The sequence below is a fragment of the Glycocaulis sp. genome (assembly GCF_051859565.1).
In the GTDB taxonomy this organism is placed as follows: domain Bacteria; phylum Pseudomonadota; class Alphaproteobacteria; order Caulobacterales; family Maricaulaceae; genus Glycocaulis.
This window is the reverse complement of the sequence record NZ_JBHYFK010000006.1, coordinates 197,737-255,407: the sequence shown is the minus strand read 5'-3', so window position 1 is coordinate 255,407 and position 57,671 is coordinate 197,737. Positions and strand designations below refer to the sequence as shown.

The 57,671-nt window shown below is 64.3% G+C and carries 46 protein-coding genes (1 of these 46 running past the window's edge); 21 read left to right on the top strand and 25 right to left on the bottom strand.

All coding sequences use genetic code 11. The annotated features are described in order from the left end of the window. Positions 1 to 2,106, bottom strand: the 5' portion of a protein-coding gene (locus ACTIGC_RS10740) for a glycoside hydrolase family 3 N-terminal domain-containing protein (protein ID WP_439634396.1). It extends 267 nt beyond the left edge of the window; the window shows 2,106 of its 2,373 coding nt (coding positions 1-2,106); it begins with the start codon at positions 2,104 to 2,106; the stop codon falls past the left edge of the window. A gap of 198 nt (positions 2,107 to 2,304) precedes the next feature. On the opposite strand from ACTIGC_RS10740, the gene ACTIGC_RS10735 reads away from it, so the two are divergent. Next, positions 2,305 to 3,144, top strand: coding sequence for a FadR/GntR family transcriptional regulator (locus ACTIGC_RS10735; RefSeq protein WP_439634395.1), 840 nt, complete (start codon positions 2,305 to 2,307; stop codon positions 3,142 to 3,144). Positions 3,145 to 3,342: 198 nt separating this feature from the next. Beyond that, the gene (locus ACTIGC_RS10730; RefSeq protein ID WP_439634394.1) at positions 3,343 to 5,127 is read left to right on the top strand and encodes an IlvD/Edd family dehydratase; all 1,785 of its coding nucleotides are present in this window, start codon (positions 3,343 to 3,345) and stop codon (positions 5,125 to 5,127) included. On the opposite strand, the gene ACTIGC_RS10725 is transcribed toward ACTIGC_RS10730, so the two are convergent. The 7 genes from ACTIGC_RS10725 to ACTIGC_RS10695 all read right to left on the bottom strand — a co-directional run bounded on the left by ACTIGC_RS10725 (position 5,121) and on the right by ACTIGC_RS10695 (position 12,924). Next, on the bottom strand, positions 5,121 to 5,996 hold the full coding sequence (locus tag ACTIGC_RS10725; protein WP_439634393.1) for an aldose 1-epimerase: 876 nt from the start codon (positions 5,994 to 5,996) through the stop codon (positions 5,121 to 5,123). The two genes, ACTIGC_RS10730 and ACTIGC_RS10725, sit on opposite strands and share 7 nt — an antisense overlap. Continuing rightward, positions 5,993 to 6,850, bottom strand: coding sequence for an SMP-30/gluconolactonase/LRE family protein (locus tag ACTIGC_RS10720; RefSeq protein ID WP_439634392.1), 858 nt, complete (start codon positions 6,848 to 6,850; stop codon positions 5,993 to 5,995). Before ACTIGC_RS10720 ends, ACTIGC_RS10725 begins: the two co-directional genes overlap by 4 nt. A gap of 6 nt (positions 6,851 to 6,856) precedes the next feature. Next, on the bottom strand, positions 6,857 to 8,299 hold the full coding sequence (locus ACTIGC_RS10715) for an aldehyde dehydrogenase family protein (protein ID WP_439634391.1): 1,443 nt from the start codon (positions 8,297 to 8,299) through the stop codon (positions 6,857 to 6,859). A 20-nt stretch (positions 8,300 to 8,319) separates the two neighbouring features. Then, a complete protein-coding gene (locus ACTIGC_RS10710) occupies positions 8,320 to 9,828 on the bottom strand; it encodes a sugar porter family MFS transporter (RefSeq protein WP_439634390.1) in 1,509 nt (502 codons plus the stop codon). Between the two features lie 55 nt (positions 9,829 to 9,883). After that, on the bottom strand, positions 9,884 to 10,660 hold the full coding sequence (locus ACTIGC_RS10705) for an SDR family NAD(P)-dependent oxidoreductase (protein ID WP_439634389.1): 777 nt from the start codon (positions 10,658 to 10,660) through the stop codon (positions 9,884 to 9,886). After that, on the bottom strand, positions 10,657 to 11,817 hold the full coding sequence (locus ACTIGC_RS10700; RefSeq protein ID WP_439634388.1) for a fumarylacetoacetate hydrolase family protein: 1,161 nt from the start codon (positions 11,815 to 11,817) through the stop codon (positions 10,657 to 10,659). The genes ACTIGC_RS10705 and ACTIGC_RS10700 overlap by 4 nt, the downstream gene beginning before the upstream one ends. Positions 11,818 to 11,922: 105 nt before the next feature. Then, positions 11,923 to 12,924, bottom strand: coding sequence for a LacI family DNA-binding transcriptional regulator (locus tag ACTIGC_RS10695; RefSeq protein WP_439634403.1), 1,002 nt, complete (start codon positions 12,922 to 12,924; stop codon positions 11,923 to 11,925). Positions 12,925 to 13,245: 321 nt separating this feature from the next. Between ACTIGC_RS10695 and zwf the strand changes: the two genes are divergently transcribed. From zwf to ACTIGC_RS10665, 6 genes are all read left to right on the top strand, one after another. Next, positions 13,246 to 14,709 (top strand): glucose-6-phosphate dehydrogenase, encoded by a 1,464-nt coding sequence (gene zwf, locus ACTIGC_RS10690; protein ID WP_439634387.1) that lies wholly within the window; start codon positions 13,246 to 13,248, stop codon positions 14,707 to 14,709. Continuing rightward, the gene (gene pgl, locus ACTIGC_RS10685) at positions 14,693 to 15,412 is read left to right on the top strand and encodes a 6-phosphogluconolactonase (RefSeq protein ID WP_439634386.1); all 720 of its coding nucleotides are present in this window, start codon (positions 14,693 to 14,695) and stop codon (positions 15,410 to 15,412) included. Before zwf ends, pgl begins: the two co-directional genes overlap by 17 nt. A 29-nt stretch (positions 15,413 to 15,441) precedes the next feature. Further along, complete coding sequence (edd, locus tag ACTIGC_RS10680; protein ID WP_439634385.1) at positions 15,442 to 17,301, top strand: phosphogluconate dehydratase; 1,860 nt, start codon at positions 15,442 to 15,444, stop codon at positions 17,299 to 17,301. Then, on the top strand, positions 17,298 to 17,930 hold the full coding sequence (eda, locus tag ACTIGC_RS10675) for a bifunctional 4-hydroxy-2-oxoglutarate aldolase/2-dehydro-3-deoxy-phosphogluconate aldolase (protein ID WP_439634384.1): 633 nt from the start codon (positions 17,298 to 17,300) through the stop codon (positions 17,928 to 17,930). Before edd ends, eda begins: the two co-directional genes overlap by 4 nt. Positions 17,931 to 18,044: 114 nt before the next feature. Beyond that, on the top strand, positions 18,045 to 19,058 hold the full coding sequence (locus ACTIGC_RS10670; protein ID WP_439634383.1) for a sugar kinase: 1,014 nt from the start codon (positions 18,045 to 18,047) through the stop codon (positions 19,056 to 19,058). Between the two features lie 115 nt (positions 19,059 to 19,173). After that, on the top strand, positions 19,174 to 20,766 hold the full coding sequence (locus tag ACTIGC_RS10665) for an ABC-F family ATP-binding cassette domain-containing protein (protein ID WP_439634382.1): 1,593 nt from the start codon (positions 19,174 to 19,176) through the stop codon (positions 20,764 to 20,766). Positions 20,767 to 20,770: 4 nt separating this feature from the next. On the opposite strand, the gene ACTIGC_RS10660 is transcribed toward ACTIGC_RS10665, so the two are convergent. From ACTIGC_RS10660 to ACTIGC_RS10645, 4 genes are all read right to left on the bottom strand, one after another. Continuing rightward, a complete protein-coding gene (locus tag ACTIGC_RS10660; RefSeq protein ID WP_439634381.1) occupies positions 20,771 to 21,973 on the bottom strand; it encodes an NAD(P)/FAD-dependent oxidoreductase in 1,203 nt (400 codons plus the stop codon). Between the two features lie 27 nt (positions 21,974 to 22,000). Continuing rightward, positions 22,001 to 22,633: a maleylacetoacetate isomerase gene (gene maiA, locus ACTIGC_RS10655; protein WP_439634380.1), complete on the bottom strand. Its 633-nt coding sequence runs from the start codon at positions 22,631 to 22,633 to the stop codon at positions 22,001 to 22,003. Between the two features lie 17 nt (positions 22,634 to 22,650). Further along, positions 22,651 to 23,349: a fumarylacetoacetate hydrolase family protein gene (locus tag ACTIGC_RS10650; protein ID WP_439634379.1), complete on the bottom strand. Its 699-nt coding sequence runs from the start codon at positions 23,347 to 23,349 to the stop codon at positions 22,651 to 22,653. Positions 23,350 to 23,454: 105 nt separating this feature from the next. Beyond that, positions 23,455 to 24,405 carry a methyltransferase gene (locus ACTIGC_RS10645; RefSeq protein ID WP_439634378.1) on the bottom strand — a complete coding sequence of 317 codons (951 nt, stop codon included), beginning with the start codon at positions 24,403 to 24,405 and terminating at the stop codon, positions 23,455 to 23,457. Between the two features lie 338 nt (positions 24,406 to 24,743). Here ACTIGC_RS10645 and ACTIGC_RS10640 point away from each other — a divergent pair, with 338 nt between their 5' ends. Beyond that, positions 24,744 to 26,657 carry a hypothetical protein gene (locus ACTIGC_RS10640; protein ID WP_439634377.1) on the top strand — a complete coding sequence of 638 codons (1,914 nt, stop codon included), beginning with the start codon at positions 24,744 to 24,746 and terminating at the stop codon, positions 26,655 to 26,657. Here the strand turns inward: ACTIGC_RS10640 and hutU are convergent. The 4 genes from hutU to hutI are packed head-to-tail and all read right to left on the bottom strand — an operon-like array spanning position 26,654 to position 31,795. After that, positions 26,654 to 28,333, bottom strand: a complete 1,680-nt coding sequence (gene hutU / locus ACTIGC_RS10635) for a urocanate hydratase (RefSeq protein WP_439634376.1) — start codon at positions 28,331 to 28,333, stop codon at positions 26,654 to 26,656. The two genes, ACTIGC_RS10640 and hutU, sit on opposite strands and share 4 nt — an antisense overlap. Continuing rightward, the gene (gene hutG, locus ACTIGC_RS10630; protein ID WP_439634375.1) at positions 28,330 to 29,130 is read right to left on the bottom strand and encodes an N-formylglutamate deformylase; all 801 of its coding nucleotides are present in this window, start codon (positions 29,128 to 29,130) and stop codon (positions 28,330 to 28,332) included. Before hutG ends, hutU begins: the two co-directional genes overlap by 4 nt. Continuing rightward, the gene (gene hutH, locus ACTIGC_RS10625) at positions 29,127 to 30,644 is read right to left on the bottom strand and encodes a histidine ammonia-lyase (RefSeq protein ID WP_439634374.1); all 1,518 of its coding nucleotides are present in this window, start codon (positions 30,642 to 30,644) and stop codon (positions 29,127 to 29,129) included. Before hutH ends, hutG begins: the two co-directional genes overlap by 4 nt. Further along, entirely contained in the window at positions 30,638 to 31,795 is a 1,158-nt protein-coding gene (gene hutI, locus ACTIGC_RS10620; RefSeq protein WP_439634402.1) for an imidazolonepropionase, read from the bottom strand. Before hutI ends, hutH begins: the two co-directional genes overlap by 7 nt. Before the next feature lie 109 nt (positions 31,796 to 31,904). On the opposite strand from hutI, the gene ACTIGC_RS10615 reads away from it, so the two are divergent. Further along, positions 31,905 to 33,272: a formimidoylglutamate deiminase gene (locus tag ACTIGC_RS10615; protein ID WP_439634373.1), complete on the top strand. Its 1,368-nt coding sequence runs from the start codon at positions 31,905 to 31,907 to the stop codon at positions 33,270 to 33,272. Continuing rightward, the gene (locus ACTIGC_RS10610) at positions 33,269 to 33,967 is read left to right on the top strand and encodes a GntR family transcriptional regulator (RefSeq protein WP_439634372.1); all 699 of its coding nucleotides are present in this window, start codon (positions 33,269 to 33,271) and stop codon (positions 33,965 to 33,967) included. Before ACTIGC_RS10615 ends, ACTIGC_RS10610 begins: the two co-directional genes overlap by 4 nt. Here ACTIGC_RS10610 and leuB read toward each other — a convergent pair. Further along, on the bottom strand, positions 33,959 to 35,041 hold the full coding sequence (gene leuB / locus ACTIGC_RS10605) for a 3-isopropylmalate dehydrogenase (RefSeq protein ID WP_439634371.1): 1,083 nt from the start codon (positions 35,039 to 35,041) through the stop codon (positions 33,959 to 33,961). The two genes, ACTIGC_RS10610 and leuB, sit on opposite strands and share 9 nt — an antisense overlap. A gap of 101 nt (positions 35,042 to 35,142) precedes the next feature. Then, on the bottom strand, positions 35,143 to 38,544 hold the full coding sequence (locus ACTIGC_RS10600; protein ID WP_439634370.1) for a YhdP family protein: 3,402 nt from the start codon (positions 38,542 to 38,544) through the stop codon (positions 35,143 to 35,145). 102 nt (positions 38,545 to 38,646) lie between these two features. Between ACTIGC_RS10600 and bcp the strand changes: the two genes are divergently transcribed. The 4 genes from bcp (at position 38,647) to ACTIGC_RS10580 (ending at position 41,860) form a co-directional block, all read left to right on the top strand. Continuing rightward, the gene (bcp, locus tag ACTIGC_RS10595) at positions 38,647 to 39,117 is read left to right on the top strand and encodes a thioredoxin-dependent thiol peroxidase (RefSeq protein ID WP_127567407.1); all 471 of its coding nucleotides are present in this window, start codon (positions 38,647 to 38,649) and stop codon (positions 39,115 to 39,117) included. Next, positions 39,114 to 39,929 (top strand): ferritin-like domain-containing protein, encoded by an 816-nt coding sequence (locus tag ACTIGC_RS10590; RefSeq protein ID WP_439634369.1) that lies wholly within the window; start codon positions 39,114 to 39,116, stop codon positions 39,927 to 39,929. The genes bcp and ACTIGC_RS10590 overlap by 4 nt, the downstream gene beginning before the upstream one ends. A gap of 163 nt (positions 39,930 to 40,092) precedes the next feature. Next, entirely contained in the window at positions 40,093 to 41,325 is a 1,233-nt protein-coding gene (locus tag ACTIGC_RS10585; RefSeq protein WP_439634368.1) for a M23 family metallopeptidase, read from the top strand. A gap of 58 nt (positions 41,326 to 41,383) precedes the next feature. Beyond that, a complete protein-coding gene (locus ACTIGC_RS10580) occupies positions 41,384 to 41,860 on the top strand; it encodes a bactofilin family protein (protein WP_439634367.1) in 477 nt (158 codons plus the stop codon). Between the two features lie 91 nt (positions 41,861 to 41,951). On the opposite strand, the gene prfB is transcribed toward ACTIGC_RS10580, so the two are convergent. The 3 genes from prfB to ACTIGC_RS10565 all read right to left on the bottom strand — a co-directional run bounded on the left by prfB (position 41,952) and on the right by ACTIGC_RS10565 (position 47,057). Then, positions 41,952 to 43,065, bottom strand: a protein-coding gene (gene prfB / locus ACTIGC_RS10575) for a peptide chain release factor 2 (RefSeq protein ID WP_439634366.1) whose coding sequence is annotated in 2 segments (ribosomal slippage) — positions 41,952 to 42,995 and positions 42,997 to 43,065 — 1,113 coding nt in all. Because the reading frame shifts where the segments join, the coding sequence is not laid out codon by codon here. A 125-nt stretch (positions 43,066 to 43,190) separates the two neighbouring features. Beyond that, positions 43,191 to 45,674, bottom strand: a complete 2,484-nt coding sequence (locus tag ACTIGC_RS10570; protein WP_439634365.1) for a penicillin-binding protein 1A — start codon at positions 45,672 to 45,674, stop codon at positions 43,191 to 43,193. Between the two features lie 123 nt (positions 45,675 to 45,797). After that, positions 45,798 to 47,057, bottom strand: coding sequence for an N-acetylmuramoyl-L-alanine amidase (locus ACTIGC_RS10565; RefSeq protein ID WP_439634364.1), 1,260 nt, complete (start codon positions 47,055 to 47,057; stop codon positions 45,798 to 45,800). A gap of 564 nt (positions 47,058 to 47,621) precedes the next feature. Here ACTIGC_RS10565 and ACTIGC_RS10560 point away from each other — a divergent pair. The 3 genes from ACTIGC_RS10560 to ACTIGC_RS10550 all read left to right on the top strand — a co-directional run bounded on the left by ACTIGC_RS10560 (position 47,622) and on the right by ACTIGC_RS10550 (position 52,607). Beyond that, positions 47,622 to 50,282, top strand: a complete 2,661-nt coding sequence (locus ACTIGC_RS10560) for a ribonuclease E/G (protein ID WP_439634363.1) — start codon at positions 47,622 to 47,624, stop codon at positions 50,280 to 50,282. A gap of 116 nt (positions 50,283 to 50,398) precedes the next feature. Then, entirely contained in the window at positions 50,399 to 51,850 is a 1,452-nt protein-coding gene (locus tag ACTIGC_RS10555; RefSeq protein WP_439634362.1) for a M48 family metalloprotease, read from the top strand. Positions 51,851 to 51,878: 28 nt separating this feature from the next. Then, complete coding sequence (locus ACTIGC_RS10550; protein WP_439634361.1) at positions 51,879 to 52,607, top strand: DsbA family protein; 729 nt, start codon at positions 51,879 to 51,881, stop codon at positions 52,605 to 52,607. On the opposite strand, the gene ACTIGC_RS10545 is transcribed toward ACTIGC_RS10550, so the two are convergent. The 4 genes from ACTIGC_RS10545 to thiS all read right to left on the bottom strand — a co-directional run bounded on the left by ACTIGC_RS10545 (position 52,604) and on the right by thiS (position 55,120). Continuing rightward, a complete protein-coding gene (locus ACTIGC_RS10545; protein WP_439634360.1) occupies positions 52,604 to 53,236 on the bottom strand; it encodes a DUF998 domain-containing protein in 633 nt (210 codons plus the stop codon). The genes ACTIGC_RS10550 and ACTIGC_RS10545 overlap by 4 nt on opposite strands. 42 nt (positions 53,237 to 53,278) lie before the next feature. After that, positions 53,279 to 53,698 carry a VOC family protein gene (locus ACTIGC_RS10540; protein WP_439634359.1) on the bottom strand — a complete coding sequence of 140 codons (420 nt, stop codon included), beginning with the start codon at positions 53,696 to 53,698 and terminating at the stop codon, positions 53,279 to 53,281. A 335-nt stretch (positions 53,699 to 54,033) separates the two neighbouring features. Further along, the gene (locus tag ACTIGC_RS10535) at positions 54,034 to 54,846 is read right to left on the bottom strand and encodes a thiazole synthase (RefSeq protein ID WP_439634358.1); all 813 of its coding nucleotides are present in this window, start codon (positions 54,844 to 54,846) and stop codon (positions 54,034 to 54,036) included. Positions 54,847 to 54,883: 37 nt separating this feature from the next. Further along, complete coding sequence (thiS, locus tag ACTIGC_RS10530; RefSeq protein WP_439634357.1) at positions 54,884 to 55,120, bottom strand: sulfur carrier protein ThiS; 237 nt, start codon at positions 55,118 to 55,120, stop codon at positions 54,884 to 54,886. A gap of 138 nt (positions 55,121 to 55,258) precedes the next feature. Between thiS and ACTIGC_RS10525 the strand changes: the two genes are divergently transcribed. Genes ACTIGC_RS10525 through accC form a run of 3 tightly spaced genes read left to right on the top strand, consistent with a single transcriptional unit; the run spans position 55,259 to position 57,586 of the window. Beyond that, positions 55,259 to 55,720 carry a type II 3-dehydroquinate dehydratase gene (locus ACTIGC_RS10525; RefSeq protein ID WP_439634356.1) on the top strand — a complete coding sequence of 154 codons (462 nt, stop codon included), beginning with the start codon at positions 55,259 to 55,261 and terminating at the stop codon, positions 55,718 to 55,720. A gap of 11 nt (positions 55,721 to 55,731) precedes the next feature. Beyond that, complete coding sequence (gene accB / locus ACTIGC_RS10520; RefSeq protein ID WP_439634355.1) at positions 55,732 to 56,223, top strand: acetyl-CoA carboxylase biotin carboxyl carrier protein; 492 nt, start codon at positions 55,732 to 55,734, stop codon at positions 56,221 to 56,223. Between the two features lie 10 nt (positions 56,224 to 56,233). Then, the gene (gene accC, locus ACTIGC_RS10515; protein WP_127567438.1) at positions 56,234 to 57,586 is read left to right on the top strand and encodes an acetyl-CoA carboxylase biotin carboxylase subunit; all 1,353 of its coding nucleotides are present in this window, start codon (positions 56,234 to 56,236) and stop codon (positions 57,584 to 57,586) included. Positions 57,587 to 57,671: the final 85 nt, after the last annotated feature.

Sequence of the window (57,671 nt, the reverse complement as noted above, 5' to 3'; positions counted from 1 at the left end):
GGTATTGCGGACATCCACCTCCACGATGGCGGTCTCGCCCACGCGGATGGTGGAGCGCTGGAAGCGCGGCGTGGACATCTCGAAGCTGGTGTAGGAGAGCCCGAACCCGAAGGGCAGAAGCGGGCTTACATCGTCCAGCAGATAGCCGCGCCGGGCCGTCGGCTTGTGGTTATAGAAGACAGGCAGATGGCCGGCAGAGCGCGCAAATGTCACCGGCAGACGCCCGCCCGGATTGACCGCGCCGAATACGACATCAGCGACCGCATTGCCGGTCTCCTGCCCCAGATACCAGCCCTCGATCACCGCATCGGCCTCTTCCAGAAGCTCCTGGATCGCCAGAGGGCGGCCATTGAGCAGCAGGACGACCGTCGGCTTGCCAAGCGCGAAAATCTCGCGGGCAAGATCCATCTGCTGACCGAACAGCTCCAGCGTCGGGCGATCACCCAGATGATCATACGCCCATGCTTCGCGGCTGAGCTGCTCATTCTCGCCCAGCACCATCAGGATCACATCTGCCCCGCGTGCAGCCTCAACGGCCTCCGCGATCAGGCGCTCATTGACCTCGGCAGGCACGGGGTCTACCTCGTCAGCAGCCCAGTCACGGCTTTCGGTCAGGCGCACGCCTTCCGAATAGATGACGTTGAAGTTTCCGTGCTCCTCAGCGGCGTTCTGGAAGCCTTCCAGCACGCTGACCACATGGCGGGGAACATCACTATAGCCCCCCAGCGGCGTGTCCACCGCATGGGTGCCCAGCACCGCAAGCGTGCCGGTACGGGCCGGGTCCAGCGGCAGGGTGCCGTTGTTCGACAGAAGCACCATCGCCCGCTGGGCCGCCTCACGCGCAAGGGCAATGGCCTCTTCGGTCCCGGTCAGGGCCTCGGCGGCATCCTCGTCGACATAAGGGTCATCAAACAGGCCCGCGAGAAATTTCATGGTGAGAAGGCGGCGCACGGCAGCGTCGATCGCCTCCATGGATACCCTGCCCTCCTGCACCAGCCGGACGAGGTGGGGATAGCCATCCGGATCAGGCAGCTCGATATCGACGGTCGCATCCATCGCGCGCACCACCGCATCATCGATTTCGGCGAGCATCTGGTGGCGCGTGATCATTTCGCGGATTGCGAAATAATCGCTGACGATCACGCCATCAAAGCCCCATTCCTCGCGCAACACATCGTTCAGCAGCCAGCGATTGGCATGGCTCGGCAGGCCGTCAATCTCGTTATAGGAGGCCATCACCGACATGACCGGCAATTGCGTGATCGCACGCTCGAACGCGGGAAAGAAAACCTCACGCAGGGTGCGCTCGGAGATATTGGCCGGCCCGATATTGATGCCGGATTCCGGCTCGCCATGTCCGGTCATGTGCTTGAGCGTGACAAAGACCCGCTCCGGCCCAAGAGGCAGGGTCTCACCCTGAAAGCCGCGAATGGCGGCAAGCCCCATCTCGCCGACGAGATACGGATCCTCGCCATAAGTTTCCTCGATCCGCCCCCAGCGCGGGTCGCGCGCCACATCAACCACCGGTGCAAGCACCAGACGGGCGCCGCGCGCGCGCACCTCTCGGGAGGTAACCGTGAAGACGCGTTCAACGAGATCACGATCCCAGGTGCTGGCCAGCGCAATCGATTGCGGGAAGCTGGTGGCGTAGCGCGCGGTATATCCATGCAGCGCCTCCTCGTGGAACATGATCGGGATGCCAAGGCGCGTCTCCTCGATCGCCCAGCGCTGTGCGGCGTTGATATACTGCGCGGTCTGGCGCTCGTTCCGGTTCACCGCACCTTCCGACACACCGGCTGCGACGTTCTCCGGGTCAGCGCCGCGAAAATCGGAAGGACGTGAAATCTGGCCAATGCCGTGAGGATAGTTCTGCGACGCGCTCTCCGGCGAGAAATCGCCCTCGGGCGTCTCGATATCGCCCTTGGACAGCCAGATGCCGATCATCTGGGCGACCTTCTCCTCAAGCGTCATGCGTGAAAGCAGGTCTTCGACCCGCGCCTCGACCGGCTGCGAAGCGTCTCGATACAGAGGAGCTTCCTCCTGCGCGGCAACACCCCACCCAGCCAGCATCAACAGCGCGGCAGCGCCCGCGCCAGCCACTGACATTACGTGCAAAGGTCTGCGTATTTGTCCTAAGGTCATCTACCGTTCCTCCCCGGCATTCCGGCTCATATCGCGGCCAGACATGTTAGCGTTACCATAGCGTAGTTTGGGCGCGGGCTCCGGGTCAATGAATTTGTCTGACTAGTAGTGACAAGTAGACAGCCCTCCGGCATCGGACTATCACGACATATGAACCGGCAAATGTCTCATCGCCGCCACCCGCGCAAGGCTGGCGACACCAACCCGGAGAAGTCGCAAATGAAGGTCCGGCAACGCACTGACACGGGCAGCCTGGTCCGGCCGGGACAGTCTGCAGCCCGCATTCACGGCACGATCGCTCACGATCTCGGCGTGGCCATCGTGTCAGGCCAATACAAGCCGGGCGAGGTGTTGCCGACTGAGATCGAGTTCAGCGAAAGACTGAAAGTGTCGCGCAGCGCCTATCGCGAAGCGGTGCGCACCCTCGCGGCCAAAGGCATGGTGGAGAGCCGGCCAAAGACCGGCACGCGCGTTACAGAGCAGCCCCGGTGGAACCTGCTTGATCCCGATGTGCTTGCCTGGTTCTTCGAGGCAGAACCCTCGCCAGCGCTGGTCAACGGCTTGTTCGAGTTGCGCCTCATCGTCGAACCAGCCGCCGCCGCCCTGGCGGCAGAGCGGCGCGACACGCAGCAACTCACGCGGATGCGAGAAGCGTTGATGCGGATGGAACGCCACACCGTTACGACAGCAGAGGGCCGCGATGCCGACCGCGAATTCCACGCCATCATCCTTGAAGCAACCCGCAACCCGCCCCTGATCTGCCTTGCCAGCACAATTGGGGCAGGCGTCCATTGGACCACCATCTATAAAGCCCGCAAGGACGAACTCCCCCGCGACCCCATGCCCGAGCACTGGAGAGTGTTCGACGCTATCGCGGCAGGGGGGCCTGATGATGCGCGAGCGGCAATGGAAACCCTTGTACGGGCCGCACTCAAGGACACGTCACGGGCACTCAAGCGACCCGCCCCTGCCGGCCAGAAACGGCGCAGCACCCCTGTTTGACCGGCCACCCACGCCGCTTGCATTCGCCAGCAACGCTGCATCGTGCGTGACAGCGCACACTTGCGAACCAGAAAAATTGGCTATAATTGTCTGACTTATAAAGCGCCCCTCAGGCACGGGCTCGGTGTGCCGGGATTCCGCCTGCGGGAACGCTTCCATCCGGCTTGAACTCAAGCTGTTGAACAAGGCAGATATCTTATGTCCAAGCGGCTGCGATCCCGGGAATGGTTTGACAACCCGGATAACCCGGACATGACTGCGCTCTATCTGGAGCGCTATCTCAATTACGGCCTGACATTGGAAGAGCTGCGTTCGGGCAAGCCGATCATCGGCATCGCCCAGACAGGATCAGATCTGTCTCCGTGCAACCGTCATCACCTGACGCTGGCCCAGCGCGTGCGCGAAGGCATTCGCGAGGCGGGCGGCATCGCGCTGGAATTTCCGGTCCATCCGATCCAGGAGACGGGAAAGCGTCCTACTGCGGGCCTGGATCGCAATCTGGCCTATATGGGCCTTGTCGAACTGCTCCATGGCTACCCGCTTGACGGAGTGGTGCTGACCATTGGCTGTGACAAGACCACACCGGCCTGTCTGATGGCGGCGGCGACCGTGGACATCCCGGCAATCGCGCTTTCCGTCGGGCCCATGCTCAATGGCTGGCATGAGGGCAAGCGCGTCGGCTCCGGCTCGATCATCTGGCAGGCCCGCCAGATGATGGCGGCAGGCGAACTGGACTATGAAGGCTTTATCGAGCTTGTCGCCACCAGTGCGCCTTCTGTCGGTTATTGCAACACGATGGGTACGGCCACCACGATGAATTCGCTCGCTGAAGCGCTGGGCATGAGCCTGCCCGGAAGCGCCGCCATACCGGCACCCTATCGTGAGCGGCCGCAAATGGCTTACGTGACAGGCAAGCGCATCGTCGAGATGGTCCATGAGGACCTCAAGCCCTCCGCCATCCTGACGCGCGATGCGTTCCTCAATGCGATTGCTGTCAACTCGGCCATTGGCGGGTCCACCAACGCGGTGGTCCATCTGATGGCGCTGGCGCGCCATTCAGGCGTCGAGCTGGAGCTTTCCGATTTCCAGACGCATGGCCACGGCATTCCGCTACTGGTCAATCTTCAGCCTGCCGGAACCTATCTGGGAGAAGACTTCCATCAGGCAGGCGGCGTTCCTGCCGTCATCGCCCAGCTGATGGGTCAGGGGCTGATCCGCGAAGACGCGCTGACCGTGAACGGGAAGAGCCTCGGCGAAAACTGCAAGGATGCGCGCATCATCCTGCCGGACGTGATCTGCACTTTTGACGCGCCCCTGATGGAGAAAGCCGGCTTCCTGGTGCTAACCGGCAACCTGTTTGACAGCGCGATCATGAAGACCAGCGTGATCTCCACCGAGTTCCGCCAGCGTTATCTGTCCAGTGCCCAGTCACCCAACGCCTTTGAAGGCGTGGTTACCGTCTTCGACGGGCCGGAAGACTATCACCACCGGATCGACGATCCGGCCGAGAACATCACGGAAAACACCATTCTCGTCATGCGCGGATCGGGGCCGATCGGTCATCCCGGAGCGGCAGAGGTCGTGAATATGCGGCCGCCTGCCTATCTCATAAAGCAGGGGATCACGGCCCTGCCCTGCCTCGGTGACGGGCGCCAGTCGGGCACGTCCGGCTCGGCATCCATCCTGCATGCAAGCCCGGAAGCGGCCGCCATGGGCAATATTGCACTGCTGGAGAACGGCGACAGGCTGCGGGTTGATCTCAACACCGCCCGTGTGGACTGGCTGGTTTCCGATGATGAGATAGCCAAACGCCGCGCGGTGCTGGAAGAGGCTGGCGGATATGCCTATCCGGCTTCACAAACACCGTGGCAAGAGATCCAGCGCTCCATGACGGGCCAGCTGGAGACCGGCGCCACGCTGGAGCCAGCGGTGAAATACCACCGCATCATCGATACGCTAGGCAATCCCAGAGACAATCACTGACCTGACTTGGCAGCGGTTGTGCTGACCACCGAGATTTCCATCCGCAGCGAGGCCTGGCCGCCTGCGCCGATGACGGGCATGCCCGGCTCCCCCGGCCCGGCATTCGCGGCGTCCGGGTGGTGCGTAACCGGCTCCACGCAGCAGAACCCGCCTGCCGCCGGAGCGTAGATGTGGACCCGTCCAGTGTCGGCCCTGACCCTCACGGTGCGTTCCGCCGTCTTCAGCTCTGCCACCCCGTCCCAGCCCTCATAGCAATGATCGATGAGTGTGCGGGCGGGCAGGCGTTCACCATGCGCAAAATCGCAAATGGCGGACGCATCGGCGAGCGTCGAGGGGATGAGCGTCTCGTCGCTCAGCCACACTTTTTTCGCTGTCAGGCTCAGCCGCCCGCCCGCACCCAGCAGGAAATACGGGTGCAGGCCTAGCCCTGCGGGCATGGGATTGTGATCACAGTTCGTCAGGCGAAGATCGATACGCAGCCCGCTTTGCGTCAATGTGATGAACTGTTCAGCCATGAACCGCCAGGGCCAGCCGCCATCACCGCCCGCCTCCAGGCTGAGCACCGCAGCGCTAATGTCCGCCTCATCAACCTGCCAGGGACACTGCCAGCCAAGCCCGTGTATGGCGTGCGGCGCAAAGCCCGGCAGGATAGGCAAGTGCACGGCGTCTCCCGCCCAGATGAAGCGCCCATTGGCCACGCGGTTGGCATAAGGAACAAGCGGGAAGCAGGATGTCGCCAGAACATCCGTCGTCCCGGCTGGTGTGGGCCGCAACACCTCGCGCCCTCTATGGCTGAGCGAGCCGATGGCACCGCCAAGACCAGGCAGGAGCGTGGCACGCCAGTCCCCGGCGGCAAGGTTGAGCGTCACAACCGGATCAGGGCCTGTGGCAGGCCGGGCGTGTCGACCCTCACGCTGAACAGTCCGCCTGCGAGCGGCTGCGCAGCGCGGGCCTCCGCGCTCTGGTGCAGCCAGGCGCTGGTGCAGTAGAGCGTTTTCAGGTCATCGCCGCCAAAGGCGGCCTTGGTGACGGCGGAGACCGGGAAGGCGATTTTGCCGAGATAGCGCCCGTCGGGAGCAAATTTCGCCACGCCCCACCCGCCGAACAGGCCGACATGGAGCGTGCCCGCACTGTCCACGCTCGGCCCGTCGCAATAGCCCTCCCCGGTGCGCGCGAACACGCGCTTTCCCGAGATGCGGCCATCGGCATGGTCGAAGGCGTAGATGGTCTTCTCCAGCGTATCGTGATGGTAGAGCGTACGCTTATCCGGGCTCATGGCAGGCCCGTTGGTGACGCCGTAGCCGTCATCCATCAGCGTCAGCACGCCGTCCGCCCAGCGATAGAGCGCGCCGGATTTCTCCGCCTCGCTATCGTCCATCGTGCCGAACCAGAGTGAGCCGTCAGAGGCGACAAACCCGTCATTGATACGGTTCTGCGGGCGGTCCCGCTCTACCTCGATCAGGGGAGAGAAATCGCCCGTTTCGGGATCAAACCGGTGAAGCCCGCCGCGCACCCCGCACACCAGAGACCCGTCATCGGCGGGCAGGGCAAAGCCGGTCTGATCCGGCGTTGCCCAGCTATCCTTGCTGCCATCATCGACGCCATAGCGGTGCAGGTGGCGGCCCTTGATATCGACAAACCAGACGCAGCGCCGCGCGGCATCCCAGACCGGGCCTTCACCCAGCTCGCATTTCGCGTCCCACAGGAGCTCCGGCGCGCTCATGATAGCTTAAGACCAGCTATAGGCGGTCTTCACCTGGGTGAAGAACTCGGCCGCCGCAAAGCCTTGCTCACGCGGGCCGTAGGAGGAAGATTTGATGCCGCCAAAGGGCACATGATAGTCCACGCCCGCCGTCGGCAGATTGACCATAACCATGCCTGCACGCGCCCGGCGCTGGAAGTCGCGCGCATATTTCAGCGATGAGGTGGCAATGCCTGCCGACAGGCCGAACTCCACGCCATTGGCGATGTGAAGCGCTTCCTCGTAATCCTTGGCGCGGATGACAGAGGCGACGGGGCCGAAAACCTCCTCATTATTGATCCGCATGGCGGCCTCAGTATCCGTGATGAGGGTCGGCTGCACATACCAGCCGGGCTTTTCCAGCTGCGGGCGGTCGCCGCCAGCCACAATCTTGCCGCCCTCCTTCGAAGCGATCTCGATATAGCGATAGCTCGTCTCGCGCTGGTCCTCGCTCACCGCCGGACCAACCTGCGTGTCCTTGTCCAGCGCATCGCCGAGGCGCAGTGCCTTCACACGTTCCGCAAGGGCGGCAACGAACTTGTCATGGATACCGTCTTCCACGATCAGGCGGGAAGAGGCCGTGCAGCGCTGGCCAGTAGAGAAGAACGCACCATCGAGCGCAATCGTCACCGCCCGTTCGATATCCGCATCATTGAGCACAATGAGCGGGTTCTTGCCGCCCATTTCCAGCTGCACGCGCGCCTGACGGGCAACAGCTCCGGCGGCCACACCAGCGCCGACTTTCTGCGAGCCGGTAAACGAAATGGCGTTGACGTCCGGGTGGTCAACGATGGCCTGGCCCACACCGCCCCGGCCGATCACCATGTTCAGCACGCCCTCTGGCAAACCTGCCTCGTGCAGGATCGCCACCAGCGCCTCCGCCGTAGCCGGCGTGTGCCCAGCGGGTTTGAGCACGACCGTATTGCCGAAGGCGAGCGCAGGCGCAGCCTTCCAGGCGGGAATGGCAATCGGGAAGTTCCACGGCGTGATGAGGCCATAGACCCCCACCGCCTGACGGTAGGTCTGCACCTCCACGCCCGGACGGGTCGAGGCGAGATTCTGCCCGTGCAGGCGCAATGCCTCCCCGGCGAAATACTTCAGGATGCGCGCTGCCCGCATGGTCTCGCCAATGCCCTCCGGCAGGGTCTTGCCTTCCTCGCGGGAAAGCAGCGTGCCAACCTCCTGCGCGCGCTGCATCAGCAGGCTGCCCGCCTTGTCGAGCACGTCCGAGCGCACTTCCGGCGAAGCCTCAGACCAGGCGGGAAAGGCCGCCCGGGCTGCCGCCACCGCAGCGTTGACGTCGTCAGCCGTACCATCGGGCACTCTGGCCACCACATCGCGCGTATCTGACGGATTTAGGCTTTCGGCCGGACGGTCTCCCCCCTGCTTTTTGCCCCCGATCCAGTGCGAGAGTTCGAGTGTGGTGGCCATGAGATGCAGTCCCTTTCTGGCTAGCCGGTCATCTGTTCGAGCTCCTTGCCGCGTGTCTCACGCACGATCACCCACACGAAGAAGAAGGAGATCAGGGCACAGACGGCATAGAAGCTGTAGGTAGTCATGAGGCCGAGCCCGGCCGCCATGATCGGGAAGCTCATCGTGATCCCGAAATTGGCGATCCACTGGGCGAAGCCGGAAACGGCCAGCCCCGAGCCACGGATCTGGTTGGGGAACATCTCACCGAGCATCACCCACATCACGGGCCCCCAGGAGAAGTTGAAGAACATCACGTAGATATTGGCTGAAACGAGCGCGAGCAGGCCCATTTCAGGGCGCAGGTCCAGCACGCTATTGGTCAGAACGGCCCCTTCCGGATAGGCCGTACCGCTGGCCAGCACCGTACCGGCTTCCAGCACTGTACCTGCGGCGAGGAAAGTGCCGGTGGAGAAGGCATAGGCCACAAGGCCGAGCGTCACCGCCATGCCCAGTGATCCGAAGAGCAGCATGGGTTTGCGGCCGATCCGGTCGATGACCAGAAGACCCGCGATCACCGCTGCGATCGACAGGGCGCCGGAGACCACATTGATCATCAGCGCGTCGCCTTCGCTAAGGCCGACCGACTGCCACAGAACCGCACCGTAATAGAAGACGACATTGATGCCGACGAGCTGTTGAAACACAGCGAGGCCTATACCGGCCCAGACGATGAGACGCACCCCGCCCTTCTCGCGGTCGAACAGGTCGGCGAGTTTCGGCTTGTGATCAGAGGCGAGAGAGGACCTGATCTCTTCCACCTTCATCTTCGCTGCCTCGGCCCCGAACAGGCGGGTGAGCACCACATTGGCCTGATCGGTCTTACCCTTGATCACCAGAAAGCGCGGGCTTTCGGGGATGCGAAACAGGGCGATGAAGAAGATGATGGCCGGGATCAGCTCCACCCAGAACATCCAGCGCCAGGTAGCAAAGCCCAGCCAGAACTCCGCCGTGGAACCGCCCGCCGCATTGGCAAGCAGATAGTTGGCAAGGAAGGAGAAGAAGAGGCCGGAAATGATCGCGATCTGCTGGATGGTGGTCAACCGTCCGCGCATCCGTGCCGGTGCGATCTCGGAAATGTAGGCTGGCGCCATGACGCTGGCCGCACCCACGGCGAGACCACCGAGAATGCGGAAGAAGACGAACTCGCCCGAACTATTGGCGACACCAGATCCCCAGGCGCTGATCACGAAGAACACCGCCGCCACGATCATCATGGTGCGCCGGCCGAAAATGTCTGCCGCCCGCCCTGCAAAGGCCGCACCGATGGCGCAGCCGAGCAGCATGGAGGCGACGTTGAACCCGGTGCCGATATCTTCCGAGCCGAAGGCTGAACGCAGCCCGTCCACCGTGCCGTTGATCACCCCGCTATCATAGCCGAACAGGAAGCCGCCTATCGTGGCAACCAGCGCGGTGGTGATGATGAAGCCCATATTGGTCTGTTCAGCCTCTGCTGAACCGACCGCTCCCGTAGCCGAGAGATTGGCCATATCTATTCCTCCCCATGGGCCTCTTTGGCGGGCCCGTTGTTCAAGGCTGGGCGAGCTATCGCCAGCCGGCGTCGACTATGTATTCATGACCTGTGCAGGCACGTGCATCGTCTGAGGCAAGAAACATTGCGACCGCTGCTATGTCGCTGGGTTCAATCCTGAATTTCACGGCCTGTTGGGCAACGATCTCCGCTTCCTGCTCCGGCGTATACCATTTGGCCTGCCGCGGCGTTTTCACATTGCCGGGCACGATGCAGACCACGCGGATACCGTCCGCGCCGAGCTCACGCGCCATGGCCCGCGTCATGCCTTCAACGCCTGCCTTGGCGGTTTCGTAAACCGACAGATCTGACAGGCCCAGATGCCATGAGAGCGAACCCAGATTGACAATCACGCCGCTGCCTCGCGCCCGCATGGCCCCGATCACGGCCTGGCTGGCGAAGAACTGGTGGCGCAGATTGACCGCGATGCGGTTGTCCCAGTAGTCGGGCGTGACTTCCTCGATGCGGTGGCGGTCATCATTGGCGGCATTGTTGACCAGCACGTCCACCGGACCGATCTCCGATGCGATACGCGCCAGCACGGCCTTCAGAGCTTCGATGTCGGTGAGGTCGCAATGATAATAGGCCGGAGCCGGATCAAGCCGTGACAGAGACTGATCGAGCGCACGCGAGGCGTCCTCGGCCATGTCGATAAAGGCCACGCGCGCGCCCTGACGGGCAAAGCCTTCAGTCAGCGCTGCCCCGATGCCCGAACCCCCGCCTGTTACCACGACAACGCGGCCCTTAAGGGACGGATATACCGCCGCGTTGCCGTTCACCTTCGCAATCATGCTTCCTCCAGAAGTCCGCGGGCGGCGAGATTGCGCATCAGCGCCGAAACCCCGAACGTCCAGGGCGGCGCTTTCTCACAACTCGTTACCTTGTTTTCCAGAACACCGAGGCGTTCCGAGGCCAGGCGCACGATGTCGCCGGTCTTGTGTGTGAAGCCCCGGCCGGGCGCGTCGCGATCCTCGATCGGCGCAAACATCGTGCCCAGCATCAGGGCCATCCCGTCAGGGTATTGATGGTGCTGACCGAACGCCTGGCCGATCAGGTCCAGCGGGTCGCGGCTGATCAGGCTCATCGAGCTTTCGCCGGTGAGGACAAAGCCGTCCTCGCCTTCCACTCGCAGCGACACGGTCGCCGAGCGCACATCCTCCAGCGTGAACCCGGCGTCGAAAATACGGATGAACGGCCCCAGTGCGCAGGAGGCGTTGTTATCCTTCGCCTTGCCAAGCAGCAGCGCGGAGCGGCCTTCAAAGTCGCGCAGGTTCACATCATTGCCCAGCGTCGCCCCGACCGCCTTGCCCGCAGGGTCACAGACCATCACGACTTCCGGCTCCGGATTGTTCCAGCGCGAATCGGAACGCACGCCGACATGGGCGCCATAGCCAACAGCGGCCAGCACCGGGCATTTGGTGAAAACTTCCGCGTCTGGCCCGATGGCCACTTCCAGATATTGCGACCAGAGCCGATCCTTGATCAGCGCTGCTTTCAACCGTGCCGCGCTTTCAGAACCGGGCTTGACCGAGGCAAGGTCACCACCGATCCGCTCTTGCAGCGTCTCGCGGATGTCAGTGGCGCGGCCGAGATCACCCCCTGCCCGCTCCTCGATCACACGCTCGATGGTGGATGTAGCAAAAGTGACGCCCGCTGCCTTGACCGCCTGCAGGTCAACAGGCGCCAGTATCTCGATCGCGCCGGGCTTTTCGCGTTCCCAGACCGTTTTGATGGTGAAGGTATCGACGGCCCCGACATCGCGTCTGCTGGGGCTGTCCAGCCCGCGAAGACCGGCGAGAAGGTCGGCCGAGGTCGGTGCCACGCCGGACATATCGTAGAGATGCCCGTCACGGATCATCACCGGCGTCGGCCCGTCATGCAGGGCAATGCGGCCGACCAGCGTTGCAAAACGCCAGTCTGCCGGCAGGCAATCAATGAGACGGGTCATTTCTCCCCCCGGCTCTTGTCGGACCTATCCGCAAGAGCACTGTTTTGTTAGCGCTACCATCGCCGCTCACAGGCATGAGTGTCAAGCCGACGATGAACGAGGCGGCTACACTCTTCCCGCAGGCCCCGTCGAAGCCCGTATCACAAGCTTGTAGGGTAACAGACGATCAACGGGTTTGGCCGTCACCCCGGGCGTCTTGCCACGTCCGCCATCGGCAATGATGCGCACAGCCGCTTCGGTCATTTCAGCCACAGGCTGACGGATTGTTGTCAGCTCGGGCCAGACGGCGGTGGTGATCGGCGTATCGTCGAAGCCCGCCACGGAGAGCTGCTCTGGCACCACGAAGCCACGATGGTGCGCTGCCGCCAACACGCCTGCAGCCATGTCGTCATTGCTGGCGAAAATGGCGGTCGGAGGCTCCTTGCTGGAGAGCAGGCGCTTGGCCGCTTCCAGTCCTGAGCGATAAGTGAAGTCGCCTTCCTCCACCAATGATGTGGCCTTGGGCCGCGCACGGCTGATTTCTGCCTCAAACCCGCTCAGGCGCTCCGCACTGGCGGTCTGGTTAGCCGCGCCCTTGATGAAACCGATCCGGGTATGCCCCAATGAAAGGAGGTGACGCGTCATCTCCGCGGCAGCGGCAAAATCATCAATGCGGACCGAATTGGCTTCCTGGCGCAGCAGGCCGGTCCCGACCGCTACGGCAGCGACACCATGCAGTTTCAACTCGGCATGCGCGTCGGCGGATTCTGCGTGAGGCGAAGGAAGAACGACGCCGGCCACGCCGCCGGCCACAAGGCGCGCGATGGCGGCCTTCTCGCTGGCGGCCGTTGTGCCGCACTTCTCGATCATCAGCAGCGATCCGCTGAGCTGCGCACCATCGAGCGCCCCCACGAGGAACTCGCTGAGATATCCTGCGCTGGGGTTGGAATAGAGCAGGCCGACGCGTCGTCCGCCATGGCGGGCAAGGCTTCTCGCCGCCGGATTGGGCGAATAGCCAAGCTCTTCCACCGCCTGGCGTACCGCATCGCGTGTGGACTGCTTCACCCCGGCAAAATTATTGATAACGCGCGATACAGTCATAGGCGAAACGCCGACACGGCGCGCCACGTCCTCAATCGTCACCGCCCCGCGCCTATCTTTTGTTCTGGCCAATACTTCCCGTCCTGCGCTGGCAGTTTTTGCATGTAATGCCTTTACGGCACCTCTTTCTGCGATAGCGGATAATCAAATTGCGGTCCAGCTACCGCCCTTGCCCCATCCCTTCTGCGCGGCCGGAACCTGTACCCGGCATATGCCGGGAAAGGAGGACATGACAGCGGTTGCACCCGGCAGGGAAGCGAGGCAGTCTTTAACTTGTCAGACATGAAATCTCCTCCAGGCTTGCCGGACATCGCTCGTATTGCCGCAAATAGGGACCGCCGAAGGCACATGGCAGAACTCGTTCCGGTTGAAGCCTTTGACATGGTCATTTTCGGCGCGACCGGTGATCTGGCGCGGCGCAAGATCCTGCCTGCACTGTTCCATCGCTGGTGTGACGGACAGATACCGGAAAATTCCCGCATTATCGCGGCGGCCCGCGAGGATATGAGCACGGGCGAGTATCTGGAGCGCGCCAGCGAATTCGTGAACGGCGACAAGAAGGCGAAGGCCTGGGCCGCGTTCTCAGATCGCGTCACGTATACCGCCATCGATGCCCACGGCGACGGACCCGGCTGGCAGACAGTAAAAGACGCACTGGACAATGATCCGGCGAAGGTGCGGCTGTTCTACCTTGCCCTGCCGCCCTCGGTTTACGGGCCGGTATGCGCCGCGATAGGCCGGCACGGCCTGAACACCAAAGCCAGCCGCATCGTACTGGAAAAACCGATTGGCCACGACTTTCATTCAGCCCGCCATATCAACGAGGCGGTGGGCGCGGTGTTTGACGAGGCATCAATTTTCCGCATCGACCACTACCTCGGCAAGGAGACGGTCCAGAATCTTCTGGTGCTGCGCTTTGCCAACATGCTGCTGGAGCCGGTCTGGAACGCGAACGGCATTGACCACGTCCAGATAACGGTGGCCGAGACGCTAGGTGCCGGTGAGCGCGCCGATTATTACGATCACGCTGGCGCCCTGCGCGACATGGTGCAAAACCATCTGCTCCAGCTCTTGTGCCTTGTGGCCATGGAGCCGCCGGTGAGTCTGGGCGGCGACGCGGTGCGCACTGAAAAGCTGAAAGTGTTGCACGCGCTGCGGCTCATCCGCGCCGAAGATGCCGTTAAATGCCTGGTCCGCGGGCAGTATGGCGCAGGCTTGATCGATGGCTCCAAGGTGCCCGGCTATGCCGAAGAGGTGAACCGTGCGTCCAGGACAGAAACGTTCACCGCCATCCGCGCCAGCATAGACAACTGGCGATGGGCGGGGGTGCCCTTCTATCTGCGCACCGGCAAGCGCATGGCAACGCGCCGCTCCGAGATCATTGTCCAGTTCAAGCCCGTGCCGCACGACATCATCCGAGCCGATGCCGGTGTTCTGCAGCCCAACCGGCTCGTCATCCGCCTGCAGCCCGATGAAGGCGTTAAACTGATGATGATGACGAAGGACCCCGGTCCCGGCGGCATGCGTCTGCGCTATGTGCCGCTGAATCTGAGCTATGCGGACGCATTCGAGGCTGACTACCCGGACGCCTATGAACGCCTGCTGATGGCGGTGGTGCGCGGCAATCTCGCCCTGTTCATGCGCCGCGACGAGGTTGAGGTGGCGTGGCGATGGACCGATGCGGTGATCCGCGCCTGGCAGGATGGCGCATGCCCCTTGCACGCCTACGCTGCCGGGACTGACGGCCCGTCGCAAGGATCGCTTCTGCTCAGCCGGGAAGGACGCGAATGGTTCGATGGCGACCATGCCTGAAACCTTCATCCCGTTCGAGAATAGCGATGCGGCCTCCGCGGCGCTGGCAGATGCGCTAGCCCACACCCTGCAGGACGCGCTGGCCGCCCGCGCACGCGCCAGCCTGATCGTGTCGGGCGGCTCTACACCCGAACCCGTTTATCGCCGCCTTTCGGTCACGGACCTGAACTGGGCACGCATTGATGTGGTGCTCGCCGACGAACGCTGGGTGGAGCCAGGCGAAGAAGGATCAAACGCAGATTTCATCCGCCGTACGCTGCTGACGGGCAAGGCTGCGCAGGCCCCCTTTACCGGATTGAAAAGTCGCGGCGCGCGCCCGTCTGACGGATTGCAGACTACCGAGGCCCGGCTGGCCGCACTAAACTGGCCTGCCGACTGCGCCGTTCTCGGTATGGGCGATGACGGCCACACCCTGTCATGGTTTCCCCATGCGGACGGGCTGGACGCCGCACTATCTGCCGATGGCGCACGCGTGGCAGCCATCACGGCCCGGCCGAGCGCGGTGACCGGCCCGTGGACCGGCCGGATCACACTCACTTTGCGCGCGCTGGAGGGGGTAAAACTCTGCGCCCTTCTCATCCGGGGCGATGCCAAGCGCGCTGCACTGGAAAAAGCGCTGCTGCCCGGTCCGGTTGAAGACATGCCGGTGCGCGCGCTGCTGAACCACGCCTCGCTTGATCTGAAGATATTCTGGTCGCCCTGACGCGACGCAAACTCCGAAAGCCAAAGCCGATGTCCGCCCCGCTCAATCCCGTTCTTGAAGAGGTGACCGCCCGCATCGCCGCGCGCAGCGGAGAGACCCGCGCCGCCTATCTGGACCTCATCGCCCGCGCCAAAGCCGATGGCGTGCAGCGCAAAATCCTCTCCTGTGGCAATCTCGCTCACGGCTTTGCGGCGTCGGGCGAGGACAAGAACGCCCTGAAAGACCTTGTCTGGCCGAATGTGGGCCTCGTCACCGCGTTCAATGACATGCTGTCGGCCCACCAGCCGCTGGAGAGCTATCCGGCCCTCATCAAGCAGGCCTTGCGGGGAATGGGCGCAACCGCGCAGGTCGCGGGCGGCGTGCCGGCCATGTGCGACGGTGTCACGCAGGGCCAGCCCGGCATGGAGCTATCGCTCTTCTCGCGCGATGTGATCGCGATGGCGACCGCCGTGTCGCTCTCCCACAACATGTTCGATGCCGCGATCTGTCTTGCCGTGTGTGACAAGATCGTGCCGGGCCTGCTGATCGGCGCGCTGCGCTTTGGCCATCTGCCGGTGCTGTTCCTGCCCGCAGGGCCGATGCCGTCAGGGCTTTCCAATGACAGGAAGGCTGAGGTCCGCCAGCTCTTCGCAGAAGGCAAGGTGGGGCGCGACCAGCTGCTGGACGCGGAAAGCGCAAGCTATCACAGCCCCGGCACCTGCACTTTTTATGGCACGGCCAATTCCAACCAGATGATGATGGAGATCATGGGCTTGCATGTGCCGGGCTCCGCCTTCATCAATCCCGGCACGCCCCTTCGCGAGGCCATGATCAAGGCGACGGCAAAACGCGCCGCGAAGATCACCGCGTTGGGCAGCGACTACCGCCCGCTGGGCGAGGCGATAGACGCCCGCGCCATCGTGAACGCCATTGTCGGCCTGCACGCGACCGGCGGATCAACGAACCACACCCTCCACCTCGTCGCGATTGCGCGCGCCGCCGGGCTCATCATCAACTGGGATGATTTTGACGATCTCTCGCGCGTCACCCCGCTGCTGACGCGCATCTATCCCAATGGCAGGGCGGACGTGAACCATTTCCACGCGGCAGGCGGCATGGCCTTCCTCGTGCGCGAACTGCTGGAAGCCGGTCTTTTGCACGGCGATGTGCTGACCCTGGGCGCAGACAGCCTTGCCGATTTTGCCACCGAACCCTTCCTCGAAGGCGACACACTCGCCTTCCGCACGGCAGCATCAGAGAGCCTGGACCTTGACGTGCTACGCCCCGCTTCCGATCCGGTGGCCAAGGATGGCGGTTTGCGCGTACTGGACGGCCCGCTCGGACGGGCGGTGATCAAGGTGTCCGCCGTAAAGCCCGAACACCGCGTCATTGAAGCCCCTGCCCTCGTCTTTGACAGTCAGGACGCCATGCTGGCCGCGTTCAGGGAAGGCAGGCTGGAGCGCGACTGCGTGGTGGTGGTGCGCTTTCAGGGCCCGATGGCCAATGGCATGCCGGAGCTGCACAAGCTGACTCCGGCGCTCGGCGTGTTGCAGGACAGGGGCTTCAAGGTCGCGCTTGTCACCGATGGACGCATGTCCGGCGCGAGCGGCAAGGTGCCCGCCGCCATCCATTTGAGCCCCGAGGCACTGGCAGGCGGCATGATCTCCAAACTGCGCGATGGCGATGTGATCTGTGTCGATGCCGACAATTGCCGCCTCGACGTGCGGGTGGACCCTGCTGAGCTTGCTGCGCGCGAAGCCGCGACGTGTGACCTCACCGCCAGCCATTCCGGCCTTGGCCGCGAACTCTTCGCCGGTATGCGCTCACAGGTCTCCACCGCAGAGGAAGGCGCCATGGCCCTGCCCGGCCTTGCAGAACCCGCCAGAAGAGTTGAGAAGGTGCGCGCATGACCCGGCCCAGCCTGACATCCATCATCGACGCGGCGAGCGTCATTCCGGTGCTGACCGTCGAAGACATGGGCACTGCTGCCCCACTCGCGAAAGCGCTCGCCGCAGGCGGGCTGAAGGTGATCGAACTGACCTTGCGCACCGCAATCGCCCTTGATGCGATGAAGGCCATGCAGGATGCGGCGCCAGACCTGATCGTCGGCATGGGCACGGTACGCACGCCCGAGGATGCGGCGAAATCCGCGCGCGAGGGCGCAGCCTTCCTCGTCAGCCCCGGCCTGACGCCGGCGCTGGGAGACGCGATGTTGGCGACCGGACTTGCCTGCCTGCCGGGCGTTGCCACCGCTGGCGAAGCGATGGCCGCGCGTGAACAGGGCTTTGAAGTGCTGAAATTCTTCCCCGCAGAGCCTGCAGGTGGGATCGCCTATCTCAAAGCCCTCGCCGGGCCGTTGCCGGACGTCTGCTTCTGCCCCACCGGCTCGATCAGCCGCGAGCGCGCGCCAGACTATCTCGCCCTGAAGAATGTCGTATGCGTCGGCGGGTCATGGATCGCGGAAGCAAAGGACATTGCCAGCGGCAACTGGGCGGCCATCACCGCCAATGCCCGCGCCGCGCAAGCGATGAAGCGCTAGGTGTTCCCTTATGCAAATCCCGCTCTTTCGCGGCGCAGTTTCCTGCGGCTAATGTGAAACAATCGCGGCGGAAGGCGAAACGCGGCCCCGCCCCCTTCCAATGGAGCGCCCGACATGACGACCCATCTCAACGCCGCCGTGTTCGGCGAGGTCATGCTGCGCCTGAGTGCGCCGGGACGTGAACCGCTCCTGCGTTCAGCGAGGCTCGACACCTGTTTCGGTGGCGCAGAAGCGAATGTGGCAGCGGGCCTGGCCGCACTCGGCCATAACGCGCGGGTCATTACCGCCCTGCCTGACAACGCGATTGGCGATGCCTGCCTTGGCGAACTGCGCCGGTCCGGCCTCGACACCGCGCATGTCGTCCGCAGCAAAGGACGTATGGGGCTTTACTTCCACGCCAGCGGAGCGATGCAACGCCCGGCCGAAATTGTTTATGACCGCGCTCATTCGGCGTTCAGCCTGATGCCTGCCGAAGGCTGGAACTGGGACGCGGCACTGGAAGGGGTGGACTGGTTGCATCTCTCAGGCATCACCCCTGCCCTTGGCGCGGCCCCGGCACAAGCCGCCCTTGATGCCGCGCAGCGTGCCCGCAGGCAGGGCGCAAAGGTATCCTTCGATTTCAATTTCCGGCCCATGCTCTGGCAGGGGCGCGAGGCCGAGGCCGGTGACATACTCGGCAAGCTGGTGGCGCAAACGACCGTGCTCTTTTCCAGCGCCGGCGATCTGGCCCGCATCATGCCCCTTGAACTGACCGGAAGACGCGAGGCCGATTTCGACAGCGCGGCAAAGGCCGCTTTCGCCCGCTTCGCCGGCCTTGAATATATTGTCACGACCTTCCGCCAGTCGCGCGGCACACTTGAACAGACGCTGGAAGCCCGGCTTGCCAGCCGGGACGGTGTGATCGCTGCAGGTCCGGAGACATTGGCGGGAATCGTCGAACGCATTGGCGGGGGCGATGCATTTGCAGCCGGCCTGATAGACGCTCTGGCAAGCGGTACAGACCATCGGACAGCACTCACCGATGCGCTGACGATAATGGCGGTCAAACACTCCATTCCCGGCGATCAGTGTACAGTGCGGCACAGTGACATTGGCGCATGGCGTGAGGGTAGCGACCTGAAACGCTAGTGCGGCCCCTACTCTGGCTATCAGGCGTAACACGCGGGGAACACCAGGCATCCCCGCTGCGCCGGCACGCAGCCAAACCCATTGCGCCCGGCGCTGGCATCGTTAAACCGCCCCCATGCTTACGATCTCAAACCTTGATTACCGTATCGGCGCGCGCTCCCTGTTCGAGAATGCGTCCGCGCAGATTTCCGGCGGCTGGAAAGTCGGCCTGGTCGGCCGCAATGGCACCGGCAAATCCACGCTTCTCAAACTGATCCGCGAAGAGATCGTTCAGCCTTCACCGGACACCTCCATCCGCCTGAACAAAGGCGCGCGGCTGGGCTGGGTGGCCCAGGAGGTGGAACCCTCCGGCGAGACAATCCTTGAGGTGGTGCTGGCCACCGACACAGAGCGCCACGCCCTGATGCAGGAGGCGGAAACCGCGCAGGACCCGGACCGCATTTCCGAGATTCACATGCGTCTGGCCGATATTGACGCGTGGTCGGCAGAGTCCCGCGCCGCCGAGGTGCTGATGGGGCTGGGCTTCACCGATGCCGATCTCTACCGGGCAACGCGTGAATTTTCCGGCGGCTGGCGCATGCGCGCTGCCATTGCCGGCGTCCTGTTCTCCGAGCCGGATCTTCTGCTGCTGGACGAGCCGACCAACTATCTGGACCTCGAGGGCGCGGCGTGGCTGGAGACCTATCTGAAGAAATATCCCCACACCGTGCTGCTCGTCTCGCACGACCGGGAAATGCTCAATCGCTGCGTCACCCACACCATGGCGCTGGAGCACAAGCAGCTTTCCATCTCGCCCGGCGGGTATGATGCCTGGCTGAAACTGCGCGCCGCCAGAACCGCCCTGCTGGAAAGCCAGCGCGCCAAGCAGGAGGCCGACCGCGCCCATCTGCAATCCTTCATCGATCGCTTTGGTGCCAAGGCATCCAAGGCCAGTCAGGCGCAGTCGCGCGTGAAAATGCTGCAGAGAATGCAGGAGATCACGGTGCCGCTTGAAGAGCGCACCGTCCCCTTCTCCTTTCCCACCTCCACCGACAAGCTTGCCGCGCCCCTGCTGCAGCTGCGCGGGGCATCGGTCGGTTATGGCGAGGATGCGGTGATCCTGCGGAACGTTGATCTGCGCCTCGACCCCGATGACCGCATCGCCATCGTGGGTGCCAACGGTCAGGGCAAGACGACGCTGGTCAAATCCATCGCCCAGCGCCTGCCGCTGATCGCGGGCGAGCGGACCGCGCCGCGCGCCTTGCGCATCGGCTATTTCTCGCAAGACCAGATGGACGAGCTGCGCCCCGGCGAAACGGTTCTGGACCATGTGCGCGATGCGCTGCCCGAAGGCACGCCGCCGGCCAGACAGCGCGCCGTCGCCGCCGCCATGGGCTTTGCCCACGAGAAGGTCGGCACCAATATCGAGAAGCTCTCAGGCGGCGAGAAGGTGCGCCTTCTGCTCGGCCTCATGGCGATGGAAAAGCCGCACATCCTGATCCTGGACGAGCCGACCTCCCACCTTGATATCGACAGCCGCGAGGCGCTGATCTACGCCCTGAACGACTATAATGGCGCGGTCATCCTCATCACCCACGATGTCTATCTGGCCGAAGGCACCGCCGATCAGCTCTGGCTGGTCAAGAATGGCCGGGCGACGCGCTATGACGGCGATCTGAACGATTATCGAAAGCTGGTCCTGCAGGCGGACCGCGCCAACGCGGCGTAACGGCTCAGCCTTGCGCGGCGGCATGGGCGCTCGCCCACGCCCACTGGAAGTTATAGCCGCCGAGCCAGCCGGTGACATCGACGCACTCGCCGATGAAATAGAGGCCCGGCACGATCCGGCTCTCCATCGTCTTTGAGGACAGCTCATCGGTGTTGATGCCGCCAGCGGTCACTTCTGCCGTGCGCCAGCCTTCAGTACCTGCGGGCCGCACCGTCCAGCGCGACAGGCTGTCCACCAGCGCCTCTATCGCCGCGTGGGACATGTCGGCCATGCGCGGCATGTCCGGGATATCGCCCCGCTCCACCAGAAGCGCCACCAGCCGGTTGGGCAGCAGGGTTTCCATCGCGCTGGCGAGTGATCTCTTGGGATGCTCCGCCTTGAAGACGGTCAGAGCAGAAACGGCGTTCAACCCTGCCAGCAGGTCAATCACCACCGGCTCGCCTGGCTGCCAGTAGGAGGAAATCTGCAATATGGCCGGACCGGAGAGGCCTCGGTGCGTGAACAGCATGGCTTCGTCAAACGCGGCCCGGTCATTGGATGCGCGTACCGGGCAGGCCACACCGGAAATGGAGGCAAAATCCTCCTTGTCGCGCCCCTCCAGCACGAAGGGCACCAGCGCGGCGCGCGGCTCGATCACGCTATGGCCGAACTGGCGCGCAATATCATAGGCAAAGCCGGTCGCGCCCATTTTGGGGATGGAAAGCCCGCCACTGGCGATGACCAGCCGCGTAGCCTCAAAGACGCCCGCCGATGTGCTGACCCGGAAGCCGGTATCGGTGCGGGTAACGCTGTTGATCGATGTACCAAGACGGAGTTCTCCGCCCGTCTCGCGCAGCTCCTCCAGCAGCATGTCGATTATCGCGCCTGAGCGGCCATCGCAGAAAAGCTGGCCCAGCGTCTTCTCGTGCCAGCCAATGTCATGGCGGGCCAGCCGGTCCAGAAAATCCTGCGGCGTGAAGCGCGCCAGCGCCGATTTGGCAAAATGCGGATTGGCGCTGATGAAGTTCTCAGGGCGGGTATGGATATTGGTGAAATTGCAGCGCCCGCCGCCGGAGATGCGCACCTTCTCGGCGGGCTTGGCGGCATGATCGATCACCAGCACGCGTAAACCGGCCTCACCGGCGCGCGCGCCATAGAACAGCCCCGCCGCCCCGGCCCCGATGACCAGCGCGTCATAGTGTGTGTCTGCGGGTGCGGTGAGTGTCATGGGTGTGCTGCCAGGCATGGCACACGCCTACTCGGCGTCGGGCTGCTTGTCCGGGGCGGCGTTGGCAAAGGCATCGAGCGCCAGACAGGCCGCTTCGGCGGCCAGAAGGCGCGGATAGGCATCAACGTCCACGCCAAAGCGGCGCGCATTACCCAGCTGCGGCACCAGGCAGACATCGGCCAGCGTCGGCGCATCGCCAAAGCAGAACGGGCCGGGCTCGCGTGCGGCCATGACCTCCAGCGCCGCCAGCCCGCCGGCGATCACCTCGCCCGCCCATTTCGGACCGGCATTGTCATCCCCGGCCAGCGCCGAGACCTTTTTCAGGATGCGCAAATTCTGAAGCGGGTGAATCTCGCACGCTATCGCCAGTGCAAAGGCGCGCACCTGCGCCGCCCTCACCGGATCGGCCGGCACCATGAGCGGCTGCGGCTTTACCGCATCCAGATATTCGATGATGGCCAACGACTGGGTCAGAACTGTTCCGTCATCGGTCTCCAGCGCAGGTACCAGCCCTTGCGGGTTGAGCTTCAGATAGCTTTCAGAGCGCTGCTCGCCCTTGCGCAGATGGTGGGAGACCTGCCTTGCCTCGAGGCCTTTCAAGGCCAGCACGATACGAATGCGCCAGGCGGCGGAGGAGCGAAAATATCCGTGCAAGATCATGGTATTTTCCAGTGTTCCTAGTGGCCGGAAGGCGCGCCGACCGTCACGCTCAGCGGCGCAAGCCCGTCAATCGCTACCTCTATCACATCACCCGGCACCACTGCGCCAACGCCCGCAGGCGTGCCGGTATAGATGAGGTCGCCCGGCTCCACCCGGTACAGGCCGGAGAGATAGGCGATCACATCGGCCACCGGCCAGATCATGTCTGACAGGTCCGCGTCCTGACGCACCGCGCCGTTCACCGAGAGGCTGATACGGCCCCTTGCAGGGTCAAAGCCGTCACTGGCTGGCCTGATCAGGCCCAGTGGCTTGGACTGCTCCACGTTCTTGGCGACATCCCACGGGCGGCCATGGGCCTTGGCATCGGCCTGCAGATCGCGCCGGGTCATGTCCAGCCCGGCGGCATAGCCATAGACGTGCTCCATCGCGCTGTCGGCGGGGATGTTGCGCCCGCCCTTGCCGATGGCGACGACCAGCTCGGCCTCGTAGTGGTAATTGCTGGTCTTTTGCGGATAGGCGATTGTGCCGCCGCCGGTCACGGCCGTTTCGGCCCAGGCGGTGAAGAAGAAGGGTGGCTCGCGATCGGGATCAGCGCCCATCTCGCGCGCATGGTCGGCATAGTTGCGCCCGACACAGAACAGGCGCCGCACCGGGAACTGCTTGCCATCGCCCGCAAGCGCAAGCACGGGCGGCAGGGGTTCGAATACAAGGGTCACGCTGATACTCCCGGAAGGGCATGCGCGGGTTCGCGCGAAAGGGTTGCGGCAACGAACAGCAGCCCACCCGAAAGCGCAAGGGGTTAGCGGCAGGCAGTTCAGGCCCTAAACCGCCTCGCGCGCTTCCCCGTCATCTTCCCGGTCATGGCGCAGCGGCGCCAGACTGGCGACAACACAGTATGAGAGAATGTCCTCGCCGCGGTCCTGCCGGACCACGCAAGGGTGAATGGCGATCCCGGAAAAACCCGCCTGCGCCAGCAGCGCGGCGATATAGTCCTGCCCGTGCGCAAAACGTCGGCTATCACGCAGCACGGTATCGCCCTCGCCCGCCTCGACGGTGAAGGCCAGCATGCCATCCGGCGCAAGGGCATTGCGGCACCACGCGATGACGTTCTCCAGAGCACCGATATAGGCAAACACATCCGCCGCCACGATCAGATCATATAGCTCGCCACTGGCCTCCTGCCGGGCAATGTCCCGCTTGTGCAGGGCGTCATAGATGCCCTTGGCCTTTGCCCTGGCCAGCATGCGCGCTGAAAGGTCCACGCCCTCCAGACGGCCGCAATGCGGGCGCAGCACCTCGCCCATCAGGCCAGTGCCGCAACCCAAATCAAGCGCGTTGCGGGCGTGGCGGAAACCAGCCGCCTGCAGCCGCTGCATCAGGATTTCAGGGCCACGATACTGGAGACGCTCGACGAGGGCGCTATCGAAATCCGGGGCATACTGGTCGAACAGCAATTCCACAAAGGCGGGCGGCATCGACTCCGCCAGCGGCACGGCGCGCGCCAGATCCAGCTTCAGGCTGGCGCCAAACGGATCGGATGGATCAATCTCCAGCACGCGCGCCCAGGCTTCGCCAGCCGCTTCGTGTTGTCCGGCATCCTGGTGATACTGGCCAAGCTGGAACCAGCCAGCCGTCCAGTGCGGCGCCAGCTCCAGCGCGCTCTTGAGCACGTCGATGGCGGCCTGCGTCTCACCGCGCGCCGCGAACTGCCCCGCATATTCGGCGCGCCGGTCCGCGACCGGGTCACCAGAGGAAAACCGCGTCGCGGTCATGATTACAGCTTTCGAGACGGTCCGCTCATTTACCCGCATAGGGTCACGCGGCGGACGGGGCGCTGCATGCAGCCCGCAAGGGCTGCTGCATCGCTATCGCCATTACGAGGGCGCCGTGGCCCTGTCAATCAGCCAAGCCGCGCTTCAGGGATGGACGCAGCGGTGCACTTGGGGATAGCGTTCCCGCGCACACGGGCTGGGGCCTGCCAGACTATCCCTCCGCCCTGCTCGTCCAGCCTTCCCGGCGCTGGACACACGCACGAACGTAATATCACGCCCGGACCTGTCCGGGCGGGACCCGTTCGCGGTTGTGAATCTGGATGAAAGCCGGGGGCATCATGGACGACAAGACTGAAGGACACCGGCCGGGAGCAACCGCCCCGGACCATGACGACATACCCCCTACTCCTGACCCGCTGACGATGGCCGTTCGCGCTGACGTGCTGGGGGAGAATCCCGGCTCCATGGCCCGGGCGGTGCTGGAGCGTCAGGCCCAGCTGATCCAGTCCGACGTTACTCATCGCAACTGGCAGATCGCGCGCGAAGCCGCAGGCGCTGCCCTGATGATCCTGGCGGCGGTTTCGGCCTTCACCGCTGTGGTCATCATCGCTGGTGTGTTGTGGAGCGCCACCCAGTATCGGGGCCTGACCATACAACCCTTCTCCGTACCGCCCGCCCTTGAGGAGCGTGGCCTGACAGGCGCGGCGGTTGCTTCGCGCGTCCTGGACCGTCTTGCCGAAATGCAGAGCACGACCCAGTCCATGCGGGCGGCCAACACCTATGCCGACAGCTGGGGCGACGAAGTGGCTGTCGAGATACCCCAGACCGGCGTTTCAGCCGGCGAGCTATGGCGCTTCCTTCGCTCATGGCTGGGCGAGGAAATCCGCATTACCGGCGAGCTTGTGCAGGAGGGCGATGGCTACCGCGTCACCGCCCGCGCAGGCGGCCAGCCAGCGCGTGTCATCATGGCCGAAGCTGGCGGCATATACGCAGCTCTGGACGATGCGGCGGACGCCATTTTCGCCCAGACCCAGCCCTATCGCTATGCCGTGTACCTGCTCGATTCTGATCGTTCGGAGGACGCGCGCGAAGCCTTTGAAAACCTGCTGGCGACTGGATCGCCCACTGATCGGCGCTGGGCGGCGGCAGGCCTTGCCGGCGTGCTGATGGAAAGCGGCGAGGTGGAACGCGCTGCGGCCATCGCGGAAAATGCGCTGGAGCTGTATGGCGATTTTGGGCTGCTGCACGCCAATCTCGCACAGATCCACGACCAGCTGGGCGAGCCGGGCCCTGCCCTGCGTCACATGCGTCTGGCCGCACAGCATTTGCGCAGCGGCGACGAGTATAATGCCAGCGAGCGCGACGCGATGATTACCGGCATGCAGGCCGATCTGCTGGTGCGCTCCCACCAGTATCAGGAAGCAGCGGGCTTTATCTCAGATGCCATCCGCCGCCGCCCCGATGCGGCAGACCAGCTTCGCTGGCAACTCGCTTACACGCATGTGTGGATGTACGACACCAGCACCGGCACCGAGGTCTTTGCCCGGCTACCTGAATACGAGATGCTGCCCGGCTGGCCCGCAGCTGAGGATTTTGCCTTCGACGCGAACCTCCAGCTTGAAGATACGCCCGCATGGCAGGCGCAATGGCCTGTCCTGCAAGCCGCCATTGAGGACGTGCCGGAAGAATTTCGCTCCGGCATAATGCTCCATCGCTTCCCGGTGGCAGCCATCGCCTTCGCCCGTGCAGGCCAGCTGGAAGAGGCCCGGGCGCTGATGGCAGCCCTGCCGGACGGCAATTACTTTGTCGAGCTGGCGCGCGCCTATATTGATGGGCTGGCCGGTGATGTTCCGGTGGGCCACCGCTTCGAGCAACTCATCGAACGGGCGCCGGAACTTGCCTATGGCGAGCTCTTCCTCGCCGATCTCCGGCGCAGGCAGGGCGATGTGAATGACGCGATGAACCTGCTCGCCACGGCTCACCGCAAAGCGCCCCAATGGGCAGACCCGCTAAAGCAAATGGGCGATGTGCTCGCCGGTGAAGGCCAATACCGCGCCGCTGTCCAGCGCTATCGTGACGCCGCCAGACGCGCCCCGCGCTGGGGCGCGCTGCATCTGGCCTGGGGCGAGGCAGAAGAAGCGCGCGGACGCACCCGTCAGGCGCTGGAGCTGTATCAACAGGCTGCACTTATGGACTTGAGCGGAGCAGACCGGCAGACGGTTGAAGCGCGCCTCGCCGCCCTCTCACACTAGAGAATGCCCGGCAGGTTGAGCCCGTGCTCGCGCGCGCATTCGGTGGCGATGTCATAGCCCGCATCGGCGTGGCGCATGACGCCGGTCGCGGGATCGTTCCACAGCACGCGCTCCAGCCGCCGGTCCGCGTCCGCGCTGCCATCACAGCAGATGACCATGCCCGAATGCTGGGAGAAGCCCATGCCGACCCCGCCGCCATGATGGAGGCTGACCCATGTGGCCCCGGACGCGGTGTTCAGAAGCGCATTGAGGAGCGGCCAGTCGGACACGGCATCAGACCCGTCCTTCATCGCTTCGGTCTCGCGATTGGGCGAAGCGACAGAGCCGCTATCAAGATGGTCGCGCCCGATCACGACAGGCGCTTTCAGCTCGCCATTGCGCACCATCTCGTTGAAGGCAAGGCCCGCCTTGTGACGCTCGCCGAGGCCAATCCAGCAGATGCGCGCGGGCAGGCCCTGAAACGCGATGCGTTCGGCGGCCATGTCCAGCCAGCGGTGAAGATGCGTGTTCTCCGGGAACAGCTCCTTCATCTTCGCATCGGTCTTGCGGATGTCTTCAGGATCACCGGAGAGCGCGCACCAGCGGAACGGGCCGATACCCCGGCAGAAGAGCGGGCGGATATAGGCGGGTACGAAACCGGGGAAGGCGAAGGCGTTCTCCAGTCCCTCCTCCAGCGCGACCTGGCGGATATTATTGCCGTAATCGAGCGTCGGCACGCCCGCCTCGTGGAAAGCCACCATGGCGGCGACATGGGTTTTCATGCTGGCGCGGGCGGCGCGCTCAACCGCCCTTGGATCGCTTTCCTGCTTTGACCGCCAGTCGGCCACGCTCCAGCCCTGCGGCAGATAGCCGTGCAGCGGATCATGGGCGCTGGTCTGGTCGGTGACGATATCGGGCCGGATTTCACCGGCCTCCATGCGGCGGACCAGTTCAGGGAAGATGTCAGCCGCATTGCCGAGCAGACCGACCGATTTGGCCTCTCCGGCTGCCGTCCAGCGGGCGATCTTTTCCAGCGCCTCATCCAGTGTGTGTGCTTTTTCGTCCAGATACCTGGTACGTATGCGAAAATCGATACGCGTCTCGTCGCATTCAACGGCGAGACAGGATGCTCCGGCGAAGACGGCGGCAAGCGGCTGCGCCCCGCCCATACCGCCAAGACCGGCCGTGAGTATCCATTTGCCGGTAAGATCACCGCCAAAGTGCTGGCGTCCGGCCTCCGCGAAGGTCTCATACGTGCCCTGCACGATGCCTTGCGTGCCGATATAGATCCACGAGCCAGCCGTCATCTGGCCGTACATCATCAGGCCCTGCTTATCGAGCGCGTTGAAATGTTCCCAAGTGGCCCAGTGCGGCACCAGGTTGGAATTGGCGATCAGGACGCGCGGCGCATCGGCATGGGTGCGGAACACGCCCACAGGCTTGCCCGACTGGACCAGCAGGGTCTCGTCCTCATTGAGCTCTTTGAGCGCCGCGACGATGCCGTCAAACGCCTCCCAGTTGCGCGCCGCCCGGCCAATCCCGCCATAGACCACCAGCTCGTGCGGGTTCTCCGCCACGTCGGGGTGAAGATTATTCATCAGCATGCGCAGCGGCGCTTCGGTCATCCAGCTTTTCGCGTTCAGCGTGGTGCCGGTGGGCGGATAGATATCGCGCGCATTGCGCCGTGTGCCGGTCATGGTGTCACCTTCAGATCGGGCGCCAGCTCTTCCAGCCGGTGCAGGATTTCGGAGAGAATGGCGCGCAGGCTCGTGGCCTTCGCGTCGTCATAGGCAAAGGGCTCGGCCTCGCTTTGCAGATAAGCCGACTGGGCCAGCTCCATCTGGATCGCGTGGACGCCGCTCGCTGGCTTGCCGTAATGGCGCGTCGTCCAGCCGCCTTTGAAGCGTCCGTTGAGGACATGGCTGTAGTGCTCTGATTTTCCAGCAATTTTGATCGCTTCTTCAGATAGAGCTTCAGCACAGCTCGTCCCGTCTGCCGTGCCGATGCAGAGGTCAGGCAGCGTGCCGTCAAACAGGAACGGAATAAGCGAGCGGATGGAGTGCGCGTCATAGAGAATGGCGACGCCATGGCGCGCTTTCGCGGCGTCCAGCGCCGCAGCGACCGCCGCATGGTAGGGCGCATGATACGCCGCCACGCGCGCTTCTATCTCGTCCGTTGTGGGCGGCTCGGTCCATATCGGCTTGCCGTCAAAATCGGTATTGGCGACCAATCCGGTCGTGTTCTGGCCGGGATAGAGGCTCGCCCCGTCGGGCGGCCGGTTCGGATCGACCACATAGCGGTGGAAGTTCGCCACCACCATCGCCGCGCCGGGGAGCAGCCCGTCATAGAGCCGGTCCACATGCCAGTCCGTATCGGCGAGCGCCGCTCCCCTCGCATTCAGCCGCGCACGCACCTTTTCGGGTAGCCAGGTGCCGGCATGCGGCACGGCGATGACGACCGGGCTGGTGCCTTGTCTGACGCTAACCGGGTTCACGGCGCGATCTCCAGACCCGCTGCGCGAATCAGCGCGCCGGAGCGGACCAGCTCAGCGGCACGCTCGATATCGCCCGCCATATAGCGGTCGGCTTCCAGCACCGGCACAGCCACGCGGAGCGCCTCAATCGCCGCGAGGAGCGCAGGCGAGGTCTGCAGAGGCGCACGGAAGGCGATGCCTTGCGCCGCGCTCATCGCCTCGACGGCCAGGATGCGGGCAAGGTTGGCATTCATCCGCATCAGGCGCACGGCGGCGTGAGCCGCCATGGACACATGGTCTTCCTGATTGGCGGAGGTGGGCGTGGAATCGGTCGAGCACGGATTGGCCAGATGCTTGTTCTCGCTCATCAGCGCGGCCGTAGTGACCTCGGCGATCATGTAGCCGGAATTCAGGCCCGGCGCAGGCGTTAGGAAGGGCGGCAGATCGTGATTGAGGTTCGGGTCAACCAGAAGCGCGATGCGCCGCTGGGCAATGGCGCCGACTTCGGCAATCGCCAGCGCGATCATGTCCGCGGCGAAGGCCACCGGCTCTGCGTGGAAATTGCCACCCGAAACGATGGCATCATCCAGCACCAGCGGATTGTCGGTGACGGCGTTGGCTTCGATCTGAAGCGTCGCGCCCGCCTGGCGGAGCAGGTCCAGCGCCGCGCCCGCCACCTGCGGCTGGCAGCGTATGCAGTACGGGTCCTGCACGCGCACATCATCCTCGCGATGGCTGTCGCGTATCTGCGAGCCATCCATCAACGCGCGCATGCGCTCCGCCACCTCGATCTGCCCGCGATGGCCGCGCAGCGCGTGTATCTGCGGGTGCAAGGGCGCGGTGGAGCCCATCGCCGCATCGGTGGAGAGGCAGGAAGTGAGCACGGCATTGGCCGTCATACGCAGCGCATCAAACAGCCCTGCCAGCGCCATGGCAGTGGAGAATTGCGTGCCGTTAATAAGAGCCAGCCCCTCCTTGGCTTCGAGCACGATGGGTTTGAGGCCCGCCGCGCTGAGCGCCTGCGCGCCGGGCAGGCGTTTGCCCGCATGGACGGCCTCGCCCTCCCCGATCATGACCGCAGCCATGTGGGCCAGCGGGGCGAGATCACCTGATGCGCCGACCGAGCCCTGCAGGGGGATGATCGGCGTGACGCCGCGCTCCAGCATGGCTTCGATGAGGGCGATCAGCTCCCAGCGCACACCGGACGCGCCGCGCCCGAGGCTAAGGAGTTTCAGCGCCATCATCAGGCGGACTGTGGCGGCATCGGTCTCCTCGCCCACGCCGCAGCAATGGGAGAGGATGAGATTACGCTGCAGCGTGCGTGTATCGCCCGCCGCGATCTTCACATGGGCGAGCTTTCCAAAGCCGGTATTGACGCCATAAACCGCGTCCGCGCCTTGCGCGGCTTGCGCCACGCGGGCGGCCGAGGCTTCCACGCCCTCGCGCGCGGACGGATCAAGGCGGGCGGGCAGCCCCTCGCGCCAGATACGTTCGAGATCAGCGAGGCGGACCGAACCGGCAGTGAGGGTCAGCATGGGCGGCCTCCGAACATGCGTTGGTGAAGCGGGTTGAATCCTATGCGCCCGGCGAGTTCGGCAGGCGCCTCGGCGTCCCAGATGGCAAGGTCGGCGCGCTTGCCCGGCGCGATCACGCCCCGGTCATCAAGCCCCAGCGCCTTGGCGGCGTTCAGCGTCACACCCCGTAGCGCCTCATCAGGCGTAAGGCGGAAGAGCGTACAGCCCATATTCATCGTCAGGAGCAGCGAGGTGAGCGGCGAGGAACCCGGATTGCAGTCCGTCGCGAGCGCCATAGGCACGCCGTGCTCACGGAAAGCCGCGATGGGCGGCAGCTTCGTCTCGCGCAGGAAGTAGAAGGCACCCGGCAGCAGCACGGCGACCATGCCGGCCTTGGCCATCGCCTTTGCATCGCCCTCATCGGCGTATTCGAGGTGGTCTGCTGACAGCGCGCCATAGCGCGCGGCGAGCTGTGTGCCGCCCTGCTGGGACAGCTGTTCGGCATGCAGTTTCACCGGCAGGCCGAGCGCCCTGCTTTCAGCGAATACACGCTCGATCTGGTCCGCGCTGAAGGCGATGTTCTCGCAGAACCCGTCCGCCGCATCGGCAAGGCCCTCGGCGTATGCGGCGCGCAAGGCGGGCAGGCATACCTCATCGATATAGGCATCCGCCCGGCCCTTGTATTCCGCAGGGATGGCATGCGCGCCAAGGAAGCTGGTGCGGATGGTGACAGGGCGTTCAGCCTCCAGCGCGTGGGCTACGCGCAGCATGGCTAGCTCGGTCTCGATATCGAGACCATAGCCGGACTTTATCTCGACCGTCGCCACGCCCTCGGCCAGCAGCGCATCAAGGCGCGGCAGGGCTTCGGCGAGAAGTTGCGCTTCGCTCGCCGCGCGCGTCGCCGTGACGGTGGAGACGATGCCGCCCCCTGCCCGCGCGATCTCCTCATAGCTCGCACCCTCAAGACGCAGCTCGAACTCGCGCGTACGGTTGCCGCCATGAACGAGATGGGTGTGGCAGTCGATGAGCGCCGGCGTCACCAGACGCCCCTCCAGATCACGCGAAGGCGCCCTGGAATACGTGCCCGGCAGATCGCTCTGAAGCCCTGCCCACGCAATGCGTTCGCCCTCGATGACGATAGCGCCGGGGCCGGTCACCTTCTCTGCCGTCATGGCGAGCCTTGCGCCGGTCAGCACATGGGTGCGGGCGTGTTCCACCTTGATTCCTCCTGCGAGCCGGCCCATTAAGTATAGACTTATTATGCGAGTCAACGGAGCGGGCATGAGCGTCATTCACGCGGGCGAAGCACTTCTGGAAACCGGCTGGGCGCGCGATGTCCGCGTGGTACTGGAAGGCGGCCGCCTTACCTCAATAGAGGCGGGCGCTACCCCTCAGAGCGGCGATTACCGCACCGGAATCCTGCTGCCCGCACCCGCAAACCTGCACTCCCACGCCTTCCAGCGCGCCATGGCGGGCCTGACCGAGCGGCGCGGCGCCGATCCGTCGGACAATTTCTGGACCTGGCGCAAGGCGATGTACGCCTTCCTGGATGCCCTCACGCCTGACGACGTGGAGGCCATTGCTGCCTTCGTGCAGATGGAAATGCTCGAAGCCGGCTACGCCACCAATGTGGAATTTCACTATCTCCATCACGGCCCGGATGGCTCCGCCTATGACAATCTGGGCGAGATGAGCCACCGCATCGCCGCAGCCGCCAGCCAGACCGGTATCGGCCTCACCCTGCTGCCTGTGCTCTACCAGCAGGGCGGGTGCGATGGCCGCCCACTGGCCGCAGGCCAGATCCGTTTCGGCAATGATGTCAGCCGGTTTGAGCGCCTTGTTGAATCAGCCAGCGAAGCTCTGAAGCCCCTGCCCGCCGACACCAGACTCGGCATTTCCGCGCATTCGCTGCGCGCAGTCAGCCGCGAGGGGCTGGCCGCCTGTATCGCGCTTGCGCCCGGTGCGCCCCTGCACATGCATCTGGCCGAGCAGACCGGCGAGGTGGATGAAGTGCTGGCAGCCTACGGCGCACGGCCCACCGAGTGGCTGCTGGCCAATGCCGAGGTCGATGCGCGCTGGTGCCTCATCCACTGCACGCAGATGACGGACGCAGAAACGCGTGCCCTCGCCCGTACTGGCGCGGTGGCGGGACTGTGCCCGATCACCGAAGGCAATCTGGGCGACGGCATTTTCAACGGCACGACATGGCTGGAAGCCGGTGGCCGGTTCGGCGTCGGTTCCGACAGCAATGTGCGCATCTCCCTGTCAGAGGAATTGCGCCAGCTTGAATACTCCCAGCGCCTGCGCGACCGCAGCCGGGCGGCACTTGCCACGCGCGAAAAATCCGCCGGGCGGGTGCTGCTGGAAGGCGTGGCGAAAGGCGGCGCGCAGGCCGCGGGCCGCGAGGCGGGCGTGATTGCTGCGGGCAAGCTGGCGGACCTGATTGCGCTCGATACCGGCCATATCACGCTGGAAGGGCGCAGCGGCGATCTCACCCTCGATAGCTGGGTGTTTGCAGGCGATGACAGCATGGTCAGCGATGTCTGGGCCGCAGGCCGCCATCAGGTTCAGGGCGGCCGCCATATCGACCACGACGCGATTACCGCGCGCTACCGCGCCACGATCCGGCGTCTGGGAACGCGCCTGTGACCGCCAGCGCCTATGCGTGGCAAAGCGTGCGGGCAGAGGCCCTGCGCCGCATCCGCACACGCGAATGGCCACCGGGCGCGATGATCCCCAAAGAGGCCGAAATAGCGCAGGAGCTGGGCTGCGCGCGCGCCACGGTGAACCGGGCGCTGCGTGATCTGGCAGAAGCCGGCTATCTCGACCGGCGGCGCAAGGGCGGCACGCGGGTCACCGAAACGCCGGTGCGCCGCGCCGTGTTCGAGATTGCCATTATCCGCCATGAGGTGGAGCAGTCGGGCGCGAGCTATGGCTACACGCTGCTGGAAGACCGCACAGAGCGCCTGCCCGATGAGCTCGCCGCCACGCTGGACCAGCCGCGCGGCACGCGCTGGCGGCGCGTTATTGCCCTGCACAGCGCGGGCAAGCGGCCCTTCTGCCTGGAGGACCGCTGGCTGAACCCCGGTCTGGTGCCAAGGGAACGCGCAGACTTCGCCGCCTCCAGCGCCAATGAATGGCTGGTGCGCAATGTGCCGTTCACCGGCGGCGAGCTCAGCTTTCAGGCCCGCAAGGCCGATACCGCCCTCGCCTCCCGGCTGGGCTGCGCGCGGGGCAGCGCCGTCTTTGGCGTGGAGCGCATCACGCGTACCGATGATGCCGCCGTCACGGCCGTTACGCTGACCTATGCGCCGGGCTATCGCCTCACCACGTCGCTAGGCTGAAAGCCGCTCGGTAATCGCGCGGCCCATGCCTTCAGTGCCAACAAGACGGGTATCCTCGCCGCCCAGCAGATCGCCTGTGCGGTAACCGGCGTCGAGCACATCGCTCACCGCCTTTTCGGTCAGGTCTGCCAGGTCCGGGCGGCCCAGCTGGTAGCGCAGTGCCATGGCAAGGCTGAGGATGGCTGCGCACGGATTGGCGATGCCCTTGCCCGCAATGTCCGGCGCGGAGCCGTGGATCGGCTCGTAGAGGCCCGGCATGCCCGGCTCTCCCAGAGCAGCAGAGGGCAGCATGCCCAGTGACCCGGTCAGCATGGCCGCCGCATCGGAAAGAATGTCGCCAAACAGATTATCGGTCAGGATCACGTCAAACTGGCGCGGATCACGCACCAGCTGCATCGCGCAGTTATCGGCATACATGTGGGACAGCGCCACGTCGCCATAATCGCGCGCATGCAGGGCGGTGACGGTCTCGCGCCAGAGCAGGCCGGATTCCATCACATTGGCCTTTTCCACCGAGCAGACCCGCCCTTCGCGCTGGCGGGCCAGATCAAAGGCCATGCGCGCCACACGCTCGATCTCAGGCGTGGTATAGCTTTGCGTGTTGAAGCCGCGCTTTGTGCCGTCGGGCAGGGTTTCGATGCCGCGCGGCTCTCCGAAATAGACCCCGCCGATCAGCTCACGCACGAAGAGAATGTCGAGGCCGTCGATTACTTCGCGTTTAAGCGTGGAGGCATCCGCCAGCGCCGGGAAGCACAATGCCGGGCGCAGATTGGCGTAGAGGCCCAGACCTTTGCGCAGATTGAGAAGCCCCTGTTCGGGACGCAATTCGTAAGACACACCCTGCCATTTCGGCCCGCCGACAGCGCCCATCAGCACCGCGTCGCTGGCTTTGGCCATTTCAAGGACGTGCGGTGCCAGCGGCGTGCCGTGGCGGTCCAGCGACGCCCCGCCTATGTCACCGTTCTCCACGTTCAGGCCAAGACCGTGATGGGCGTTGAGCCCGTCAATAACGCGCCGGACTTCCGCCAGCACTTCAGGGCCAATGCCATCTCCGGGAAGCAGAAGCAGTTTCATCCGTATTACCCGCCAACCTCAATACCATGCGAAACTGCGCGACACGGGAGAATTACGCAAGTGCAGCAAAGCGGCGCTGGCAGTGCAGGCGGGGCTGTGCCTTAGTCTTCGGCGCTGTCATCCGCGTCTTCGCTGCTATCGCGGGGCGCATCGGCTGTTGCTTGTGCCGCTTCCTCTCGGCGGCGCGCTTCCAGCGCGTCCAGCTCCCGCAGGGCTGACGTGCCTTCAAACATTCGCCGGAACACGCCGGGAGCCAGCGCCGACAGGGGGTTGGCGGAAACACGCGTGGCGTCAAACGGGCCCTCGGCGGCAAAGGTCACGCCCACAATGCCCTCACCCCGGCGCGAGGTCAGCAATTCCCCGACAACCGGCAGATTGCCCAGCACGGAATTCAGCCCGTAGGACGGCAGGATCGTGCCAGAGAGGTTCATCCGCTCGCCGGCCGTATCAACCACGCCCGTCCAGGTCAGCCCGAGAGATGGTCCCGCCACACGGCCTTCACGCATTTCCAGCAACCCGTCGGCAAAGGCGTAGTCGACCTCCAGCCGTTCAAAATCGATGCCTTGGCCCGAGAAGAGGCTGCCGAGCCCTTCCAGCGATCCGGCTGCAAGAATACGCGCCAGAAGCGGCATCTGCTCCAGGCGGAATCCGTTTGCCAGCAGACGCCCCTGGACACCGCCCGGCGTGCCGGCAGGCGGCAGCAGCCCCTCAAGCTCCATCGTGCCGCCGGTAATCGTGCCAAACCCGCCAAGCGTCGTGAGCACCGCACCTGCATCGGCGCTTCGAGCCGACAATAGCCGCATCCCGTCGGGCTGGGGCGCGACCGCAAGTGAGATTTCGCCGCGTGGCAGTGCCGCCTGCAGATTAAGCCGCTGCAGGCCTTGCGCATCTGACTCCAGCGCCAGCCCGACAGCGCCATAGCGCACCCGGCCTGCCTGAACCGTTTCCACGTCGGCGATCAACGATACCGCGCCAGCGCCCTCTCCGCTGAACAGCCGGCCCGATACGAGATTTGAGATCAGGTCGCTCGCATCGAGAAAGCGCCCGGAGATGCGGATATCCAGTGGACCCTCGCTGCCATCCGGCCTGCTGGCGCTGATGGCCAGATCGGACCGGCCTCCGACAACCACACGCTCAAAGCCGGCACTGAGCAAAAGCCCGTCTGCTGCCAGACGTGCCTGGCCGCGTATGTCCACTTCGTCGCCCAGCACGGCCAGCCGGCTGATATCAAGCCCGCCTTCGGCTGAGCGTTCCGCCACCATTTCCAGCGCGGCGGGCAGGCCGCGCGGCTTTGTCCACAGATTCTCCGGCAGCACCACAGCCGCGCCGGTCAGGTCGCCCATCACGACATAACGCGAGAAATCCAGGCCATTGCCGACGAAGGTGGCATCGAGACCGATCTGGCCATCAATAATACCGCGCGCCGGTATGCCGGCCAGATCGAGGTCACGCGCATCCGCGTTGGAAACGATCCGTACCCGCGTGCCCAGCTCACCCTCCGGCGTCTGGAACCGTTCACGCCACTCCAGGCGCGCCTGTGACCGCCCGATACGTACATCTCCGCTGGCCTCCAGACCCGCACTGTCAGCCTGGAAGCTGATATCGCCTTCGCTAAAGCGCACTTCGCCAAGGCCGCTGGGACCGGCAGCGCCCGAGAAACGCCCTGAAACATCAAAGCCGATATCCTCGTAGGGCACATCACGCAGCATGGGGCGGGTGATCTCGAAACGGACCGCGCCCTCCCCCTCAAGCGCCTGCGGATCAAACCCGTAATCGCTCGCCAGATTGAGGGGCGGCTGGTCGAGCAAAGCCACCAGCCCGGATAGTGAACCACGCCCCTCTCCGCCAAAGCGGGCCGGCGCGCCGCGCGGATTGAAGCGCGGTATCTCGACAAAAAGCGCATCAATCTCGAGCGCATCGATGCGCCCCGAATGTCCCGTCAGCCCCAGCGAATTACCGCGCAGCACAGCCGACCCTGAAAGCCCGGTCAGCGGAGTCATGGTGGAGATATAGCGTGCGGTGGCATTGCTGAAATCAAAGCTTACCGTCAGGTCTTCATCATCCAGCATCCCGGCATTGAACGCCTCGGCGGGAATGTTGATGTCCGCGCGCAGATTGCGCGCCTCGCCCGCGAGCACATTGGCCTCGACCCAGTCGCGCCCGCCCAGCGCAAACTCCACCGGCCACAGCGCCAGCACTGCGTCCTTGCGTATAACGCCCTCAACATCACCCTCGATGCGGATGGCGGGCCTGCGCCCGTCCTCCGTCTCGTCGAGCCCCAGCCGCCCGGACAGGCTGGCGGTGACATCGAGAAATTCGGCTTCCCCGCTATCAATGAAGAGCTCCAGCGACTGGGTATCGAGCCGACCCGAAAACGCACCACGCGACCAGGCAAACGGTCCTTGCAGGGTATCGGGCAGGATCAGCTCTCCTTCGCCCAGAACCAGCTCGTACCGGGCCCGCGAAGGCACCAGATTGTCGTAACCGGCAAAGCCATGCAGGCGGCCCGACACGTCCAGCCGCAAAAGTTCGCTGTCCAGCTGCAGGGCGCGCAGCTCCAGCTCCCCCCCAACGGCGTCCAGCGATGCGCTGACATGCGCAGACTCTATTCCCATCACGCCATCTGCACCGCGGAACACGCCCGCCCCGGCGTCCAGGGTCAGCTCCACGGCGCGCAGCCCGGCTGAGCGGCTGGCATCGAGAACCAGATCGACATCGAGCGGGACATCAAAGGCGCCGAGCCGCCCCCACACGCCTTGCAGATTGCCGAGCGTGGACGGAACCAGGCCCTGTGCCGAGAAGGCCAGAAACATGGTGTCAAAATTGGCGCCGGTCTCAAGCTCGACCGCAACCGGCACCGCGCCTGCAGGGGCGAGAAACCCGGCATTGGCAGATACCTGCACGGCGCGCCCGTCACGCTCCAGTGCCAGCTCTGCATCGGCAAACCGGGCCGAAAGCCCGCTTATGGCGTCTTCCACGCGCAGCTCCGCGCCGCTGATGCGCGCGCGCTGCAGGCGCGCAAGCACCGTTCCCGCCGCATCATCGCCGCTTGTGCCCCCGGCCTGCGCGGTCCGGCCGCCCAGCGAGGCGCTCACCACGCCGGAAACGTCGCGGCGAACGGTAAAGACACCGCCTACCGCATTGATCTCCACCGGACGGATACGTCCGATGACAAGCTGGTCCAGCGCCAGCGCCAGCTCCACCTGCTCGGCTGTGGCCAGTACCGCGCCGCCGGGCCCGTCAACCTCCAGCGCCCTCATGTCCACGACCAGGGCACGGCTGCCGGGCGCATAGCGGATACTGGCACTGCCATAGCGGGCCTCTTCGCCGCCAAGCGCGGTGGCAATGGCGGGACGCAAACCGGCCACCACCGCATCGACATCGACGGGACCACTGGCCAGCCGCCACAGCAGCAGCGCCGCCGCAAAGATGGCGAGCGCCATCAGGACGGCAATCGCCTCCAGCGTGTAGACCAGGAAAAGGCGGGCGCTTCGGACTAGCACGGCTACCTGTATGTCAGCGGAATACTGGACGGACGCATCCGGGCACCCACATCTTGCCCGGAACCAATCGGCACGCTTGTCAGCAAACTACGGAGCAAACCCTTGAGCACACTTAAACCCGGCGACGCAGCCCCCGGCTTCTCGATGCCCACCGACAGTGCAGGCACGGTTTCGCTGTCTGACTTCAAGGGCAAGAGCGTGGTTCTCTATTTCTACCCGAAAGATGACACTCCGGGCTGCACGAAGGAAGCTATCGGGTTTAGCGGCAAAATTGACGAGTTCGAGGCGGCAGGTGCAGTTGTGATCGGCGTATCCAAGGATACAGTCGCCAAACATGGCAAGTTCCGCGCCAAGCATGAACTTGCCGTGATACTGGCCTCCGATGCCGAAGGCGATGTAACCGAGCGCTACGGCGTCTGGCAGGAAAAGCAGATGTACGGCAAGACGTACTGGGGCATTGAGCGCTCCACCTTCCTGATCGGCCCGGACGGCAAGCTGAAAGCGGTCTGGCGCAAGGTAAAGGTGCCCGGCCACGTCGAAGAGGTGCTCGAAACGGTGAAGTCCGGCTCGTGAGCGTTTCTGCCCAGGACGCCATTATCGCCGTATTGCAAAGCGCAGAGCCGCAGGCAAAGGCGCAACGCGCCCGGGAAACCGCATCCCTGTGGCACGGCGGCGCGCTGGCCAGTGACCCGGACTGGCACGGCCGTGTGCCAGTCCGCCCGGCCCGGCCGGAGCGCCCCCATCTCGTTCCCCCTGCGCGTGTACCGCGCCGCCGCCTGACCAGCGAGGCGGGACGCGCGGCCCTGCTGCACGCCGTGGCCCATATCGAGTTCAATGCCATCGATCTGGCGTTTGACATGGCCCTCCGGTTTGGCAGCGCAGCCGAACTGGACGGCGATGCGCGTCATGCCTTCCTCACCGACTGGATCCGCATTGGCGACGACGAGGCACGCCACTTCCAGATGGTCAGCGTCCGCCTGTCAGAGCTGGGAACGGCCTATGGCGATCTGGACGCCCATGACGGGCTGTGGGCTGCGGCGATGGCGACGTCGGACGATATCGCCGCGCGCCTTGCCATTGCCCCCCTGGTGCTGGAGGCGCGCGGGCTGGACGTGACGCCGGGCATGATCGAGCGTCTTCAGTCCGCAGGTGATGATGACAGCGCGAACATCCTCAGGACGATTTACACTGAGGAGATCGGCCATGTCGCTGCCGGACGGCGCTGGCTGGACCATGTCTGCGAGCGGCGGGGCGAGGACTCCCGCGAGACCTTTCATCGTCTCGTCCGGGAACGATTCCCCGGCGGCTTGAAGCTGCCTGTCAACGCGCTGGCACGCGCCGAAGCGGGACTCGAGCCGGACTTCTACGAAACACTGCTTCCGTAATGACCGCTTAACACTCTGAATTAAAAAAGATTTAATTCCGCCTAACGCGGATACGGCCCGAAGGTTGCATCCGATTGCATGGAACTGGTTGAAAACCGTCACAATCCTGTGCGAGTGTTTCGCCTTCGAGGCGGGATTTCAACGAAAAACCGGGCGGGAGCGCATGGTGAAACGTCTTCTCGCCGGCCCATGGGAGCTGATAAAGCAACGCTTCCCGGACCGGCAGATATACCATCGCAGTGATGGCCACGTGCGATACTTCGCCGTGACCACAGAGATGCAGGTGGGAGCGTTGGCGGTCGCGTGCGGCCTTGCCATCTGGCTCACTATCTCCACTGTCAACATGATCCTTGAGAGCCGGACGGAGATGATCCGCTCCGCCCGGTTCAACGAAACCATAACGGCATATCAGGCGCAGCTCGAAGAAGCGCGCGCGGCAGAGGCGGCGGCCATCGCCTTCCTGGAGTCCCGCAGCGACGCCTTCGACCGTACCGCCGGTGAGTTCCAGGTGCGCCATGACACGGTCCGCCGCCTGCTTGATTTCGCCGAAGACCTGCAGATTGGCGAAAGCCAGCTGAGCCCCAGCCTCGATAATGGCCGTATTCTGATGGCCGCCAGCACCGCTGATGCGGCGCCGCGCGAATCCCTGATCCGCACCGCCGCCCATTCAGGCGATGGCAGTCCCGCAGAAGAACGCGTGGCGGGCCTGATGACCGATCAGGAAGATGCGCTGGCCAGGGCAGAGGAATCTGCTGAAGCCCGGCTGGAGAATTTGCGCGCGGTCCTGCGCCTCACGGGTTTGCGCCTTGAAGAAGTCGTACGTGAAGGCCGGTCCGGCGATGGCGGCACAGGCGGTCCGTTCGTAGCGCTGGACAGCTCCGCTCTCATGGGCGAAGGGCTGGACTTGTCCGATCCGTTCAACGCGCGCGTAGCGCGCATCGCGTCCCGGCTTGTCGAGCTGGAAGAGCTGGAACGCGCACTGTCCGCCACGCCGCTGAACCTTCCGGTTTCCGGCCCGTACCGGGAAACCAGCCCTTACGGCTCACGCATTGACCCGTTCACCCGGCGTCCTGCCTTTCACACGGGGCGCGATTTTGCAGGTGCACGCGGCACGCCGATTACTGCTGGCGCAGCGGGCAGTGTCGTTTACGCAGGCTGGCGCTCGGGCTATGGTAGAACCGTGGAGATCGACCATGGCTACGGGTTCAGGACGCGCTATGCGCACCTGCACACGATCGACGTTCGCCGCGGTGATGTGGTGGAAGCAGGCCAGCGCCTTGGGGGAATGGGCACGACCGGGCGTTCGACAGCAACGCATCTTCACTACGAAGTCTGGTTCAGGGGTAACCACCTGGACCCTGAGCGTTTCTTGAGAGCAGGACATTATGTTCAATAAAAAGGACTCCCCCGCCCCGGAAACGGGAAGCCCGCCGCCCCCAGCAAAAAGGTCCGCCATGAAATCGAAAGCTCCCTCCATTCTCAGCGCTGATCTGACGATCACGGGCTCCATCTCCTCCGAAGGCGAGGTTCAGCTCGATGGCGTCGTCGAGGGCGATGTTCGCGCCGGATCGCTCAGCATCGGAGAGGAAGCCACGGTAAAGGGCGAAGTGGTGGCCGAAAGCGTCGTTGTCCGCGGCCGCGTTGAGGGTTCGGTGCGCGCCCGTCAGGTGCAGCTCGCCGCAACTGCCCGCATCGAAGGCGACATTGTTCACGCCACGCTCGCCGTTGAAAGCGGTGCGTATTTTGACGGCCATTGCCGCCGTTCGTCCGATCCGCTCGCTGACAAGAAATCAGCCAGCGCGGACTCCATCACGCAGGACAAGCCCAAAGTCGCCGCCTCCTCCATGCCACCCGCCCCGCCAAGCTCGGCAGCGGCAGCGCCGCGCCCGGTCGCAGCGGCGAATAACGACCCGTTCGCCTCCAAGGCATAAGGCCTTACGCCACAAGCCAATACGATAAAGGGCGGCTCGGATTGAGCCGCCCTTTTTGTTTTATTGCCACTCACACCGCGTTGATTGCGCGTCAGGCGTCCGCCTCGCCGCCGACCCGCGCGGCCAGTGCCGCCGCCATGAAGGCATCCAGATCCCCGTCCAGCACGCCTTGCGTGTCGGAGGTTTCGACGTTGGTCCGCAAATCCTTGACCATCTGGTAGGGCTGCAGCACGTAGGAGCGTATCTGGTGGCCCCAGCCGATATCGGTCTTGGCGTCGGCCTCCGCCTGCGCGGCCGCTTCGCGCTTTTGCAGCTCCAGCTCGTACAGGCGCGCGCGCAGCATGTTCCACGCCGTGTCGCGGTTCTTGTGCTGGGAGCGATCAGCCTGACACTGCACCACGATGCCCGTGGGTTCGTGGGTCAGGCGGATGGCGCTATCGGTCTTGTTGACGTGCTGGCCGCCTGCGCCAGAGGCGCGGAAGGTGTCAGTGCGCACATCCTTGTCGAGTATCTCGATCTCGATCGTGTCATCGATCAGCGGATAGGCCCAGACGCTGGCAAAGCTGGTATGGCGGCGCCCGGAGCTGTCATAGGGCGATATGCGCACCAGGCGGTGCACACCGGCCTCCGTTTTCAGCCAGCCATAGGCGTTCTCGCCCTTGATCAGCAGCGTGGCAGACTTCAGCCCGGCTTCCTCGCCCGCCTGCTCCTCGATCACCTCCACCTTGTAGCCGGAGCTCTGCGCCCAGCGCGAATACATCCGCGTCAGCATCGCAGCCCAGTCCTGGGCCTCGGTACCGCCCGCGCCCGGATGGATCTCGATATAGCAATCATTGCCGTCCGCTTCGCCGGACAGCAGCGCTTCCAGCTCTGCGCGCCCTGCCCGCTCACTCACGGCCTTGAGCGCCGTCACGGCCTCCTGATAGAGGTCCTCATCGCCTTCCATGTCGGCGAGCTCTGCCAGCTCCACCGTCTCGGACAGCTCTGCCTCGATCTCGCGGACCGTGGTCATCTGGCGGTCGAGCTGGTTGCGCTCGCGCATCAGGCTTTGTGCCCGCGCAGCATCATTCCAGAAGTCAGGCGCTTCCGCGCGCGCGTTCAGTTCATCAAGGCGTGCTTCAGCCTGATCCCAGTCAAAGACGCCTCCTCAGCAGTTCCAGTGACTGCTCGATGGAGGATTTGAAGGACGCGATGTCAGCGCGCATGAGAAACCCGTTTCGCTGCGGAAAGTGAATTTGCCCCGGAACATGGGGACACAAGGCGCATAGCCAACACGGCCGGACCACACAAGGCCCGCGCTGTATCGGCAGTCATTGCCTCGGCGCGTTGATCAGTAAATTCCGTCCAGACTTTCCTGCGCATCTTGCGTTTCGCTGTCCTCGCGCTCGCCCTCACGCAGGCGGCCCGAGCCAAAGCTCAGCGTCTCTTCCTCGCGGCTGGCCCCGCGCACCGGCTCGGTACCAGGACGGAACGCTTCAAGGATCACGCCTGCCCGGCCGAGCACGGACGGTTCGCCCGAGCGCGCATCAATCGGCACCAGGCGCACCCCTTCAGGCACACGGAACGGCGCAACAGGATAGTCCTCAAGGATCGGCGCGAAGGTATCGCGCGCAATCGGCGCAGCGGCCCGGCCGCCCGCCTCGCCGGAACCCAGCGGCGCCGGCGTGTCAAAGCCGACATACACACCGACCACCAGGTCGGGCGTAAAGCCGACAAACCAGGCGTCGCGGAATTCATTGGTCGTGCCGGTCTTGCCGGCAACCGGACGGCCAAGCGCGTTCAGGGCGCTGCCTGTGCCGCGGCGCACCGCGCCTTCCAGCATGGAGACAACCTGATAGGCCGTCACAGGATCGACGACCTCTTCACCCAGCTCGGCAAGCTCCGGCTCGGCCAGCCCGTCGCGCCATTCCTCCACATCGCACGCCACGCATTCGCGCTGGTCGTGCACATAGATTGTCTGGCCGGTACGGTCCTGCACCCGGTCGATCAGGGTTGGCGTCACACGCCGCCCGCCATTGACCAGCGCGCCATAGGCACTCATCAGGCGCCACAGCGTCGTCTCGCCTGCGCCGAGGGACATGGAGAGCACCGGGTCCATCCGGTCGTAGATGCCAAAGCGCTGCGCGTATTCGGCGATGGGCTCCATGCCCGTATCCTGCGCCAGACGCACGGTCATGACGTTACGCGACAGCTCCAGTCCGAGCCGCATGGTCGACGGGCCATAGAACTGGTCGGAATAGTTGGACGGGCGATAGAAGCGGGCGTCCCCGCCCCCTGTCGCCGCAAACGGCGCGTCCAGAATGATGCTGGCGGGCGTGAAACCATTGTCCAGCGCGGCGGCATACACAAACGGCTTGAACGAGGAGCCGGGCTGGCGGCGCGCCTGCGTGGCACGGTTGAACTGGCTCTGCTGGAAGGAGTAGCCGCCAATCATCGCCAGCACCCGGCCCGTATAGGGATCGAGCGCCATCACCGCGCCATTGACCTCGGGTACCTGACGCAGGGCGTACGCCTCGCCGTCTTCGGACAGGCGCTGTACGAGCACCACATCGCCCAGCTCCAGCACGTCGGATGCACGCTGGATGGCCGGGCCAAGCACCGGGAAATTGGTCGTGGAGGAGCGCGACGGACGGCGCGCCCATCTCAGCTCGGACAGCGGTATCGTGCCTCTGGCGCGGTCAGCCATCCCGATGGACACATCGCCATCGCGCACTTCCAGCACCACGGCGTGGGTCCAGCCTTCATCGAGATCGCGCGGTACCTCGATTTCGGCCAGCTGTTCCGGCCAGGCATCAAAATCCTCTAGCGTGGCCAGAGGCCCGCGATAGCCGTAGCGGCGGTCATATTCCAGCAGGCCTGCGCGCAGCGCCGAGCGGGCTGCCAGCTGGGCCCGCGTATTGAGCGAGGTTCGCACCGACAGGCCGCCGGAATAAAGCTGCTCCTCGCCATACATATTGAAGAGCTCGCGGCGCACTTCCTCGACGAAATATTCCGCAGCCAGATAGGTCTCGCCCTGCAGCCGGCGTACGGTTTCCAGCGGCTGCGCCTGCGCTTCGCGCATCTCCGCTTCCGTGATGAAGCCATTGACGTGCATGCGCGCCAGCACGTAGTTGCGCCGGGCGATGGCCGCTTCGGTACGCCGCTCCGGGTGGTAGTTGTTCGGCGCCTTGGGCAGGGCTGCGAGATAGGCAATCTCGTGCAGCTCCAGCTCGTCCAGCGAGCTGTCAAAATAGTTCAGCGCAGCAGCCGCCACCCCATAGGCCCGATTGCCGAGGAAAATCTCGTTGAGATAAAGCTCCAGAATGCGGTCCTTGGTGAAGGCGCGCTCCATGCGAATTGCCAGCACCATTTCCTGCACCTTGCGTGCAACGCGCTGTTCGGAGGTGAGCAGGAAATTCTTGGCAACCTGCTGCGTGATGGTCGACCCGCCCTCAAGGCGCCTGCCATTGAGGATATTGCCGATATTGGCAATCGCGGCGCGGACCATACCCGTCAGATCGATACCGCCATGATTGTAGAAATTGGCATCCTCGGCAGCGAGGAAGGCTTCAACCACGTGCGGCGGAATGGCCTCAATCGGCACAAAGACCCGCCGCTCGAAGGCATATTCCGCGATCAGCAGGCCGTCACCGGCATGCATCCGGCTCATGATGGGCGGTTCGTACTCGGCCAGCTGCTCGTAGTCTGGCAGGTCCTCGGTGACCTGAACGACATAGATCGACACCGCCACAAGAGCGACAATGCCCACGATGGCGATGGTTGATCCTGCCCATAGGGCCAGCTTGCCGAAATTTTTCACACTGAAAACTGCCATGTATATCGCCCGTCCAGCCCATGCCGCCTGCCTGATGGCCGCGGCAGCAGACCATGCCCCTCACTGCGGCGGCATTATGACGTGATGAGCCTGATCCGTCCAAGCCGGTTTCAGGCAAGTGTACTAGCGCAGCGCCGGACCACCGGCATTGCTGCCCGCAGCGGCTGTGCGGACGGCCCCGGAATTGTTGCAGACGGCAAAATAGCTATCGATGGAATCGGCCACAGCTGTCATCAGGCGCTGGCGGTAGGCCGGGGTGTTGAGATTGCGCGAGTCGTCCGGGTTGGTCATGAAGCCCATCTCGAACAGAACGGCCGGTATCTGGGAATCCAGCAGGACCCAGAATCCCCGCTCTAGTGGTTCGTGCCGGAAGAGCGGCGTGATCGAGGAGGATGCCTCCAGAATCGAAGCCGCGAAGATCAGCGACTGATTGCGCTTTTCCTGCAGTGACATTTCCAGCAGCAGATTGTTCACCTGCTCGGTGCGCGATGCGCTGGTCTGCAGCCACTCACCGTCCTGACGCGCGCGGTTGCGCGCCCGGTTGGTGCCCGAATCCGAAAGCGTGTAGACAGCCGCGCCGCGCGGCCCGGTAGCACCGTTCGGTGCGGCATCGGCGTGCAGGGAAATGAAGATGTCGGCCTGTGCCCGGCGCGCCACCTGGATGCGCTCATCCAGTTCCAGGAAAATGTCCCGGTCACGCGTCATGATGACTTCATAGCGGCCGCGCGCATTCAAAATGTCTCGCAGCGCCAGTCCGGCAGCCAGCGCGAGCTGTGATTCCGATACGCCGCCAAACCGGCCAGGCGCACCCGGATCGCGCCCGCCATGGCCGGGATCGATGACGATGCGCGGGCGCTCGCAGCGCGGCGGCACGTACGACACCTGCACACGCTCGGCCAGATATTGCGTCAGCGTATGGCCCGCGACATCGAAACCCGTACTTGCCGTAACGACGGCGGCAGGCGCCGGTTCGATGTCAATGACGATGCGGTGGCCGCCCTCGCCCGGAGGCAGGCTGAAGCTCTCGCGCACCCGCGCGCTCTCGTTGAGGTCAAAGATCAGGCGGGGTGTCTGCGCGGCCGGTTCAAAGCGGAAGCGTCCGGCAAGGCCGTGTCCCTGCCCCTGCCCGCCATCCAGACCGCTTACGGCCCAGCCTGCGCCGGGTATGTCGACAACAAGCCGCGGCGACACTTCGCCGGAGGCAAAGGCGCGAAACTCCATCTCGGAGCGGGTCTCGATGACGATGCGGGTATGGGTGTCGTGCACGCCAAAGCGCACGGCAATTATCTCGTCTGCATGGGCGAATCCGGCGGCCAGCATGGCCAGCAGCGCCGCCGCGCATGCCGTGAGGCTTGATAGTCCCTTGCTGGTCGTCACCGCCATCACCCTCTGTAACTACACCCTCATCCGGCCTGCTTGCACGCAGGTCTCATACAGAGAATAGCCCGCCCCGGTTTCGATTCGGTTACCAGAGCGTAACGATATTCGCTGGCTAGCACGGATAAGCTTGCTTTTCATCCCGGAGCGAATGGTGCATGGTGTGCTTCGGTGTTGATAACGCTGTCAGCCAGTCCGGCATTTGCTGGCGCCTGACACGCTTCACTACCTCGCCCCGCGCGAAACGATGTCTGGCCAACGCCACTGACTTCTGAAGCGGACCAACGGGGCAGCAAAGATTTACCGGGCAGACGCCGCGGGCCGCTTATCCGGTTCTGCGCGCACGCGCCCAGACCAGTCAAAGCGGCCTGTTCCGCGCTTTGCCCCTGCAAGCCGGGGGCTGCCGGGCAGGCCGACAAGGAACCTTGAACATGCGCCAGGCGCGTGCTTTCCCTTCACTCCCTTCTGAAGCGACGCCGCCCTTGCGCTCCCAACTCAGCGCCCAGCCTGTCACCCTGGCCTTCAATGGCCGGGCGATTCGTGCTGGCGCGCGCACCGGAGCACGCCTTTATGTCCCGCAAAATGCTGATCGATGCCTCCCACCCGGAAGAAACCCGGGTGGTCATTGTGGATTCCAACCGCGTTGAGGATTTCGACTTTGAGTCGGCCTCCCGCAGCCCTATCCGTGGAAACATCTATCTCGCCCAGGTCACCCGCGTAGAACCCTCGCTTCAGGCCGCTTTCGTTGAATATGGCGGTAACAAGCACGGCTTCCTGGCCTTCAACGAGATTCATCCCGACTACTATCAGATCCCGTTTGAGGACCGTCAGGCCCTGCGCGAGGCAGAAGCCGAGCTGACCGCCGACACCGATGGCGACAACGGCGACGATGCCGATGATGACGAGGACCTGATGGAGGAGATTGCCCGCAAGCGGCGCAATCTGCTTCGCAAATACAAGATCCAGGAAGTCATCAAGCGCCGCCAGGTCATGCTGGTGCAGGTCTCCAAGGAGGAGCGCGGCAATAAAGGCGCGGCGCTGACCACCTATCTGTCGCTGGCCGGACGCTATTGCGTGCTGATGCCCAACACGGACCGCGGGGGCGGCATCTCGCGCAAGATCACCAGCGCGACGGACCGCAAACGCCTGAAAAGCGCCGTTCAGGGCCTCGATCTGCCGCGCGGCATGGGGCTCATCATCCGCACCGCAGGCGCGGCCCGCACCAAGCTCGAGATCAAGCGCGATTACGACTATCTGATCCGGCTGTGGGAGACGATCCGCGAGACCACGCTGAAATCCGTCGCTCCGTCGCTGATTTACGAGGAAGGAAACCTCGTCAAGCGGGCGATCCGCGACCTCTATGACAAGGACATCGAGCACGTTCTGGTCGAGGGCGAGGAAGCCTACAAGGAAGCCAAGGGCTTCATGCGCATGCTGATGCCCAGCCACGCCACGAAGGTGCAGCCCTATACTGACGACATGCCGCTTTTCCTGCGCCACGGCACGGAAAGCCAGCTTGAGGCGATCTACTCGCCGGTCGCGCAGCTCAAATCCGGTGGCTATCTGGTCATCAACCCGACCGAGGCGCTTGTCGCCATCGACGTGAACTCGGGCAAGTCGACCAAAGAGCGCAATATCGAACAGACGGCGCTGCGCACCAATCTGGAGGCGGCTGAGGAAGCTGCCCGTCAGATGCGCCTGCGCGATCTGGCCGGCCTCATCATCATCGACTTCATCGACATGGAGGACTCCAAGAACGTCCGCGCCGTCGAAAAGAAGATGAAAGAGGCGCTCTCCAAAGACCGGGCGCGCATCCAGACCTCGAAAATTTCCCAGTTCGGCCTGATGGAAATTTCCCGTCAGCGCCGCCGCACCAGCCTTGTGGAAGGCTCCACAGAACCCTGCCCGCACTGCAACGGGATCGGCTATCTGCGCAGTGTGGAATCCAGCGCGCTGGCGGCTGTTCGCAGCGTCGAGGAAGAGGGGCTCAAAGGGCGCGCATCGAAAATCGCGCTGCACCTGCCCAACGAGGTGGCCCTCTACCTGCTGAACGAGAAGCGCGAATACCTGCGCGCCGTCGAGCAGCGCTTCGACATGCGCGTCATCATCGCGACAGATATCGATCTGAAACGCGACGGATCACGCATCGAGCGGCTGGAAGCGCGCAAAGATGGTGATCGTGGGCCCTATATCCCCAAGCCGCTGACCGTTGAATCCGCCGTACTGACCCCCGAGGACGAGGCCGATCTGCGCGCCGCGAGGGAAGAAGCCTCACTCGAAGACGAGGACGATGACGGCGCTGCAGAGGGCACCCAGCCAGCTGCTCGCGCAGAGGGTCAGGGCGAAGAACGCCGTGGCCGCAAGCGCCGTCGCCGGGGCGGACGCAATCGGGGTGATGGCGACAACCGCGCTGATGCAGCCGGACAGGAGGGCGGCGAAGCAGACGCCGCCGAAGGCGAAAGCACCGAGGCGCAAAATGATGGCGGCCAGCCGGCACCAGCACGCGCCGAAGCCGGCGATGATGAAGCTGGCCGCAAGCGCCGCCGCCGCGGCCGCCGGGGTGGCCGTGGCCGCCGCCGGCGCGGTGATGGTGAAGCATCCGGCGATCAGGCCGCAGCCTCCACACAGGATTCAGGCAACAATGCCGGCGGCGACGCAGACATTCCGGGCCTGTCTGTAATCGAGCCGGGTGAAAGTGAGGCCATTGGTTCGGGCGAGACGCCGCCTTCGCGCACCCGCCCCTCTCGCCGCCGAAAGCAGGCTGTGGCGGAGACCGCACCGGCGACTGAAAGCGCTGTTGAGGCGACTGACGCGCCTGCCGCGTCCGGCGAGCCCGCCCCTAGCGAAGAGACGCCCAAGCCCAAGCGCACACGGCGCAAGAAGGCCGATCCTGCCCCTTCAGACGAGTCTGCAGCCCAAGCACCGGAGGCCAGCGAGGCGGCGGAGAAGCCCAAGCGCACCCGCAAGGCACCTGCGCGAAAGGCGGCCAAGGCTGAAGAGAGTGCCGTAGAGGACACGGCCGAGCCGGCAGCGAAGACACCGGAAGACAAACCGGCCAGACCGGCCCGCAAACCGCGCGCCAAGAAGGCTGAATCCGCGCCGGAGGCACCGGCCGCCGACGCCGCCGGGGACGTGGCGCCTGCCGAAGAGGCACAGACCAGCGACAGCACCGGGCCAAAGCGGTCTGGCTGGTGGCAGCGCTCCGGCAAGCTGTTCGGACTGGGTTCCTGACACGGGAAATATGCAGCCCGCCGGTGCCATGCACTGACGGGCTGCAGATCTGCCATGAAAAGGCTATCGTTCAGGGCGAAGCAGGGGGTGGAAACAGGATCGGAGGTTATCTCTCCATGACGATTATTGCCCGCCTGAAGAAATGCTGCACCACGGCCACCGCCTTCGCTGCCAGCGCAGCCATGGTCGTGTTGCCGTCCACGCCTGCCCATGCCCAGAGCATAAGCCTGATCCGCGATACCGAGATCGAGGCGGTCATGCGCGGCTACACCGATCCGCTGCTGGACGCAGCAGGCCTCGACCGCAATTCGGTCGGCTTCTACCTGGTCGGCAATAACGAGTTCAACGCCTTCGTTACGCGCGGGCAGAACATCTTCATGCATACCGGCACGATCGTCATTGCCGAAACCCCCGGCGAAATCAAAGCTGTTATCGCCCACGAAATCGGCCATATCGAAGGCGCACACCTTGTGCGCTTTGGCGACGGGTCGCGCGGTGCCATGGCGACGATGATTGCGACGCTGGGGCTGGGTATCGTCGCGGCCATGGCGGGTGCAGGCGCCGGCGGCGCGGCCATCATGGCCTCCGCGCCCCAGTTCGCCACGCTAGACATGCTGCGCTACACCCGCACGCAGGAAGCAGCTGCCGACCAGGCCGCCATCACCTTTCTGGACCGTACGGGCCAGTCCTCACGCGGGCTGGTAAGCACTTTCGAGCGCTTCCGCTACCAGGAAGTGATGAGCGAAGCCCGGCGGTATGAGTATTTCCGCTCGCATCCCCTGTCCTCGCAGCGTATCGACGCCATGCGGCGCCGGGTCGAGGCATCGCCCTATGCCGATGTCGAGGACAGCCCGGAGGAGATCGCCGAGCTGCGCCGCATCCAGGCCAAGATCATCGGCTTTACCGTCGCCCCGGCCCAGGTTTTCCATCGCTACCCGGAGAGCAATACCAGCCTTGAGGCGGTATACGCCCGCGCGGTGGCCTATTTCCGGCAGGGGCGCCTGGAACTGGCGCGCGAGCGGCTGGCACAGCTGATCGAGATGGAGCCGGAAAACCCTTTCTTTCACGAGCTGGAAGGCCAGATGCTGTATGAAAGCGGACGCATAGCCGACTCCGTTGCGCCGCATCGCCGGTCGGTGGAACTTATGCCCGACGCCCCGCTATTGCGGGTAAACCTTGCCGCCTCCCTGATAGGCACCAATGAAGCGGATGCTCTTGATGAGGCCGTTTCGCACTTGCGTTTCGCACTGGCGCGCGAGCAGGAAAACGGCTGGGCATGGTTCCAGCTGGCGCTGGCACACGAAGCGCGCGGCGAGACGGCACTGGCCCAGCTGGCAACGGCAGAGCGCTACTTCGCCGTTGGCAACAATATGCAGGCCTTTGTATTCGCCAGCCGCGCCCGCGACGAGCTGGAGGGCGGCACACCGGCCTGGGTGCGCGCCAGCGAACTGATTGCGGTTGCAGAACCGACGCCGCAGGAAATCCGCGAATGGAACAGGGCTCAGCAAGAGCGCCGTCAATTCGTCCCCGTCAGCCGCAACCACGGCACCGGCCTCAGCTTCAACTAATCCTCATCCGCTTTACGAAAGTGACCTTATGCGCCTCCTGATCGCGTTTGCCGCCTGCTTTGCCCTTGCCGCCTGCTCTGCCAGCAGCGAGGAGACGCGCGCCGAGGACGATTTCGATCAGCGCGTGCATCGCTATATCGTCGAGAACCCGGAAGTTATCGAGGAAGCGCTGGTCGCCCTGCAGCAAAGGGCACGCGCACGCGAACAGGCGCAGCTGGCAGCCGGGGCGCAGCAATACCGCGACGCCCTCTTTGCCGATGCACGTGACCCGGCCGTGGGGCCCGAAAATGCCGATCTGACCATTGTCGAGTTTTTCGACTATCGCTGCCCCTATTGCGTGCAGGTCAATGACTGGCTGACCGGCGTGATGGAGCGCCATGAGGGCCGTGTGCGGGTCGTGTTCAAGGAACTGCCCCTGCTGGGCGCAGCATCGGAAGAAGCCGCCCGGGCCGCGCTGGCTGTCTGGGCTCTCTCACCGGAAATCTATGGCGATTTCCACGATGCACTGATGCAGGCCGGCCAACCGATGAACGCTGAACGCATCAACCAGATCGCCGCCGATCACGGGATCGAAACGCCCGCCCTGCGTGAGGCAATGGCCGCGCCGGAAATCGAGGAACATCTCGATAGCGTCTATCAGCTCGCACGGTCGATCGGCGTGAGCGGTACGCCCTTCTTCGTGATCGGGAACGAGATCATTCCCGGCGCCGATATCGGCCGTCTCAACCGGATCGTGGCAGCCGCGCTGGAAGGCTAGCGCCGACGGCTGAGCCACCAGCCGCAGGCTACAAACCAGATCAGGAAGGCGGCCTCTGCCGCGCGCTGCAATGCGCCGCGCCATTCCGGCCACGCCTCGACGGCAAACAGCGCTGTGATAGCCACCACCGCCGCCACCAGCCCCAGAGCGCCCAGCCCGCGGCCGCCCTTCCAGCCAAGCGCCGCTATCGCCACAAGAACGAGCCCGAGCACACCAACCAGATAGCCGCCCCCGCCAATAGCGTTGTGGAGCATCTGGGAGGTACTTGGTTCGTCCGGCATACAGCCACTGGCTGCGTCGCACGGGAAAATCCCGCCACCTATCGCGCCGATGCCGTAACCGGCAAGCGCGACAAATCCCGCCAGAGCGAGGCCGGACCTTGGCGCGCTGCGGGCCGCTGTCAGGCAGAACAGGCACTGTAAGATGCCGATGGGAATGAGTCCGAGCCAACCGGCCCAGGGATAGGTGGGGGCGTCCACCGCACTCAGCTCGCTGATGAATTGCCCGCCCTGGTCATACACGGGATAAAACGCACCGCCGATGACTATCAGCCCCAGCGTCCACACGGCGGTGGCCAGAGCGAACCGCAACGGCCAGACCGGCCCTGATGTCCGCACTTCAATGTCCATGACCGCCCTCCCCGCGCGCCGCTGGCGGAGCGGAGCGCGCCGTCAGGAACCCATATTGATCCGCCCTTCGGGGTCTATCGTCCAGTGGGGATTGAAGGCGACTTCCCATGCATGGCCGTCAGGGTCGGCGAAATAACCCGAATACCCGCCCCAGTCGGCCTTGTGCGCGGCTTTCAGCAGGCTGCCGCCGCTGGCCACGGCGTGGTCGATGATGGCATCCACCTCGGCCTCACTGCGGGTATTGTGGGCGAGTGCGATATGGCCATGTCCGGCATTCTCGCGTGCCATGTCGGCATCGAGATCGTGCTTGCCGAAGAGCGCCAGCACCATGCCGCCCATAGGCAGGAATACGATCTGATCGTTCGCGAATGCAGCCTTGAACCCCATCGCTTCGTAGAAGGCCTTCGACCGGGCAAGGTCTGCCACGCCCAGCGTGACGAGAGACAGGCGAGCTTCCATCATGGGTGGACTTCCTTGTTCCGGTGGCTTTGGACCATCGGAACATTATGGGAACAAGTCAAGGGTGTGGCCCTCGTCCTTCGTCGTTCTCGCGCAGGTGCTTTTCTCTTTGGGGGATACTAGGCGTTACAACCTCCGCCAAACCCATCGCCCGATTACGAAAGCCGCAGCAGCCATCAGCGAATAGTAAATCACTGCACCGATTAGCTGAGCGTTGAAGGCAAAGAATATCATTCCGATAAAAAGCCAGAGGGTGCCCATCAAGGCTACAGCCCCGACGATAAGGACCGCACCTCTTACTATGCGCCACGGTGACCAAGTGCGCTCCGGCAGCGCCATCAGATCAGCCCCGCCAGCGGGCTGGAGGGATCGGCGTAGCGCTTCATGGGCATGCGGCCAGCCAAGTAAGCCTCGCGGCCCGCGATGACGGCGTGCTTCATCGCGCTGGCCATGCGCACCGGGTCTTTGGCTTCGGCAATCGCGGTATTCATCAGCACGCCATCGCAGCCCAGCTCCATCGCGATAGTGGCGTCAGAGGCCGTGCCGACGCCCGCATCGACGATGACCGGCACCTTCGCCGCTTCGATGATGAGGCGGATATTGACCGGGTTCTGGATGCCCAGCCCTGAGCCAATGGGCGCGCCCAGCGGCATGATCGCGCACGCGCCAGCGTCTTCCAGCTTGCGGGCATAGACCGGGTCGTCAGAGCAATAGACCATCACGTCGAAACCGTCCGCGATCAGCATCTTGGTGGCGCGCAGCGTCTCCTCCATCTCCGGATAGAGATGCTTGGGGTCTGACAGCACTTCCAGCTTCACGAGGTTCCAGCCACCCGCCTCACGCGCGAGACGCAGCGTGCGCACGGCGTCCTCGCCGGTAAAGCACCCGGCCGTGTTCGGCAGGAAGGTGACCTTTTTCGGGTCGATATGATCGACCAGCATGGGCTGGCTGGGATCTGACAAATTCACCCGGCGCAGCGCGACCGTGATGATCTCCGCGCCGGAGGCTGCAAGCGCGCGCGCATTCTCCTCATAGCTCTTGTACTTGCCCGTACCGATGATGAGGCGGGAGTTGAACGTCCGCCCGGCCACCGTGAACGGGCGGTCTTCAGGCAGGGTGGAGGCGGTGTAGGGGGAGGTTTTCTCGGTCATGGCCGCTTATCTAGCGCTCTATCGGGATGGCGTCACCCTACCCCCCACCCACGAACTGGACGATTTCCAGCCGGTCGCCATCGGCAATCGCAATATCTCCATAGGCAGAGCGCGGCGCGATCTCCAGATTGCGCTCCACGGCGACTTTGCGCGGGTCCAGCCCCAGATGGATCAGCATGGCCGACAGCGACAGGCCGGCGGGCAGGTCGCGCGCCTCGCCATTCAGCGTCACGCGAATGGCGGTGTCAGTGGCGGCGCTGGCGGTCTTCATCATGGCGTCCCGTTTCCTTTAAAATGCCGGTAGTCCTTGTTTATACGGCGCGAGGCGTCGTAGAAACGACATATGGCGCTGCGGTCCGGGTTTTGCACCGCCTGGGCGCATCAGACAGACCAGCCGGGGGACAGTGTACAGGTGGCCAGGCCGCTTTTCATCCTGAACGGACCCAATCTCAACCTGCTCGGCACGCGCGAGCCGGAGATTTACGGCTCTGCCACGCTGTCCGACATTGAGGCGGCGTGCGCCGAGCATGCCAGCATGCTGGGCCTGACCATCGATTTCCGCCAGACCAACCATGAAGGCGTGCTGATCGATGCCGTGCAGGAGGCCGGACGCGCCGCGTCCGCCCTCATCATCAACCCGGCCGGTTATGGCCATACATCGGTTGCGCTGCACGACGCCTTGAAGGCGATTGCCATTCCGGCCATAGAGATACATCTGTCCCAACCGGCTGCGCGCGAGGCGTTCCGCCATCACTCCTATGTTTCCAGCGCCGTTTCCGGCACAATCAGCGGGTTCGGCGCCCGCAGCTACATCCTTGGCATAGAGGCCGCCCACGCGCTGATCGCTGCGTCCGGCCCGAAGACAAAAGCATAAAGGTTCTCCACATGGCTTCCACGCCCTCCAAACCCGGTATCGACCCGAAACTCATCCGTCAGCTCGCGGACATCCTCAATGATACCGACCTGACCGAGATCGAGGTCGCGCAAGGAGAGCTGCATATCCGCGTGGCGCGCGAAGTGCCGGCGCCGGTCTACACGCAGGCCGCGCCGATGGCGGCGGCCCCGATGGCCGCTCCCGCTGCGCCGCCCGCATCCGTGGCAGCTGCGCCCTCTGCCGATCCGGCTCCCGCTGCGGCGAAGGCCGCGAACGCCGTCAACTCGCCCATGGTCGGCACGGTCTATCTGCGCCCCAACCCGGACGCCGATAATTTCGTCAAACCCGGCCAGAGCGTGAAGGAAGGCGACACCATCCTCCTCATCGAGGCGATGAAGACTTTCAACCCGATTACCGCGCCGCGCTCGGGCAAGATCGGTGAATTGCTGGTCAGCGATGCCCAGCCTGTCGAATACGGCGAGCCGCTCTTCACCCTCATCTAGGAGCGGCCCGATGTTTGAGAAAATCCTGATCGCGAACCGGGGCGAGATCGCCCTGCGCGTCCACCGCGCCTGCCAGGAAATGGGTATCCGCACCGTGGCGGTCCATTCCGAAGCCGATTCAGAAGCCATGCACGTCAAGCTGGCCGATGAGAGCGTGTGCCTTGGCCCGCCCCCGGCTGGCCGTTCCTACCTGCATATCCCGGCCATCATCGCCGCTGCCGAGATCACTGGCGCGCAGGCCATCCACCCCGGCTATGGCTTTCTGTCGGAGAATGCCCGCTTTGCCGAGATCGTGGAGGCTCACGGCCTGACCTTCATCGGTCCCAAGCCGGAAACCATCCGCCTGATGGGTGACAAGATCACGGCCAAGAAAGCCGCCGTCGAGGCTGGCATTCCCGTGGTGCCGGGCTCTGCCGGCGCGATCTCGGACATGGCTGAAGCGCGCAAAGTGGCCAAGGAAGTCGGCTTCCCGGTCCTCATCAAGGCGGCGGCCGGTGGCGGCGGGCGCGGCATGAAGGTGGCCGAGACCGAAGACAAGCTGGAAAGCGCGCTGCAGACGGCCTCCACCGAGGCGCAAGCCGCCTTTGGCGATGGCGCGGTCTATATCGAGCGCTATCTCGGCAAGCCGCGTCATATCGAGATACAGGTGATGGCCGATGAGCACGGCAATGTGCTCCATCTGGCCGAGCGGGACTGTTCGCTGCAGCGCCGCCACCAGAAAATCCTTGAGGAAGCCCCGTCCGTGGCCCTCACCCCTGAGGAACGCTCACGCATTGGCGAGATCGTGCGCAAGGCGGTCGGCGCAATCGGCTATCGCGGCGCCGGTACGGTGGAATTCCTCTACGAGAATGGCGAGTTCTTCTTCATCGAGATGAATACCCGCCTGCAGGTGGAGCACCCCGTTACCGAGCTCATCACGGGTATCGACCTGGTGCGCGAGCAGATCCGCGTGGCCGCGGGCGAGAAGCTGGAACTCACCCAGGACGATATCAAGGTCAATGGCTGGTCCATAGAGTGCCGGATCAACGCAGAAAACCCCTATACCTTCACGCCCTCGCCCGGGAAGGTGACCGAGTTCCATGCACCCGGCGGCCCCGGCGTGCGCCTGGATTCAGGCCTCTATGCCGGCTATTCCATCCCGCCTTATTATGACAGCCTGATCGGCAAGCTGATCGTGCATGGGCGCGACCGGCACGAGGCGATCATGCGCCTGAAGCGCGCGCTCAAAGAGATGGTCATTGGCGGCATCGAAACGACGATCCCGCTCCATCTTGATCTGCTGGAGGAGCCGGACTTCATCAGCGGCGATTACCATATCCGCTGGCTGGAGAGCTGGCTGGCAGAGCGCAACGCGAAGGCTTAAGGCCTTGGCTGTGGAACGCCTGACGGTTCCGATGTCCTCCCCCGTTTACGGGGGAGGTGTCGAGCGTCAGCGAGACGGAGGGGGG

Bases quoted from the DNA above. Each gene is read 5' to 3' on its own strand.
- accB (WP_439634355.1), top strand. From the start codon at position 55,732: ATGGCTTCCACGCCCTCCAAACCCGGTATCGACCCGAAACTCATCCGT.
- eda (WP_439634384.1), top strand. From the start codon at position 17,298: ATGACCCGGCCCAGCCTGACATCCATCATCGACGCGGCGAGCGTCATT.
- ACTIGC_RS10550 (WP_439634361.1), top strand. From the start codon at position 51,879: ATGCGCCTCCTGATCGCGTTTGCCGCCTGCTTTGCCCTTGCCGCCTGC.
- ACTIGC_RS10565 (WP_439634364.1), bottom strand. From the start codon at position 47,057: ATGGCGGTGACGACCAGCAAGGGACTATCAAGCCTCACGGCATGCGCG.
- maiA (WP_439634380.1), bottom strand. From the start codon at position 22,633: ATGATCTTGCACGGATATTTTCGCTCCTCCGCCGCCTGGCGCATTCGT.
- ACTIGC_RS10665 (WP_439634382.1), top strand. From the start codon at position 19,174: ATGCTTACGATCTCAAACCTTGATTACCGTATCGGCGCGCGCTCCCTG.
- ACTIGC_RS10700 (WP_439634388.1), bottom strand. From the start codon at position 11,817: ATGACCCGTCTCATTGATTGCCTGCCGGCAGACTGGCGTTTTGCAACG.
- ACTIGC_RS10720 (WP_439634392.1), bottom strand. From the start codon at position 6,850: ATGAGCGCGCCGGAGCTCCTGTGGGACGCGAAATGCGAGCTGGGTGAA.
- ACTIGC_RS10660 (WP_439634381.1), bottom strand. From the start codon at position 21,973: ATGACACTCACCGCACCCGCAGACACACACTATGACGCGCTGGTCATC.
- ACTIGC_RS10705 (WP_439634389.1), bottom strand. From the start codon at position 10,660: ATGATTGCGAAGGTGAACGGCAACGCGGCGGTATATCCGTCCCTTAAG.
- ACTIGC_RS10640 (WP_439634377.1), top strand. From the start codon at position 24,744: ATGGACGACAAGACTGAAGGACACCGGCCGGGAGCAACCGCCCCGGAC.
- pgl (WP_439634386.1), top strand. From the start codon at position 14,693: ATGGCGACCATGCCTGAAACCTTCATCCCGTTCGAGAATAGCGATGCG.
- ACTIGC_RS10580 (WP_439634367.1), top strand. From the start codon at position 41,384: ATGAAATCGAAAGCTCCCTCCATTCTCAGCGCTGATCTGACGATCACG.
- leuB (WP_439634371.1), bottom strand. From the start codon at position 35,041: ATGAAACTGCTTCTGCTTCCCGGAGATGGCATTGGCCCTGAAGTGCTG.
- hutI (WP_439634402.1), bottom strand. From the start codon at position 31,795: ATGACGGCAGAGAAGGTGACCGGCCCCGGCGCTATCGTCATCGAGGGC.
- ACTIGC_RS10735 (WP_439634395.1), top strand. From the start codon at position 2,305: ATGTCTCATCGCCGCCACCCGCGCAAGGCTGGCGACACCAACCCGGAG.
- ACTIGC_RS10730 (WP_439634394.1), top strand. From the start codon at position 3,343: ATGTCCAAGCGGCTGCGATCCCGGGAATGGTTTGACAACCCGGATAAC.
- hutU (WP_439634376.1), bottom strand. From the start codon at position 28,333: ATGACCGGCACACGGCGCAATGCGCGCGATATCTATCCGCCCACCGGC.
- thiS (WP_439634357.1), bottom strand. From the start codon at position 55,120: ATGATGAAGACCGCCAGCGCCGCCACTGACACCGCCATTCGCGTGACG.
- ACTIGC_RS10715 (WP_439634391.1), bottom strand. From the start codon at position 8,299: ATGGCCACCACACTCGAACTCTCGCACTGGATCGGGGGCAAAAAGCAG.
- ACTIGC_RS10585 (WP_439634368.1), top strand. From the start codon at position 40,093: ATGGTGAAACGTCTTCTCGCCGGCCCATGGGAGCTGATAAAGCAACGC.
- ACTIGC_RS10710 (WP_439634390.1), bottom strand. From the start codon at position 9,828: ATGGCCAATCTCTCGGCTACGGGAGCGGTCGGTTCAGCAGAGGCTGAA.
- ACTIGC_RS10535 (WP_439634358.1), bottom strand. From the start codon at position 54,846: ATGACCGAGAAAACCTCCCCCTACACCGCCTCCACCCTGCCTGAAGAC.
- ACTIGC_RS10545 (WP_439634360.1), bottom strand. From the start codon at position 53,236: ATGGACATTGAAGTGCGGACATCAGGGCCGGTCTGGCCGTTGCGGTTC.
- edd (WP_439634385.1), top strand. From the start codon at position 15,442: ATGTCCGCCCCGCTCAATCCCGTTCTTGAAGAGGTGACCGCCCGCATC.
- ACTIGC_RS10560 (WP_439634363.1), top strand. From the start codon at position 47,622: ATGTCCCGCAAAATGCTGATCGATGCCTCCCACCCGGAAGAAACCCGG.
- ACTIGC_RS10615 (WP_439634373.1), top strand. From the start codon at position 31,905: ATGAGCGTCATTCACGCGGGCGAAGCACTTCTGGAAACCGGCTGGGCG.
- ACTIGC_RS10540 (WP_439634359.1), bottom strand. From the start codon at position 53,698: ATGATGGAAGCTCGCCTGTCTCTCGTCACGCTGGGCGTGGCAGACCTT.
- ACTIGC_RS10555 (WP_439634362.1), top strand. From the start codon at position 50,399: ATGACGATTATTGCCCGCCTGAAGAAATGCTGCACCACGGCCACCGCC.
- ACTIGC_RS10570 (WP_439634365.1), bottom strand. From the start codon at position 45,674: ATGGCAGTTTTCAGTGTGAAAAATTTCGGCAAGCTGGCCCTATGGGCA.
- ACTIGC_RS10670 (WP_439634383.1), top strand. From the start codon at position 18,045: ATGACGACCCATCTCAACGCCGCCGTGTTCGGCGAGGTCATGCTGCGC.
- hutH (WP_439634374.1), bottom strand. From the start codon at position 30,644: ATGCTGACCCTCACTGCCGGTTCGGTCCGCCTCGCTGATCTCGAACGT.
- ACTIGC_RS10645 (WP_439634378.1), bottom strand. From the start codon at position 24,405: ATGACCGCGACGCGGTTTTCCTCTGGTGACCCGGTCGCGGACCGGCGC.
- accC (WP_127567438.1), top strand. From the start codon at position 56,234: ATGTTTGAGAAAATCCTGATCGCGAACCGGGGCGAGATCGCCCTGCGC.
- zwf (WP_439634387.1), top strand. From the start codon at position 13,246: ATGGCAGAACTCGTTCCGGTTGAAGCCTTTGACATGGTCATTTTCGGC.